The sequence below is a fragment of the Streptomyces sp. NPDC088732 genome (assembly GCF_044751205.1).
Lineage (GTDB): Bacteria > Actinomycetota > Actinomycetes > Streptomycetales > Streptomycetaceae > Actinacidiphila.
Genome location: NZ_JBIVLI010000001.1, coordinates 1 through 57671, shown reverse-complemented (window position 1 = coordinate 57671; position 57671 = coordinate 1). Strand labels below are relative to the sequence as shown.

43 protein-coding genes (1 of these 43 running past the window's edge) are annotated in these 57671 nt (G+C 74.0%); 24 read left to right on the top strand and 19 right to left on the bottom strand.

Translation table 11 applies throughout. The features are described 5' to 3' along the window. On the bottom strand, positions 1 to 355 hold the 5' portion of the coding sequence (locus ACIP9H_RS00215) for a class I SAM-dependent methyltransferase (protein WP_401585460.1). 287 nt of this gene lie to the left of the window's left edge; only the first 355 of its 642 coding nucleotides appear in the window; it begins with the start codon at positions 353 to 355; its stop codon lies off the left edge, out of view. Then, complete coding sequence (wecB, locus tag ACIP9H_RS00210) at positions 348 to 1433, bottom strand: non-hydrolyzing UDP-N-acetylglucosamine 2-epimerase (protein ID WP_401585462.1); 1086 nt, start codon at positions 1431 to 1433, stop codon at positions 348 to 350. Before wecB ends, ACIP9H_RS00215 begins: the two co-directional genes overlap by 8 nt. A 293-nt stretch (positions 1434 to 1726) precedes the next feature. On the opposite strand from wecB, the gene ACIP9H_RS00205 reads away from it, so the two are divergent. Genes ACIP9H_RS00205 through ACIP9H_RS00195 form a run of 3 tightly spaced genes read left to right on the top strand, consistent with a single transcriptional unit; the run spans position 1727 to position 5360 of the window. Continuing rightward, entirely contained in the window at positions 1727 to 2929 is a 1203-nt protein-coding gene (locus tag ACIP9H_RS00205) for a glycosyltransferase (RefSeq protein WP_401585465.1), read from the top strand. 20 nt (positions 2930 to 2949) lie between these two features. Next, positions 2950 to 4206 (top strand): nucleotide sugar dehydrogenase, encoded by a 1257-nt coding sequence (locus ACIP9H_RS00200; protein WP_401585468.1) that lies wholly within the window; start codon positions 2950 to 2952, stop codon positions 4204 to 4206. Then, positions 4206 to 5360, top strand: a complete 1155-nt coding sequence (locus tag ACIP9H_RS00195) for a glycosyltransferase (RefSeq protein ID WP_401585471.1) — start codon at positions 4206 to 4208, stop codon at positions 5358 to 5360. Before ACIP9H_RS00200 ends, ACIP9H_RS00195 begins: the two co-directional genes overlap by 1 nt. Here the strand turns inward: ACIP9H_RS00195 and ACIP9H_RS00190 are convergent. The 6 genes from ACIP9H_RS00190 to ACIP9H_RS00165 form a co-directional block, all read right to left on the bottom strand. Further along, positions 5347 to 6768 carry a hydrolase gene (locus ACIP9H_RS00190; protein WP_401585474.1) on the bottom strand — a complete coding sequence of 474 codons (1422 nt, stop codon included), beginning with the start codon at positions 6766 to 6768 and terminating at the stop codon, positions 5347 to 5349. The genes ACIP9H_RS00195 and ACIP9H_RS00190 overlap by 14 nt on opposite strands. A gap of 175 nt (positions 6769 to 6943) precedes the next feature. Next, entirely contained in the window at positions 6944 to 7966 is a 1023-nt protein-coding gene (locus ACIP9H_RS00185; protein ID WP_401585646.1) for a saccharopine dehydrogenase family protein, read from the bottom strand. A gap of 430 nt (positions 7967 to 8396) precedes the next feature. Further along, complete coding sequence (locus ACIP9H_RS00180; RefSeq protein ID WP_360899476.1) at positions 8397 to 8858, bottom strand: hypothetical protein; 462 nt, start codon at positions 8856 to 8858, stop codon at positions 8397 to 8399. Between the two features lie 225 nt (positions 8859 to 9083). After that, positions 9084 to 10163: a maleylacetate reductase gene (locus ACIP9H_RS00175; RefSeq protein ID WP_401956443.1), complete on the bottom strand. Its 1080-nt coding sequence runs from the start codon at positions 10161 to 10163 to the stop codon at positions 9084 to 9086. Next, entirely contained in the window at positions 10160 to 11035 is an 876-nt protein-coding gene (locus tag ACIP9H_RS00170; RefSeq protein ID WP_401585479.1) for an intradiol ring-cleavage dioxygenase, read from the bottom strand. The genes ACIP9H_RS00175 and ACIP9H_RS00170 overlap by 4 nt, the downstream gene beginning before the upstream one ends. A gap of 12 nt (positions 11036 to 11047) precedes the next feature. After that, positions 11048 to 12805, bottom strand: a complete 1758-nt coding sequence (locus ACIP9H_RS00165) for an FAD-dependent oxidoreductase (RefSeq protein ID WP_401956441.1) — start codon at positions 12803 to 12805, stop codon at positions 11048 to 11050. A gap of 70 nt (positions 12806 to 12875) precedes the next feature. Between ACIP9H_RS00165 and ACIP9H_RS00160 the strand changes: the two genes are divergently transcribed. The 3 genes from ACIP9H_RS00160 to aroQ are packed head-to-tail and all read left to right on the top strand — an operon-like array spanning position 12876 to position 15328. After that, positions 12876 to 14024 (top strand): helix-turn-helix domain-containing protein, encoded by a 1149-nt coding sequence (locus tag ACIP9H_RS00160; RefSeq protein WP_401585485.1) that lies wholly within the window; start codon positions 12876 to 12878, stop codon positions 14022 to 14024. A gap of 58 nt (positions 14025 to 14082) precedes the next feature. Continuing rightward, positions 14083 to 14844, top strand: a complete 762-nt coding sequence (locus ACIP9H_RS00155; protein ID WP_401585487.1) for a pirin family protein — start codon at positions 14083 to 14085, stop codon at positions 14842 to 14844. 22 nt (positions 14845 to 14866) lie between these two features. Beyond that, positions 14867 to 15328 carry a type II 3-dehydroquinate dehydratase gene (gene aroQ / locus ACIP9H_RS00150; RefSeq protein ID WP_401585489.1) on the top strand — a complete coding sequence of 154 codons (462 nt, stop codon included), beginning with the start codon at positions 14867 to 14869 and terminating at the stop codon, positions 15326 to 15328. Positions 15329 to 15339: 11 nt separating this feature from the next. Here aroQ and grpE read toward each other — a convergent pair whose 3' ends face one another. Both grpE and dnaK read right to left on the bottom strand, forming a co-directional pair. Further along, positions 15340 to 16038, bottom strand: a complete 699-nt coding sequence (gene grpE, locus ACIP9H_RS00145; protein WP_401585492.1) for a nucleotide exchange factor GrpE — start codon at positions 16036 to 16038, stop codon at positions 15340 to 15342. Then, complete coding sequence (gene dnaK, locus ACIP9H_RS00140; protein WP_401585494.1) at positions 16035 to 17915, bottom strand: molecular chaperone DnaK; 1881 nt, start codon at positions 17913 to 17915, stop codon at positions 16035 to 16037. Before dnaK ends, grpE begins: the two co-directional genes overlap by 4 nt. Positions 17916 to 18049: 134 nt before the next feature. Here dnaK and ACIP9H_RS00135 point away from each other — a divergent pair, with 134 nt between their 5' ends. After that, a complete protein-coding gene (locus ACIP9H_RS00135; RefSeq protein ID WP_401585497.1) occupies positions 18050 to 18895 on the top strand; it encodes an NUDIX domain-containing protein in 846 nt (281 codons plus the stop codon). A 55-nt stretch (positions 18896 to 18950) separates the two neighbouring features. Beyond that, complete coding sequence (locus tag ACIP9H_RS00130) at positions 18951 to 19475, top strand: O-acetyl-ADP-ribose deacetylase (RefSeq protein ID WP_401585500.1); 525 nt, start codon at positions 18951 to 18953, stop codon at positions 19473 to 19475. A 525-nt stretch (positions 19476 to 20000) separates the two neighbouring features. On the opposite strand, the gene ACIP9H_RS00125 is transcribed toward ACIP9H_RS00130, so the two are convergent. Genes ACIP9H_RS00125 through ACIP9H_RS00115 form a run of 3 tightly spaced genes read right to left on the bottom strand, consistent with a single transcriptional unit; the run spans position 20001 to position 23706 of the window. Beyond that, a complete protein-coding gene (locus ACIP9H_RS00125; RefSeq protein WP_401585503.1) occupies positions 20001 to 21533 on the bottom strand; it encodes an ATP-dependent DNA ligase in 1533 nt (510 codons plus the stop codon). Positions 21534 to 21591: 58 nt separating this feature from the next. Beyond that, on the bottom strand, positions 21592 to 22728 hold the full coding sequence (locus ACIP9H_RS00120) for a site-2 protease family protein (protein ID WP_401585506.1): 1137 nt from the start codon (positions 22726 to 22728) through the stop codon (positions 21592 to 21594). A 33-nt stretch (positions 22729 to 22761) separates the two neighbouring features. Beyond that, positions 22762 to 23706: an AraC family transcriptional regulator gene (locus ACIP9H_RS00115; protein ID WP_401585508.1), complete on the bottom strand. Its 945-nt coding sequence runs from the start codon at positions 23704 to 23706 to the stop codon at positions 22762 to 22764. A gap of 82 nt (positions 23707 to 23788) precedes the next feature. Between ACIP9H_RS00115 and ACIP9H_RS00110 the strand changes: the two genes are divergently transcribed. Further along, on the top strand, positions 23789 to 24634 hold the full coding sequence (locus ACIP9H_RS00110) for an NmrA family transcriptional regulator (protein ID WP_401585510.1): 846 nt from the start codon (positions 23789 to 23791) through the stop codon (positions 24632 to 24634). Between the two features lie 389 nt (positions 24635 to 25023). Next, on the top strand, positions 25024 to 25674 hold the full coding sequence (locus ACIP9H_RS00105) for a DUF4360 domain-containing protein (protein ID WP_401585512.1): 651 nt from the start codon (positions 25024 to 25026) through the stop codon (positions 25672 to 25674). Positions 25675 to 25732: 58 nt separating this feature from the next. On the opposite strand, the gene ACIP9H_RS00100 is transcribed toward ACIP9H_RS00105, so the two are convergent. Then, a complete protein-coding gene (locus ACIP9H_RS00100; protein ID WP_401585514.1) occupies positions 25733 to 26716 on the bottom strand; it encodes a tetratricopeptide repeat protein in 984 nt (327 codons plus the stop codon). A gap of 99 nt (positions 26717 to 26815) precedes the next feature. On the opposite strand from ACIP9H_RS00100, the gene ACIP9H_RS00095 reads away from it, so the two are divergent. Next, a complete protein-coding gene (locus ACIP9H_RS00095; RefSeq protein ID WP_401585517.1) occupies positions 26816 to 27217 on the top strand; it encodes a hypothetical protein in 402 nt (133 codons plus the stop codon). 10 nt (positions 27218 to 27227) lie between these two features. Here the strand turns inward: ACIP9H_RS00095 and ACIP9H_RS00090 are convergent, their stop codons facing one another. Further along, positions 27228 to 28082 carry an alpha/beta fold hydrolase gene (locus ACIP9H_RS00090; RefSeq protein ID WP_401585520.1) on the bottom strand — a complete coding sequence of 285 codons (855 nt, stop codon included), beginning with the start codon at positions 28080 to 28082 and terminating at the stop codon, positions 27228 to 27230. A gap of 99 nt (positions 28083 to 28181) precedes the next feature. On the opposite strand from ACIP9H_RS00090, the gene ACIP9H_RS00085 reads away from it, so the two are divergent. From ACIP9H_RS00085 to ACIP9H_RS00070, 4 genes are all read left to right on the top strand, one after another. Further along, positions 28182 to 28808, top strand: coding sequence for a GNAT family N-acetyltransferase (locus tag ACIP9H_RS00085; RefSeq protein WP_401956433.1), 627 nt, complete (start codon positions 28182 to 28184; stop codon positions 28806 to 28808). A 94-nt stretch (positions 28809 to 28902) separates the two neighbouring features. Then, complete coding sequence (locus tag ACIP9H_RS00080) at positions 28903 to 30759, top strand: DUF2264 domain-containing protein (protein WP_401956430.1); 1857 nt, start codon at positions 28903 to 28905, stop codon at positions 30757 to 30759. Between the two features lie 7 nt (positions 30760 to 30766). Next, a complete protein-coding gene (locus tag ACIP9H_RS00075) occupies positions 30767 to 31198 on the top strand; it encodes a PPOX class F420-dependent oxidoreductase (RefSeq protein WP_401956427.1) in 432 nt (143 codons plus the stop codon). Between the two features lie 156 nt (positions 31199 to 31354). Next, complete coding sequence (locus ACIP9H_RS00070; RefSeq protein WP_401585532.1) at positions 31355 to 32521, top strand: MBL fold metallo-hydrolase; 1167 nt, start codon at positions 31355 to 31357, stop codon at positions 32519 to 32521. 75 nt (positions 32522 to 32596) lie between these two features. On the opposite strand, the gene merB is transcribed toward ACIP9H_RS00070, so the two are convergent. From merB to ACIP9H_RS00055, 3 genes are all read right to left on the bottom strand, one after another. Continuing rightward, positions 32597 to 33298 (bottom strand): organomercurial lyase, encoded by a 702-nt coding sequence (gene merB, locus ACIP9H_RS00065; protein WP_401956424.1) that lies wholly within the window; start codon positions 33296 to 33298, stop codon positions 32597 to 32599. A 97-nt stretch (positions 33299 to 33395) separates the two neighbouring features. After that, positions 33396 to 36359: a glycoside hydrolase family 2 TIM barrel-domain containing protein gene (locus ACIP9H_RS00060; RefSeq protein WP_401956422.1), complete on the bottom strand. Its 2964-nt coding sequence runs from the start codon at positions 36357 to 36359 to the stop codon at positions 33396 to 33398. A 430-nt stretch (positions 36360 to 36789) separates the two neighbouring features. Next, positions 36790 to 37329 (bottom strand): AAA family ATPase, encoded by a 540-nt coding sequence (locus ACIP9H_RS00055; protein ID WP_401956420.1) that lies wholly within the window; start codon positions 37327 to 37329, stop codon positions 36790 to 36792. A gap of 137 nt (positions 37330 to 37466) precedes the next feature. Here ACIP9H_RS00055 and ACIP9H_RS00050 point away from each other — a divergent pair, with 137 nt between their 5' ends. Both ACIP9H_RS00050 and ACIP9H_RS00045 read left to right on the top strand, forming a co-directional pair. Next, the gene (locus tag ACIP9H_RS00050) at positions 37467 to 38066 is read left to right on the top strand and encodes a TetR/AcrR family transcriptional regulator (protein WP_401956418.1); all 600 of its coding nucleotides are present in this window, start codon (positions 37467 to 37469) and stop codon (positions 38064 to 38066) included. A 1-nt stretch (position 38067) separates the two neighbouring features. Next, the gene (locus ACIP9H_RS00045; protein ID WP_401956415.1) at positions 38068 to 39165 is read left to right on the top strand and encodes a glycosyltransferase; all 1098 of its coding nucleotides are present in this window, start codon (positions 38068 to 38070) and stop codon (positions 39163 to 39165) included. A gap of 82 nt (positions 39166 to 39247) precedes the next feature. Here ACIP9H_RS00045 and ACIP9H_RS00040 read toward each other — a convergent pair whose 3' ends face one another. Then, positions 39248 to 39970 carry a transporter substrate-binding domain-containing protein gene (locus ACIP9H_RS00040; RefSeq protein WP_401585548.1) on the bottom strand — a complete coding sequence of 241 codons (723 nt, stop codon included), beginning with the start codon at positions 39968 to 39970 and terminating at the stop codon, positions 39248 to 39250. Between the two features lie 191 nt (positions 39971 to 40161). On the opposite strand from ACIP9H_RS00040, the gene ACIP9H_RS00035 reads away from it, so the two are divergent. The 7 genes from ACIP9H_RS00035 to ACIP9H_RS00005 all read left to right on the top strand — a co-directional run bounded on the left by ACIP9H_RS00035 (position 40162) and on the right by ACIP9H_RS00005 (position 57551). After that, positions 40162 to 41016 (top strand): DUF4132 domain-containing protein, encoded by an 855-nt coding sequence (locus ACIP9H_RS00035; RefSeq protein WP_401956412.1) that lies wholly within the window; start codon positions 40162 to 40164, stop codon positions 41014 to 41016. Further along, positions 41013 to 45998, top strand: a complete 4986-nt coding sequence (locus ACIP9H_RS00030; protein ID WP_401956409.1) for a hypothetical protein — start codon at positions 41013 to 41015, stop codon at positions 45996 to 45998. Before ACIP9H_RS00035 ends, ACIP9H_RS00030 begins: the two co-directional genes overlap by 4 nt. Continuing rightward, positions 45995 to 47182, top strand: a complete 1188-nt coding sequence (locus tag ACIP9H_RS00025) for an AAA family ATPase (RefSeq protein WP_401956406.1) — start codon at positions 45995 to 45997, stop codon at positions 47180 to 47182. The genes ACIP9H_RS00030 and ACIP9H_RS00025 overlap by 4 nt, the downstream gene beginning before the upstream one ends. Before the next feature lie 5 nt (positions 47183 to 47187). Then, positions 47188 to 50733 carry a DUF5682 family protein gene (locus ACIP9H_RS00020; RefSeq protein WP_401585563.1) on the top strand — a complete coding sequence of 1182 codons (3546 nt, stop codon included), beginning with the start codon at positions 47188 to 47190 and terminating at the stop codon, positions 50731 to 50733. Next, complete coding sequence (locus ACIP9H_RS00015; RefSeq protein ID WP_401585566.1) at positions 50730 to 52499, top strand: hypothetical protein; 1770 nt, start codon at positions 50730 to 50732, stop codon at positions 52497 to 52499. Before ACIP9H_RS00020 ends, ACIP9H_RS00015 begins: the two co-directional genes overlap by 4 nt. Before the next feature lie 25 nt (positions 52500 to 52524). Continuing rightward, a complete protein-coding gene (locus ACIP9H_RS00010) occupies positions 52525 to 53883 on the top strand; it encodes a hypothetical protein (RefSeq protein ID WP_401585568.1) in 1359 nt (452 codons plus the stop codon). 239 nt (positions 53884 to 54122) lie between these two features. Next, complete coding sequence (locus ACIP9H_RS00005; RefSeq protein ID WP_401585571.1) at positions 54123 to 57551, top strand: GH92 family glycosyl hydrolase; 3429 nt, start codon at positions 54123 to 54125, stop codon at positions 57549 to 57551. Positions 57552 to 57671: the final 120 nt, after the last annotated feature.

Sequence of the window (57671 nt, the reverse complement as noted above, 5' to 3'; positions counted from 1 at the left end):
GCCACGGGCTGCGCCACGCGTCGAGCTGCGAGACCGCGTAGCGCGGGCCGCCGCCGAGTGCGCGGGCCTGCTCGACGGCCTCGGGGCTGGCGTCGAAGGCGTCGACGCGGTGGCCGCAGCGGCTCAGGGCGCGGGCGAACCACCCCTTGCCGCAGCCGGCGTCGAGCACGAACAAGGGGTCGGTGCCGTTGCCGGCGTCGCCGGTGTGGCGCAGCAGCTCGGCCAGGCGGACGGCGTAGAAGACCTCGTTGCCCGCGCGTTCCAGGCCGATGTGCCCGCTGGAGGCCAACTCGTCGTGGCGCCGGTGGCGGTTCTCCCAGTAGTCCCGGGTCTTCTGCCCCGACGGATCAGACATGGTGCTCCAGCCATTCGGTCATGATCCTGGCGATGCGCTCGCCCGAGCGGCCGTCCCACAGGGGCGGCCCCTCCGGGGCGGCCAGCCCGCCGTTCAGCACCTTGAGCAGCGCGGGCACCAGGCTGTCGGGGTCCACCAGCCGGTTGGTGCCGTGGGTGACGGTCACCGGGCGCTCGGTGTTGGGGCGCAGCGTCAGGCACGGCACGCCGAGTACGGTCGTCTCCTCCTGCACGCCGCCGGAGTCGGTGATGACGGCGGTGGCGCCGCGCAGCAGGCCCATGAAGTCGAGGTATCCGAGCGGTTCGACGATCCGCACGCCCGGCGCCCCGGCCAGGCCCGCCGCCTCCAGGGCGGCGCGTCCGCGCGGGTGCAGCGGGATCACCAGCTCCAGCTGCTCGGCGGCGCCGCGCAGTGCCTGCACGGCGGCGGCCGCCGCGGCCGGGTCGTCGACGTTGGCCGGACGGTGCAGGGTCACCACGCCGTAGCGTTCGGACAGTCCGTGCGCGGCGCGGGCCGCCTCGGGGTCGAAGCGCGGCAGGTGGGACATGAGGGTGTCGATCATGGGGTTGCCCACGAAGTGCACCCGTGCCGGGTCCACACCCTCGTTGGCGAGATGGCCGACGCCCTCGGGGCTGGTGACGAAGAGCAGGTCGGACAGCTGGTCGGTCACCCGCCGGTTGACCTCCTCCGGCATGGTCATGTCGAAGCTGCGGAGCCCCGACTCGACGTGGGCGACCGGCAGTCCCAGCTTCGACGCGACGAGCGCCGCCGCGAGCGTGGAGTTCACGTCACCGTAGACGGTGACGAGTGCGGGGGAGCGGGCGGACAGCTCGTCCTCCAGCGCGACCAGCAGCGCGGCGGTCTGCCGCGCGTGGCTGCCGGAGCCGACGCCGAGGTCCACATCCGGCTCGGGCAGGCCGAGTTCCCGGAAGAAGATGTCCGACATGCGCTCGTCGTAGTGCTGCCCCGTGTGCACGACGGACTGCGGCTGACCCGCTGCCCGCAACGCGGCGACCACGGGGGCGGCCTTGACGAAGTTCGGCCTGGCGCCGACTACATGGACTACCGAGCCGAGCACGGTGACTCCTGTTGGGTGGAGGTGCGTAGGGTGGACTTGTGCGACGTCGTACTGTGCGTGCCTTGATTCTTGCCGCTTCCGTAGCGGCCCGTCATCTTCGTAGCGATCCGGTGCGGGCTGCCGGCCTCGCCCTGCGCCTTGCGCCGGGCCCGGTCCGCCGTCCCGCCGGCTGGGCCCTGTCCCGGCTCCCGGCTCGTGATCCGCACCGGGTCCGTGGTGCAGGGGGTGATGCCTACGGACCGACCGCGGTGCTCGCGCCGCGCGGTACTCCGGGGACCCCGGTACCGGGGCGTGTGCTGCACCTGGTCACCAACTCGCTGCCGTACCGGAACGCCGGGTACACCGTACGCACCCACGCGATCGCGCGCGCCCAGCGACAGGCCGGGCTCGACCCGCAGGTGGTCACCCGGCTGGGCTTCCCGGTGGCGCAGGGTGTGTGGGACGGCCGGCCCACGCAGGTGGTGGACGGGGTGCCCTACCACCGGCTGCTGCCCGCGACCATGCCGGCGGCACCCGGTGCCGTTCTGGCCCGCAACGCGGAACTGGCCGCCCGTCTGGTCGAACAGCTGCGCCCGTCGGTGCTCCACGCGGCCACCGACCACCCGAACGGCCGAGTGGCGCTGGCGTTGCGCGAGTCGTTCGGACTCCCCGTCGTGTACGAGGTGCGCGGCTTCCTGGAGGAGACCTGGCTGACCCAGGGGCCCGGCCGTAGCCCGGACTCCGCGTCCTTCCGCGAGCGGCGGGCGCTGGAGACGCACTGCATGCGCGAGGCCGACATGGTGTTCACCCTCGGTGAGGCCATGAAGGAGGAGATCGTCTCGCGCGGAGTTCCCGAGGAGCGGATTCTCGTTGTGCCGAACGCCGTGGACGACGTCTTTCTGGAACCGCTTCCGGACGCGGGTCCGCTGCGTGCCCGGCTGGGTATCGCCCCGGACGAATTCGTCGTCGGCACGGTCTCCACGCTCACCCCGCACGAGGGCATCGGCACCCTGCTGGCAGCGGGCGCCGAACTGCGGCGCCGGGGCGTGCCCCTGCGCCTGCTCATCGTCGGTGACGGACCGTTGCGCCCGGCGCTCGAGCGGCAGGCGGCCGAGTTGGGCCTCGGCGACAGCGCGATTTTCACCGGCCGCGTACCTTACTCGGAGGTGCGGTCGTATCACGCGGTATTGGACGTTTTCGCTGTTCCGCGGACGCCCGATCGGGTATGTCAATTGGTGACCCCACTGAAACCGGTCGAGGCGATGGCGAGTGGTCTTCCTGTTGCTGCAAGTGATCTCAAGGCCATGGGCGAACTCGTCGAAGACGAAGTGAACGGAAAACTAATTTCATCAGACGATCCTTACGCGTGGGCAGAAACGCTCGAAGTATTGCTCTATAGTGCGAAACTACGACGGATCATGGGTGAGGCTGCCCGCACCCGAGTGGCTAGTGATCGTACCTGGGCACATATCGCCGGGCGGACGCGCGACGCCTACCGGAGGCTGGGCGCCTCATAGCGCTCGGGATGGTGCGGCAAATGACGGTGGACCTCGCAGTTGTAGGCCTCGGATACGTGGGACTTCCTCTCGCCCGCGAAGCCACGGCAGTGGGACTCAGTGTGGTGGGGCACGACCTCGACGCCAGAGTGGTGGACGGGCTCAACGCCGGCCGTTCCCACGTGGACGATGTCTCCGACCTCGATCTGGAGCGGATGCTGGCGGCGGGTTTCACCGCCAGCACCGCGCCGGACAGCCTCTCGGAGGCCCAGACGGTCATCATCTGCGTCCCGACCCCGCTGTCCGCCGACGGCGGGCCCGACCTCACCGCCGTCACCGGCGCCGGTGAGGCCATCGCGGCCCGCCTGCGGCCCGGGATGCTGGTCGTCCTGGAGTCGACGACCTACCCGGGCACCACGGACGAGGTCCTGCGGCCCATCCTGGAACGCTCGGGACTTCGCGCGGGAGTGGACTTCGCGCTCGCCTTCTCACCCGAGCGCATCGACCCGGGCAACAAGAAGTACGGCCTGCGCGAGACCCCCAAGATCGTGGGCGGGCACACCCCGGAGTGCGCGGAGCGCGCCGTCGCCTTCTACAGCAAGCTGGTCGACACCGTCGTCCAGGCCAAGGGCACCCGCGAGGCCGAGATGGCCAAGCTGCTGGAGAACACCTACCGGCACGTCAACATCGCGCTGGTCAACGAGCTGGCGGTGCTCTGCCGCGAACTCGACGTCGACATCTGGAACGCCATCGACTGCGCGGCGACCAAGCCGTTCGGCTTCCAGGCCTTCCGGCCCGGCGCCGGCGTCGGCGGCCACTGCATCCCCATCGACCCGAACTACCTTTCCTACAAGGTCCGCACCCTCGGCTACGAGTTCCGCTTCGTCGAGCTCGCCAGGGAGATCAACCACCGCATGCCCGAGTACGTGGTGCGCCGTTCGCAGGACCTTCTCAACGAGGCGGGCAAGCCCGTGAACGGCTCACGGGTGCTGCTGCTCGGCGTCACCTACAAGCCCGACATCGCCGACCAGCGGGAGACCCCGGCGATCCCCATCGCCCGGCTGCTGCGCAAGCTCGGCGCCCATGTGAGCTATGACGACCCGTACGTGGACAGCTGGACCGTCGACGGCAAGCCGGTGGCACCGGCCGGGGACCTGCCCTCCGCCCTGGCTGAGCACGACCTGACCATCCTTCTCCAGGACCACAGCGCGTACGACCTGCAGGACATCGCCGATCGGGCGCGCCTGCTGTTCGACACGCGCGGACGCGTGAACCGGCCCGACGTCGAGGTGCTGTGATGCACGTTCTTGTGGTGACCATCGTGCACCACCCCGAGGACGCCCGGATAATGCACAGGCAGATCGCGGCGCTCCTCGACCGCGGGCACACCGTCACGTACGCCGCGCCCTTCAGCGCGCGGGGCGTGACGCCACGGCCCGACGTGGAAGCGGTCGATCTGCCGCGCGCCATGGGGCGCGACCGGCGCGCCGCGGTGCGGGCCGCGCGCCGGATGCTCGACGCGCGCGGACCCGCGGCGGACGTCGTCCTGCTGCACGACCCGGAGCTGCTGCTCGCCCTGCCCGGTGCGCTGCGGCACTGGCGGCGCATCGGCGCCCGGCGGCCCGCCGTGGTCTGGGACGTGCACGAGGACACGGCGGCGGCGATCGCGATGAAGGGCTGGGTGCCGAAGCTGCTGCGCCCGCCGGTGCGGCTCGCGGTGCGCGCCGCGGAGCGGATCGCCGAACGGCATCTGCACCTGCTGCTCGCCGAGGACGCCTACCAGGAGAGGTTCCGGCGCATCCACCCCGTCGTGCCCAACCTGGTGACGGTGCCGCCGGGCAACCCGGTGCCCCCGGGCGACGACCGGGTGGTCTACCTCGGGCAGCTGTCCCGTGCCCGGGGCACCGAGGAACTCATCGCCATGGCACGGCTGCTGGCCCCTGAGGTCAAGGTCGAGGTGATCGGCGCCGCCGACGGCGACGTTCGGGCTTTACTGTCCGCCGCCGACCGCGACGGCGTGCTGCGCTGGCACGGTTTCCTGCCCAACGACGAGGCGCTCGGCCGGCTGCGCGGAGCGCTCGCCGGGATGTCCCTGCTGCGTGACGAGGCCAATTACCGCCATTCCCGGCCGACCAAGGTCGTGGAGTACATGGCGTACGGCATCCCCGTCGTCAGCACCCCCAACCCGCTCGCTGCCGATCTGGTCAAGGAGCACGACTGCGGGATCCTCGTGCCCTACGAGGACCCCGCCGCGGCGGCGGAGGCCGTGCGGCGGCTGCGCACCGACGCGGAGCTGCGCGGCCTGATGGGCGCGCGGGGGCACGCGGCGGCGCTGTCGGTTCTCAACTGGCCCGACCGGGCTGGGGAGTTCGTCGCAGGTCTGGAGGACTGGGCGGCAGCGGCCGCTGCCGCCGCCGCCCAGCCGGGTGCCGCGGCGATCACCTCACGGTGAGCGCGGTGTCGTCGATGACGAAGGACGTCGGGATCTGCGAGCCCTCGGTGCCGGTGAACCTGAGCGTCACCGTCTGGCCCGCGAAGCCGGCGAGGCTGAAGCTCTTGAGCGCCCAGCCGGAGCCGGCGTCCAGGTTGGACCAGGTGCCCAGGGTGGTGGAGCCGGCGGCCGCGGTCAGCTTGTCGTAGGCCGTGGTCGTGGTGGTCTCGTCGGTGTCCACGTGCAGGTAGAAGCTGAACGTGGCCGAGGTGCAGGCCGCGGGGATCGTCACCGTCTGGGCGAGGGTGTCGGTGTGCGCGGAACCGTAGCCGTCGAGCCACGCCTTGTAGGAGCCGGTGCGGGCCGCCTGGTCCGCCGAGTTGGTGATGACACCGCTGGAGGCCGTCCAGGCGGTGCTGCCCGACTCGAAGCCCGGGTTGCCGAGCAGTTGGGCGGCGGTGCAGGTGCCGCCGCCCCCGCCCCCGCTGCCGGTCGCGCCCGAGAGCCACTCGGTGGCGTTCAGGGCGAGCGCGGCGTTGGTGGCGCCGGAGTCGTTCCAGCCGTCGTAGAGGGTGTTTCCGGAGGCGCCGGTGCCGTCGTCGATGGGCGAGCTGTCGCCCCAGAAGGCGACCCGGCCGCTGCCGAAGGTGCTGGTGGCGAAGAAGGCGCCGGTGTTGCCGGAGTAGCCGGTGCGGTAGAGCAGGCCCTTGACGGAGGAGTTGTCGGCGGGCTTCAGGGTGGCGGTGGTGCCGCTGGCGATCAGGCTCTTGGTGACGGTGCCGAAGGAACCGTGCAGCACGGCGTTGGTGCTGTCGCTGACGGCCTTCGGGTAGTCCGAGCCGATGCTGAGCGTGTCGACGGAGAAGCCGAACGGGTCGGTGCTGTCGACGGAGTTGTTGCCCATCAGGTCGTTGATGACCTCGACCGCGTCCTCGCCGTCGTTGTTGCGGTCGGCGCCGGTGTGGTCGGAGATGAGGAAGAGCCCGCCGCCGGCCTGCACGAACTTCATCACGGCGGTCTTCTCGGCGGCGGTGAGCAGCACGTTCGGCTCGGGCAGCACGAAGGTGTCGAAGTTCTTCAGGTCCGTGGCGCTGGACGTGCCGTAGGTGATGGTGCCGCCCGACGGCAGGGTCTTCAGGGAGTAGGCGCCGGTCCGCTGCAGGGCCACGCCCCAGGAGGACAGGGCGCCGGTCCAGTCGGTTTCCGCCGAGGGGGTGGCGTCCTGGCCGAGCGGGTCGGGCTGGCTGGTGCTGATGACCCAGTCGGCGTTGCCGGCCGTCTCGGCGTGGGCGTTGTCGAACAGGACGCGGTGCGGGGTGGCCGCGTGGACGGCGGTGGGGGCGGCCGCCTGCAGGGCGGTGGCCGTGAGCAGCGCGCCGAGGACCGCGGCGGACGCGGTGAGCCGGCGGGTGGGGGCAGATCGGGGCATCCTGCAGAACCTCCTGTGTGGGGGTGTTCAGAGAGGCGGTGCGGACTGATTCTGCGCGCGTAGATCAAGGGGGGACGTGCGTCGCACATGACGAACTATTGAACGGTACATGGCAAGTTCGCCGCCGGGGTGGCGGACGGCAGGACGTTCGCCCGGCGGCGGAACCGGCTGTCGTTCAACCGATGTGCGGCCCGTTGCGCCGCACACCGTCCAGTTCCAGGACGAAATCGGCGCCCAGGGCGGAGGAGGGGGTGTGCGTGCCGCGCGGCAGATCCGGCAGCCGCGGCACGATCCGCAGCACCGAATCCACCGTCAGGGCATAACCGTTGGGCGTGGACAGCGCCGCCTGGGCCTCGCCGCCGCGCGGATCGCGGGCGCGCGCCCACACCTGAGAGCGGGTACGGGCCAGCGCCCGTTCGCCCGGGCCGCGCACGAAGCGGTCGATCCCGGCGCGGGCAGCACGCCGCACCGGCCCGACCGCCAGCAGCCGGTCCACCAGCGGAGCGGCCGGCAGCCACGTGTAGGTCGAGATGTTCGGGATGCCCGTCGAGTGGTACGCCGTGCTCACATCGCCCCACGCGACACTCGCCACCGGACGGTCGCCGGTGCGGAAGGAGGCCGTGACGCGGTGCCGGCCCAGCGGTACGTCGCGGATCACGCCGTCGATCCTGGCCCGGCCGCCCGCCCCGTTGTCCAGCGCCTCCAGTGCGGAGCGGGCGGTGCCGGGACTGGCCCCACCCCCGGCGAGGAACGCCAGGTCCAGGTGGGTCGCACCGGGCAGCGCGGCCGCCACGGTCGCCGCCAGGCAGTCGGTCGGCACGACGTCGAAGCCCGCGCCGGGCAGCAGCGTCACCCCGGCCGCGCGGGCGCGGTCGCCGAGCGCGTGCAGCCGCTCCAGCACGTCGATCTCGCCGGTGATGTCGAGATAGTGCGTCCCGGTGACCAGGCACGCCTCCACCATCGGCAGCGCCGTCGCCGAGAAGGGGCCGGCGCAGTGTGCGACCGATGCCATCCCGGTCAGGGCCTCGCGGAGACCGGCGGCGTCACCGAGGCCCACCACCCGGTACGGCAGCCCGAGTTCCGACGCCAGGGGCTCCAGCGCGGTGGCGCTGCGTCCGGCCAGCACCGGGCGTTCCCCCCGGGCCACGGCTTCCCGCGCGATCAGGCGTCCGGTGTACCCGGTGGCTCCGTACAGCATCCACGTCACGCGAGCGGCTCCCCTCGAATCGGTGGTCCGGAGCCGATGTTACCCGCCGGTCACCACGGGGCGCAGCGAGTGGCGCGGTGCCGGGGGAGGCGACGGAAGGGCGATCATCCGACCAGCCGCTGAAACGACAATGACACGCCCTCGAACGAGGGGGGCGTGCTCACCCGATCCAGTGGCGCGGCGGGGCTGGGACGTACCACCGGCGTATGCGCTGCGTTGCATGGGGACATGGAGAGCACATCCATCGCTGCCCGCGGGTGCCTGATCGCCGGCCACGCCGACCATCACCTCACCTACGCCGAACTCACCGGCGCGTACTGGCTGGACCCGCCGATCTACTCCGAACTCGTCGCCGACTGGCGGGGCGCGGGGCGGACGGTCCCGCGCCGCACGGGCGCGGACGAGCCGGAGCCGGACCCGCTCAGCGGTGACAGTCGGCCGCGACCGCGGCCTGGAACAGAGCCAGTTCCACCACGGTAGGGGTGTGCAGCGTCCCGTTGCCGTCCGGTGGCACGAGCCACCGCAGCGCCCCCGCCCCCGCCGCCCGGTACGGCGGCGGGACCGCGATCCACGCGCCCGCGCCGGCGTACCGGATGCCCGAGCCCACCCATCTGCTCACCGGATCCGGGGGCAGGAAGAAGCCCACCCGATGGGACGCCGCGTCCGCGAGCGTCGGGCCCGGCTCCGCCCCCGGCATGCGCAAGAGGGCGTCGAGGGCGAGCAGTCCGAGATCCTCGGGGACGCTCAGCACGTCCCAGAACCGTCCCGCGGGCAGCAGTGCGGTGCCGCTCTCCCCGTGCTCCCACTCGCGTTTGCACGCCCGCGGATCCGCCGCGGCGGCCGCCAGCCATTCCGTTGCCTGCTTCGGTGCCGTATTCCTCATGGGCCTTACCATGGTAGATATTTCTACCTGGCGGAAGGGGTGGCGGGGCATGGCGTTTGAGGGTCGAAAACACTTGTTTTCCGAATGCGCGTACGCCCCTGTGAGCTGCGGCGCATGGAGTGACGGCCCTTCCCAAGGGTGATTTCTCGCCAGCAATTCCGAATGGCCCCGACAGGCCCCGGCGGCTTTTGTTTCCGGATTCGCGGAGGGCCGCCGGGGCCGGGGTCAGAGGGCGGCGGGCGGGGCTCCCTCGAAGGCGGCGGTGAGGACCGCGCGGACGTCGTCCGCGAGGGCGGGGCGGGGGGTGGCGTACGGAGCGGCGGTGGCGATCTCCGCGGCGCGGTTGATGTCCGCCCGGCCGAGGCCGAGTTCGGCCAGGGAGCGGGGGGCGCCGAGCCGGCCGCCGAGGGAGTGCAGGGCGGCGGCCGGGTCGTCGGTGGCCATGGCGCGACCGAGCGCCGCCGAAGCCGCGGGCGCGGCGGGGGCGTTGAAGGCCAGCACGTACGGCAGCAGCACGGTGTGGGTCTCCGAGTGCGGGAGGCCGAAGGTGCCGCCGAGCACGTGGGCCAGCTTGTGATGCAGGCCCATGGTCGTCGCGCCGAGGCACGCGCCGCACAGCCACGCCCCGTACAGGGCGTCGCCGCGGGCCCCGGGACCGGCCGGGTCGGCGACGACACGGGGGAGCGCGCCGGCCAGGGCCCGCACCCCCTCCTCGGCCATCAGCGAGACGATGGGCGTGGAATCGGGCGCGTACAGTGCCTCGACGGCGTGGGCCATCGCGTTGACGCCGCTGGTGACGGAGAGCGCGGGCGGCATCGACACCGTCAGTTCCGGGTCGTAGACGACGCTGCGCGGCAGGACGCGGGGGTCGCGACCGGTGCGCTTGACGGCGTCCTCGGTCAGTCCCCACACCGACGTCATCTCCGAGCCGGAGTACGTCGTCGGCACGGCGATCAGCGGCAGTCCCGTACGCAGCGCGACCGCCTTGCCGAGGCCGACCGCCGAGCCGCCGCCGACCGCGACCAGGCCGTCCGCGTCCACGTCCCGGGCGGCCTCGACGGCCTCGTCGGCCGCCTTCACCGGGACGTGCATCACCGCGCCCGGGTGGACACCCGCGCAGGCCGCGCCGAGCGAGTCGGCGACGGCCCGCGCGGTGTCCAGGCCGTGCCGCCCGGACACCACCAGCACACGGGTCAGCCCGAGCCGGTCCGCCTCGCCGGCGACGGCGGTGGTGGCGGACCCGGCGCGGAAGACGACCCGCATCGGCAGGGACTCGTGGACGAAGTCCAGGCCGTCGGCGCTCATGACGGCCGCAGCACGATGTCGAAGCCGGCCAGCCGGAACGGGGCCTTCACCCCGTACTCCGCCGCGAGCGCGGCGTCGTCGACCTCGGTGAACGTCTGCACCAGGCTCTTCTTCACCGCGAACACCGCGTCCGAGTCCAGGTACGCGCTGTCCTCGACGAAGATGTGCGTGGTCACCGGCTGGAAGCCGGTGTGCGCCGCGATGAAGTGGATGTGCGCCGGCCGGTACGGATGGCGCTCGGTGGCGCCGAGCAGTTCGCCGACCGGGCCGTCCGTCGGGATCGGGTAGTGCGCCGGGACGACCGTGCTGAAGCGGAAGCGCCCCTCCTCGTCGGTGGTGAACAGCCCGCGCCCGTTGCCTTGCGGCTGCGCCCCCGGCTGCTGCACGTCGTAGAAGCCGTTGCCGTCGGCCTGCCACACGTCCACCATCGCGCCCGCCAGCGGGGTGCCGTCCACCGACAGCACCCGCCCGGTCACCACGCACGGCTGCCCGGTGCCCATCATGTCGATCGAGTCGCCGAAGCCGCGCTCGGGCGAGTCGACCATGTGGAACGGGCCGAGCACGGTGGAGTCGGTGACCGGCTCACCGGCCGTGCCCGCGGCCTTGCGCTGGTTGATCGTCTCGACCAGCATCGACACGCCGAGGACGTCGGAGAGCAGGATGAACTCCTGCCGTGTGTCGTCGCACTTCTGCCCGGTGCGGGTCAGGAAGTCGACTCCCCACTCCCACTCCTCCATCGTGGGCTCGACCTCGCGGATGAAGTCGTGCAGATGGCGTGTCAGGCTGCCCAGGATCTCGCGCAGCCGCGGATCGGGCGTGCCGGCGAAGCTCTCCACGACCGCCGGGGTCGCGCTCTCTTCGGTGAAGTCCATCGTGGCTCCTTGTCAGTCCCGTCCCAGGATGCGCCGCAGCGCCCCGCCGAGCACGGACCGTGCCTCGGCCTCGTCGCCCGCCCCGCCCGTCTGCCGGAAGGCGACGTACAGGTCCGGGCGGACCAGCAGCACGCCGGTGTCGCCGGTCTCGCGCAGCCGCGCCCAGTCGCCGTAGGGGTCCTCGTAGTCCTGCCCGGGGCCGATCACGGCGGTTCCGATGTCCAGCCCCAGCTCGGCGCCGACGGCGCGGGCGGCCGCCACCCAGGTTTCGCCGCCGATGCCCGTGAGCAGCGTGAAGCGTCCGCGGCCGCCCAGGTCCAGGGTGGACAGGGCGCGGGTGCCCGCGGTCAGCCAGGCGTGCGGCAGCTTGGCGCCGGGGCGGCTGCTGGGCTGGTGGTGGAGTTCGGGGTCCCGGTCGAAACCGGGGTCCGCGGTGCCGTCGGGGACGACCGCCGCCGAGGAGTAGCGCTGGTTGAGCTCGACGCCGTGGGCGTTGAACTCGTAGCGCTTGAAGTCGATCGCCTCGCGCAGCCGCTGCCGGCGCTTCTCGCCGGCGGGCGAGGCCTCCTTGCGCGCCTCCATGTTGGCGACGAGCTGCTCCGGGCTCTGCGGGGCGAGCAGGTCCAGCGCCTCGAAGACCGGGGCGGTCTCGCCGATGGACTTGTTGGCGCGGGTGACGATCTGCTTGCCGACGGGGGCGCGTTCGGCGGTGTAGCTGTCGAGCAGCGACGGCGCCGCGGTGCCGTCGAGCACCAGCTTCAGCTTCCACGCCAGGTTGTAGGAGTCCTGGACGGAGGTGTTGGATCCCAGTCCGTTGGACGGCGGGTGCCGGTGCGTGGCGTCGCCCGCGCAGAAGACCCGGCCGCTGGAGTACGTCGTGGCGTACATCTCGTTGACCGTCCAGGACGAGGTGGAGCGGATCGTCACCGGCAGGTCGTCGTCGCCGATCAGCCGGCGGACCACCGACAGGGCGTACTCCTCGGTGAGGTCCGGCGGGGCGGCCTCGACGTCGTAGCCCCACACGATCAGCCACTCGTTCCACGGCTTGACGTTGCGCACCAGGCCCGCGCCGATGCCGCCGACCGTCGCCCCGGGGGTCAGGACCCAGTAGAGGGTGCCCGGCCGGTGGGCGGTCCAGCGGGACAGGTCGGCGTCGAAGAGGATGTTGATGCTCCCCGCCACCCCCATCCTGCCGTCCATCGGCAGGCCCGCGTCCTCGGCGACCTGGCTGCGGCCGCCGTCGGCGCCGATGAGGTACTTGGCGCGGATGGTGTACTCGTCGCCGCGCAGGGTGTCCTGCACGGTCACGGTCACGCCGTCCGCGTCCTGCACGAAGGACTTGTAGACGGTGCCGTAGCGCAGCTTGGTCCCGCGGGCGACGGCGGCGTCGACGAGCACCGGCTCCATGAGATGCTGCGGCATGTCGCACATGCGGGTCGGGCTGGCGAGTTCGTGCGCGGCCTGGACCAGCGGGTCGTTGCCCCAGGAGCGCAGGCGGCCCAGCTCCTCGCCCGCGATGCTGGTGCAGAAGACCGTGTTGTCCATCAGCGGCTGGGGTGTCGCCTTGGCGATCACCTCCTGCTCGACGCCCAGGTCGCGCAGGACCTCCATGGTGCGCTGATTGGTGATGTGCGCCCGGGGGGTCGCCGACAGGCGGTCGTACCGGGTCACGACGACGTTGGGGACTCCGTACGTGCTGAGGGCGAGCGCGGCGGTCGCCCCGGCGGGCCCGCTCCCCACGATCAGCACATCGGTTTCGATGCTCTCCATCAAAGCGGCTCCCTGACGGATAATTGAAATGGCAACGAAACGAATGGTGATCCCGCGGGAGGTTTTCGGCGTGTCTCAATCCGATACACCGCACGAGGCACTGCTGCTCGGTGCCTACCTGCGCGAGCGGCCGGAGGCGCGTGCGGTCGTCGCCGCCGACGGCAGGTCGCGGCTCGTGAGTGCCGAGGCCGCCAGAAGGCTCTCCGAAGAAGCCCTGGACCTGCTGGAACGGCGGGCCGGGGGCATGGTGAGGGACGGCCGCGCGGAGGGCTGCGAGCTGCCTCTGCCGGGCGGCGGCTGGTCCGCCCGGCTGCGCGCCGTGCAGGACGCCGGCGAGGTCATCGGCGCCGTGGCGGTCCTCACGCCCACCGGCGACGCGGGCACCCCGCCGCCCGTCGTGCCGGACCCGCGGCTGCCGGGGCTCGTCGGCGCCTCGGGGTCCTGGCGCTCCGCGGCGGCCCGTGCCGTGCAGCTCGGGCACTCACCCGGCACGCTGCTGATCGCGGGTGAGCCCGGCACCGGCAAGACCGGCGTGGCCCGCGCCGTGCGCCCGGACGCCGTCGAGCTCGACGCGGCCCAGGCCACCGCGGGGGCCGCGCACGAGTGGGTGGAGCGGCTGGCCGCCATGGACGCCCCGGTGCCGGTGCTCGTCCGGCACCTGGAGGCGCTGGACGCGGGCGCCGCCGCACTGCTGGTGGCACTGCTGGACCGCTTCCCCCGGATGCCGCTGACCGCCACCTCCACGCCGGGGGACCCGGTGGGCGGCGCGTGCGTGGACCGGCTCCTGGGACGGCTGGCGGCCCGCTCCGTGACACTGCCGCCGCTGCGTGAGCGCCCCGAGGACCTGCCGGGCCTGCTGGCCGCGCTGAGCCCGCGCCCCGCGCCCGGTTATCCGCCGCTGACCTGGACGGTGGAGGCCAGGCGGGTCCTGGAGCGGCACAGCTGGCCGGGGAACGTGGCGGAGCTGCGGCTGGTCGTGCGCGAGCTGGCCGACCGGCGCCGGCTGACGGCGCCGGTCCGCCCCGACGAACTGCCGGACGCCGTGCGCGGCGCGGCCGGCGGGCGCCGGCTGGGCAGTCTGGAGCGGGCCGAGCGCGACGCGATCCTGGACGCGCTGCGCACCCACGGCGGCAACAAGGCGCGCGCCGCGCAGGCGCTCGGTATCGCCCGTGCGACGGTCTACCGCAAACTGCGGAGCTACGGCATCCAGGGAATATAGTTTAGAATTCAACATGTTAGCCCGGCTGTACGCACGCCCCCCGCAGGAGGAGACCCCCATGACCACCCAGCTGGATGTCCGCCGCGCAGGACAGCGGTTCCACACCCGTGCGGGCTGGCTCGACTCGCACCACTGCTTCTCCTTCAGCCACCACTACGACCCGAAGAACACCCACTTCGGCCTGCTGCTGGTCTCCAACGACGACGTCGTCGCGCCCGGCACCGGCTTCGACACCCACCCGCACCGCGACATGGAGATCGTCACCTGGGTGCTCGACGGCGGCCTCGTCCACCAGGACTCCGAGGGCCACAACGGCGTGATCTACCCGGGCCTCGCCCAGCGCATGAGCGCCGGCACCGGCATCCTGCACAGCGAGAAGAACGACTCCTGGAAGATCACCGGCGGCGCCGAGCACAAGGACCCCGTCCACTTCGTGCAGATGTGGGTCTTCCCCGACGAACAGGGCATCAAGCCCGGCTACGAGCAGCTGGACATCAACGACGAACTCGCCCGCGGCGGCTGGGTCACCGTCGCCTCCGGCATGGACCGCGACCGCGACCAGCGCGCCATCTCCATCGCGCAGAAGCACGCCGCCCTGCGGGCCTCCCGCATGACCGCGGACCAGAGCCTCGCGCTGCCGACCGCGCCCTTCGTCCACGTGTACGTCGCCAAGGGCGAGGTCGCGCTGGAAGGCGCCGGCCTGCTGTCGAAGGGCGACGCCGTACGCGTCACCGGGTCCGAGGGCCAGCGGCTGACCGCCGGCGCCGAGGGCGCGGAAGTCCTGGTGTGGGAAATGGACGCCGCCGTCACCTTCGGGTGACGACGTGGTAGACCTGAGGGCCATGACCCGCACTCTCGCCCACGCGCCGATCATGGTCCTCAACGGTCCCAACCTCAACCTGCTCGGGCAACGGCAGCCGGAGATCTACGGCCCCGAGACGCTCGCCGACGTCGAGGCCCTCTGCGCGACGACGGCCGCGCGCCACGGCGGCTCCGTCGACTGCCGCCAGAGCAACCACGAGGGGCAGCTCGTGGACTGGATCCACGAGGCGCGCGAAGGGCACTGCGGGATCGTCATCAACGGGGCCGCCTATACGCACACCTCGATCGCGCTGCTCGACGCGCTGAACGTCTGCGAAGGACTGCCGGTGGTGGAGGTGCACATCTCCAACATCCACCGGCGCGAGTCCTTCCGGCACCACAGCTACCTCTCGCAGCGCGCCGACGGTGTCATCGTCGGCTGCGGCATCCAGGGCTACGCCTTCGCCGTGGAACGCGTGGTGTCGCTGCTCGCGGCGGCCTGAGCCCCCGGCGGTCAGGCCTCGCCCGGCCGCCAGTCCGGCCACTCGCCCGGGTGGTCGGCCCAGTGCACCTGCTGGGGATCGGACACATCGATGTCCGGGAACGCGTCGCGCACCCGCAGCTCGAACTCCTCGCGCTCCAGCTGCTGCCAGCCACGGCCGCGGAGGTGCACCCGCCGGTAGCGGTGGTCCTCCGCGAGCGGGGCGACGTCCACCTTGTGGGTTGTCTCCATGCCTCCAGGGTGCACCTGAGCGCGCCGGGCCGCAGGTCTGGCCACCACCACCTCGGCCGGGCGCAGCAGATGCCCGCCGACCCGGTAACCCGGGCGCACGACCTCCGCGCACACCGGGCCCTCCCCCTCCGCCCCGCCCGCGGTGCCCACCGCCTCGTGCCGCACCGGGTCGAAGGGGTCGCCCGGCGTGCCGAAGGACCGCAGGCCCAGCTCGCCGAGCCGGGTCTCCAGCACCTCCACGACCGCACCGAACCCCTGCGTCACCTCGCCCAGCTCCCTGGCCCGGTCCACCGCGTCCAGGACCGGCAGCAGGCCGCGCAGCACATTGGCGACGGCGATCTCGCGCACCGCCAGGCGGTCCCGGTGCACGCGCTTGCGGTAGTTGTCGTACTCCGCCTTCAGCCGCTTGAGGTCCGCCGTGCGCTCGGCCAGGCGCGCACGCAGCTCACCCGTCCCCTCCGGCGGGGCGGCGCCGTTCATCCCGTGCCCCCCTCCCGCTTGTCGTCGTCGACGATCTCGGCGTCCACCACGTCGCCGTCGCCGTCGTCGCCCGCGGCGGACGGCGGGGGTTCGGCCCCCTGGCCGGCGCCCGCGGACTCGGCCTGGGCCCGGGCGTACATCGCCGTGCCGATCTTCTGCGCCGTCGCGCTCAGCCGCTCGGTCGAGGTGCGGATGGCCGCCGTGTCGTCGCCCTCGGCCGCGAGCTTCTCCTTCAGGTCCGCGACCGCCGCCTCCGTCTCGGACCGCAGATCGGCCGGGACCTTGTCGGGGTTGTCGCGCAGCAGCTTCTCGGTCGAGTAGACCAGGCCCTCCGCGGTGTTGCGGGTCTCGGCGGCCTCGCGGCGCCTGTGGTCCTCCTCGGCGTACTGCTCGGCCTCGCGCATCATGCGGTCGATGTCGGTCTTCGGCAGCCCGGAGCCGCCCGTGACCGTCATCTTCTGCGTGGTGCCGGTCCCCAGGTCCTTCGCCGCCACGTGCATGATGCCGTTCGCGTCGATGTCGAAGGAGACCTCGACCTGCGGCACCCCGCGCGGCGCGGGGGGCAGCCCGGTCAGCTCGAACACGCCCAGCTTCTTGTTGTACGCCGCGATCTCGCGCTCGCCCTGGAACACCTGGATCTGCACCGACGGCTGGTTGTCCTCGGCCGTGGTGAAGATCTCCGAGCGCTTGGTCGGGATGGTCGTGTTGCGCTCGATCAGCTTGGTCATAATGCCGCCCTTGGTCTCGATGCCCAGGGACAGCGGGGTGACGTCGAGCAGCAGCACGTCCTTGACCTCGCCCTTGAGGACACCGGCCTGGAGACTCGCGCCGATGGCCACGACCTCGTCCGGGTTCACGCCCTTGTGCGGGTCCTTGCCCGTCAGCGACTTGACCAGGTCCGTCACCGCCGGCATCCGGGTGGAACCGCCGACGAGGATCACGTGGTCCACGTCGGAGACGTCGATCCGGGCGTCCTGCACCGCCTGGTGGAAGGGCGACTTGCAGCGCTCCAGCAGATCCGCGGTCAGCTGCTGGAACTGGGCGCGGGTCAGCTTCTCGTCCAGGTGCAGCGGACCCTCGGCGGACGCCGTGATGTAGGGCAGGTTGACGGTCGTCTCGGTCGACGACGACAGCTCGATCTTCGCTCGCTCTGCGGCCTCGCGCAGGCGCTGCAACGCCATTTTGTCCTGGGACAGGTCCAGCCCGTAGCCGCTCTTGAAGCGCTCGACGAGATGGTCCACGATGCGCTGGTCCCAGTCGTCGCCGCCCAGCTGTGTGTCGCCGTTGGTGGCCTTGACCTCCACCACGCCCTCGCCGATGTCGAGCAGGGACACGTCGAAGGTGCCGCCGCCCAGGTCGAAGACGAGGATCGTCTGGTCGTTCTCCTTGTCCAGGCCGTAGGCCAGCGCCGCGGCGGTGGGCTCGTTGATGATGCGCAGGACCTTGAGCCCGGCGATCTCGCCGGCCTCCTTGGTCGCGGTGCGCTGCACGTCGTCGAAGTACGCCGGGACGGTGATCACCGCGTCCGTCACGTCCTCGCCGAGGTACGACTCCGCGTCCCGCTTCAGCTTCTGCAGCACCCGCGCCGAGATCTCCTGGGCGGTGAAGCGCTTGCCGTCGATCTCGCCGGAGTCCGGGAACCGCCAGTCGGGGTCACCCATGTGCCGCTTGGCCGAGCGCGCCGTGCGCTCCACATTGGTCACGGCCTGGCGCTTGGCGATCTCGCCGACGAGGACCTCGCCGCCCTTGCCGAAGGCCACCACGGAAGGCGTGGTCCGCGCTCCCTCGGTGTTGGTGATGACGGTGGGCTCACCGCCCTCCAGCGCGCAGACCACCGAATTGGTGGTGCCGAGGTCAATACCGACCGGACGTGTCATGTCAGTCGCCTCCTCCCCTCCAGGGTGCGACGACGCGGGGCCGATCACCAGACGGCGGGGCCGGGCGGAGGAGGCCGCCCCCTTCCGGAATATTCGCGCTGTCGGTGACGGCGGGCGCTGCTAGCGTCGGCCAGATGTCCTCACTGAGTGCAGGAGTGATCCTCTTCCACGACCAACACCTCGCCGTGCACGACGACTTGACCCTGCCCCTGGCACCCGTCCCGCCGCGCGGCAACCCCGCGGCGGCAGCCCGGGAGGCGGCCCGCAGCGCCCTCGGCGTGGACGCCCGCATCGACGCCTCACCCTGCCTGGAGGTGCGCGCGACCGCGGGCACCGAGCTGTACTTCCGCGCCGCGGCACCGCCCCTGCCCGCCCCCGCCCCGCCCCGGCTGCTCACCCGGCAGGAGGCACTGCACCTGCCGCTCGCGCCGTGGACCGCGTGGGAGGCCATCCTGCGCTCCTGGGACGGGCCGCCCTGGTGGCGGGGCCGGCTCGTCCTGGAGGAGCCCGTCGGCCGGCCGCCCAAGCGGACCCGCGCCGGGGCAGTGATCATCCGCGACGGGCACATGCTGCTGATCCGTTACCGGCACCGCCGCGGCGACTACTACGAGATACCCGGCGGCGGCGTCGAGCCCGGGGAGACCCCGCAGGCCGCGGTCGTGCGCGAGCTCGCCGAGGAGACCGGGCTCACCGGCACCGTCGGCCGCGAGATCGCCCGTGTCGACCGGGTCCACCGCGGCTCGCACCCGGGCCACTACTTCCTCGTCGAGGTCGCCGGCACCATCGGCCCGCGGTCCTCCCTCGACCTGGAGAAGGGCGCCGCCCCGGTCTGGGTCCCCGTCGCGGACCTGCGGCACCTGCCCCTGTGGCCCAAACGGCTCGGCTGGCGCATCGCCCACTGGCACGACGCGGGCTGGCCGCAGCAACCCGCCGAGTTCTGCGACTCGCTGCTCGACCTCGAGGTGCCCTGCGACTGGTGATCGCCCGGCGGAAAACGCGGGGCGCGGGGCCGCGCGCGGTGGCAGGATCACCGGCATGACACACATCGTCCTGGTCCAGGGGGACATCACCGAACAGGCTGTGGACGCCGTCGTCAATGCCGCCAACTCCTCGCTCCTGGGCGGTGGCGGCGTCGACGGCGCGATCCACCGCCGCGGCGGTCCGCAGATCCTGGAGGAGTGCCGCGCACTGCGCGCCTCCCACTACGGTCGCGGACTGCCGACCGGGCAGGCCGTCGCCACCACCGCGGGGCGGCTGCCCGCCCGCTGGGTCATCCACACCGTCGGCCCGGTGTGGTCGGCCACGGAGGACCGCTCGGCGCAGCTGGCCTCGTGCTACCGGGAGTCGCTGCGCGTGGCGGACGAGCTGGGCGCCCGTACGGTGGCGTTCCCGGCGGTCTCCACGGGGGTGTACGGCTGGCCGCTGGAGGGTGGGGCGCGGATTGCGCTGGAGACTGTGCGGGGGGTGCGGGGGGCGCGGGGCGCCCTGGAGGAGGTGCGGTTCGTGCTCTTCGACGAGCGTGCCTACGCGGTCTTCGAGGCCGTCCTCTCGGCAGGCTGATCCTGCCAGGTTTTTCCCCCGCCCTCCCGCCCGTGTGCCCTGTGAAGTCTGGGCGCCCCGACGCGCGTTGTTGGGGGGCCGGGTTCGGGGCCTCCGGGGCTGCCATTCTGGACAGCACATTTAGGTGCCTCAGGCACTCGGATTGATCGCTCCGGGTTGTGCACCCAAATATGCTCCACAGTCCAGAACGCCACCCCTACGACCCCGCCCCCTCCGTAGTTGCATGCGCCTGATCCCCGGTGGGTGGGCGAGGAGGCGGTCCGGGGTCGCTGCAAGTGCTCATTTGAACCCCCACCGGCCGAAAGTCGCCCCAACGACCCCGGGAGGGGGTGCGCCGGGGTCCGCCCGCAGGGGACGAGCGGAGACCGCGGTGCGCAACACGTTGGCGTAGACCGCGAGCCCCGAGGACGGACTCCGGAGCGGCGCCGACCTCCACAACGCACGCAGCGCAGGGCCCGCACTTACCGCGCCGGGCACACGGGCGGGAGGGCGGGGAAAAACCCAGGCAGCCAGCGCAGCGCGGCGTTACCGGAGGGCCAGGACGGAGTCCACCGTGTCCGCCTCCGCGGCGGACTTGTCCTCGCGATACCGCAGCACACGGGCGAACCGGAGCGTGACCCCCGCGGGATAGCGGGAGGACCGCTGCAGCCCGTCGAAGGCGATCTCGACGACGAGCTCGGGGCGGACGCGGACGATCCAGCCGTCGTCGCTGACGGCGAGCTCCTGCAGGCGTTCGGTCTGCCACGCGAGCATCGCGTCCGTGAGGCCCTTGAAGGTCTTGCCGAGCATCGCGAACGTGCCGTTGGGGCGCCGGGCGCCGAGGTGGAGGTTGGAGAGCTTGCCGGTGCGGCGGCCGTGGCCCCATTCGGCGGCGAGGACCACCAGGTCCAGGGTGTGCACAGGTTTCACCTTGAGCCACGCGGCGCCGCGCCGCCCCGCGCTGTAGGGGGCGTCGAGGGCTTTGACGACGACGCCTTCGTGGCCGCGTTCCAGGACCTGCGTGGCGAACTCCCGTGCCGCCTCGCGGGTGGCGGGGTCGGCCGGGTCGGCCGCGACCAGGCGCCGGACGCGGCGGGGGCCGGGGGCGATGCGGGCCAGTTCGGCGTGGCGTTCCGCGGTGGTCAGGTCCAGCAGGTCGCGGCCGTCGACGGACAGGAGGTCGAAGAAGACGGGTGCCACCGGCAGGGCGGCCCGGGCGGTGGCGACGTCGAGGCGTGAGCCGACGCGGGAGGAGGTCTCCTGGAAGGGGCGCGGGCGGCCGTCGTCGCCGAAGGAGATGACCTCGCCGTCGAGGACGGCCTCGTCCACCGCCAATTCCAGGGCGGCGGTGACGACTTCGGGCAGCCGGTCGGTGATCTCGTCCAGGGTGCGGGTGTAGACGCGGACGCCGGGGCCGGTGCGGTGCACCTGGACGCGGATCCCGTCGAGTTTCTCCTCCAGCGCGCAGGGGCCGAGGCGGTCCAGGGCCTCGTCCACGTCCTTGGCGGTCTGGGCGAGCATCGGCTGCACCGGGCGCCCGACCTCCAGACGGAACGCGGCCAGGGCGTCCGGCCCGTCCGCCAGGACCGAGCGCGCGACCGCGCCCAGCGAGCCGCCGAGCATGACCGCCCGCCGTACGTCCTCCGCGGGTGCTCCGGCGGCGGCCGCGAGCCCTTCGACGGCCAGGGCGTCGAGTGCCCCCTGCCGCAGTTCCCCGCCGATCAGCCCGAGCAGGAACGCCTGCTCCTCGCGCGTGGCCGCGCCCATCAGCTCCGCCACGAGGCGTTTGCGCTCCGCGGTGGCGCCCTTGCCGGTCACCGCGGCGATCCGGTCCAGGGTGCCGTGCACCTCGGCGACGGTCAGACGGGGCTCGGCGGCCGGCTCGTGGCGTTCGCGCAGGGTGCTCCAGCCGACGCCCGTGCGGCGCTGCGGAAGCCGCCCCGCGATGTACGTGATGACCACGGGCGCCTCGTCGGGGTCGGCGGCCGTCAGCAGGCGGGCGAGCGCCGCGACCTTCTCCGACCGGGCGGACGTGGCCGCGATCTCCTGGGACGTACGCGCGATCTCCGCGAGCAGCATGGCTCCATGGTCGCCCAGAGGCGGCCCCGGCGCAGCGGTCCCCGCGGTTCCCGCGCGGTCACGCGGCCCGGCTGCCGTCCGCCATCTGCCGGCGCTGCACCAGCCGTGAGATGTCGCCGCCGGTGACGATGCCGACCGGGCGGCCGCCGTCCACGACCACCACGCGCACGCCCGCGGCGCCGGACCGCAGGTGCTCCAGGGCGTCGCTGACGAGCTCGTCCGGGGAGCCGGTGGTGACCTGGGACAGCGGGACGGCGACGTCGCGGACCCGCACCTCGGCGCGGCGCTCGGCCGGCACGGAGGTCAGGCGCCGCACCGAGACCAGCCCGGACAGCCGGCCGTCGAAGTCGAGCAGCGGCAGCACCGAGTGCCGGGAGCGCAGGGCGACCTCGTCGATGAAGCGGTCCACGGCCAGCCAGTCGGAGCCGGTGGCCACCGGGGAGGACATCGCGTCCCCGAGGCGTACGCCGCGCAGGGCGGAGCCGATGACGGCGCGCTGCCGTTCGGCGCCCGCGGTGAGGGCCATGAACAGCCCGACGAGCGCCAGCCACAGGCCGCCGGGGACGCCGCGGGCGAACGCCAGCCAGCCGCCGAGGACCAGCAGCACCCCGACGACCTGCCCGCCGCGGCCCGCGGCGCGGTCGGCGCGGTCGCGGTCCCCGGTCCGCCACCACAGCAGTGCCTGGAACACCCGTCCGCCGTCCAGCGGCGCCGCGGGCAGCAGGTTGAAGACGCCGAGGAGCAGGTTGGCCCAGCCCAGCCAGACCAGCAGCGCCCCGGGGACGGAGCGGTGGGTCGCCTCCGCCACGCCGATGCCCGCGCCGAGCGCGACGCCTCCGATGACGAGACTGGCCAGCGGCCCGCTGACCGCGACCAGGAAGGCCGTGCCCGCCGAGGTGGGCCGGTCCATGCGCGTCATGCCGCCCATCGCCCACAAGGTGACGTCCTGCACGGAGATGTGCTTGCGCAGGGCCGTCCTCGCGTGCGCGATCTCGTGCACGAGCAGGCTCGCCATCAGCAGGACCGCGCCCACGGCGGCCGCCAGGGTGTAGACGCCGGCGGACAGCCCGGGGATCCACGCGGGCAGGGTGTCACGGCCGAGCCCGTACGCGAGCAGCACGACGAGTACGGGGACGCTCCAGTGCATCCGCAGCGGTACCCCGTAGACCTGTCCCATCCGGATCGAGCCGTTCATGACACATGACCCCTTCGGGAGCCCCTTCCAGTGTCACTCCGTACGGGCCGCGGTGGCGCGGTGTTCCTGGGGGCTGATCCCGCGCACCCGCTTGAAGGCGGCGCTCAGCGCGAAGGGGCTGCCGTAGCCGACCCGGCGGGCGACCGCGCCGAGGGTGGCGTCCGGTTCGCGCAGCAGGTCCGCGGCGAGCGTGAGACGCCAGCCGGTCAGATAGGCCATCGGGGGTTCGCCGACGAGTTCGCCGAAGCGGCGGGCGAGTGCCGCCCGGGAGACACCGGCCTCGGCGGCCAGCCCGGCCACCGTCCAGGGGTGCGCGGGGTTGTTCTGGAGCAGGCGCAGCGCCCGGCCCACCACGGGGTCGGCGAAGGCCCGGTACCAGGCGGGGGCCGACGGCCCGCGCCGGGCGAACCAGGTGCGCAGCACCGAGATCAGCAGGAGGTCCAGCAGCCGGTCCAGGACCGCCTCCTGCCCCGGTTCGTCCTTGACGATCTCCTCGGACAGCAGCGCGGGCAGCGGGCTCTCCCAGTCGCCGGCGGGGAGCACGAGCAGCGGGGGCAGGGCGTCGAGCAGGCGGCGGCCGACCTCGCCGCGCAGCTGGTACGTGCCGACAAGCATGACGTCCGCACCGTCGGCCTGGTTGCCCCAGGTCCGTACGCCCAGCGCCATGGTGTCGGCCAGGTCGTGCCCGTCCGCGGTGCGGCACACCTCGCCGGGCAGGATCCACGCCAGCGGTGCGGTCGTGGGCCGGTCGGCGACGGTGTACGGGGCCGGGCCGCGCGCGACGGCGACGTCACCGGGGCCGAGCCGTACCGCTTCGCCCTGCTCGGGCACGATCCACGCCCCGCCCCGTGCGACCGTCATGACGCACAGCGGGGTGCGGTCCTCGATCCGTACCGACCACGGCGGTTCCATGACCATGCGCAGCAGGAACGCGCCCCGCGCGCGGGGTCCGTCCAGCAGACCCGTCAGTGCGTCCATACGGGTCAGCGTAGACGCTCGCGCATGGAGAGGAGCGGATCGGCCATGGTGCGTCTCACTGGGCGGCCGCTTCACTGAGGGCATGACGCAGAATTCCGTATCGGACCTCGCACCCACCGCCCTCGTCCTCGGCGGCGCTGGCAAGACCGGCCGCCACGTCGCCCGGGCGCTGACCGCCCGCGGCCTCGCGGTGCGCACCGCCTCCCGCTCCGGCGAACCGCCCTTCGACTGGGCGGACCGCGCCGGCTGGGAGGCCGTGCTCGACGGCGCGAGCCTCGCCTACCTCGCCTACCACCCCGACATCGGCGACCCGGGAGCCGCCGCCGCGCTCGGCGACTTCGCCGCGCTCGCCGCCGCGAGCGGAGTGCGCCGCCTCGTCCTCCTGTCCGCCCGCGGCGAGGACCTCGCCCGGCCGGCCGAGGACGCCGTGCGCGGCGGCGGCGTCGACTGCACGGTGATCCGGGCCAGTTGGTTCTCCCAGAACTTCACCGAGGGCCTGTTCCTCGACGGTGTCCGCGACGGCGAGATCGTCTTCCCGGCCGGCGCGGTCGGCGAACCCTTCGTCGACGCACGGGACATCGCCGACGTCGCGGTGGCCGCGCTCACCGGCGACGGGCACACCGGCCGCACCTACGAGGTGACCGGCCCGCGCCTGCTCACCTTCGCCGAAGCCGCGGCGGAGATCGCTGCCGCCACCGGCCGCGCCGTCCGCTACACCGCCGTCGCGCCCCGCGCGTACGGTCCGCGACTCGCCGCCCTCGGGCTGCCGGACGAGACGGTCGGCTTCCTCACCCAGCTCTTCGGCGAACTGCTCGACGGGCGCAACGCCCACCTCACCGACGACGTCGCGCGGGTCCTCGGCCGCGCCCCGCGCGACTTCCGGGACTTTGCCCGCGAGGCCGCCGCCGCGGGGGTGTGGGACCGCTGACGTCACGGTGTCGTCCGCCGGTCAGGGCCGCACCGCCGTACCTGGCGGGAAGCGCGCGGCCCGCCGGCCGGCGGGGGAGCGGCCCGGAGCCGGCCGGTGCGGGCGAGTGGTACCGCTTGCTGTGCGGCGGACCTGGTGCGGTCGTGACGCGGGGGAACGGTGGGGCGGCCGTGAACCCGCCCTGAGCCGGGGCGAGTTCCGGCCGCCGGGGCCCGGCCGGATGCGGACGTGTTCCTTCCGGCCAGAGGCACGGGGGCTCGGCCATTCCTGTGGGAATTCCATGGGGATTCTGTACGCGTCCTGTGACGCATGGTGTCGTGTACGCGACACCGGACGGGGAGCAGGACCCGGTGTCGGCCATCCTTCGACGACCGGAAGGAAACCCCTCAATGACGTTACGTGCGATCACCCTCAGCGGTGTCGCCGCCGCATCGCTTCTCAGCCCCCTGGCCTGGGAGCCGAACGGTGCGACACCGCCCCCGCCCGACCGCATCGTCATCGACGTCGCCACCGTGAACGGCTCGGGATGCCCCGCGGGCACGGCCGCCGTGGCCGTCTCGCCGGACAACGAGGCGTTCACCGTCACGTACAGCCAGTACGTGGCCCAGGTGGGCGTCGGCTCCAAGCCGACCGACTTCCGCAAGAACTGCCAGCTCAACCTGAACGTGCACGTGCCGCAGGGCTTCACCTACGCGATCGCCGCGGCCGACTACCGGGGCTTCGCACACCTGGAACGGGGCGCCTCCGGCGTGGAGAAGGCCAGTTACTACTTCCAGGGCTCGCCCGACACCAGCGCCATCAGCCACACCTTCCGCGGCTCCCTGGACGACAACTGGCAGGCCACCGACAGCGTCGACGTCGCGGCCCTGGTCTGGGCGCCCTGCGGCGAACTCCGCAACTTCAACATCAACACCGAACTGCGGGTCGCCGCCGGCACGTCCGACCCCTCCCGCACCACGAGCTTCATGACGATGGACTCGACGGACGGCAGCATCAGGACCACCTACCACCTCGCGTGGAAGGTGTGCCCCGCAAGCTGACGGACCGGGCCCCGGCGCACTCCCGGCCGGGGCCCGACCCGGCTGCCCGGCAGCCGGGTCAGCTCCCGCGGACGCGGCGGGCCTCGGCCACGAGCGGCGGGGGCAACTCCGGCCCCGCGCACGCGTAGTCGATCAGCAGGTTCCGGTAGGCGGTGTTCACGAGCTCCGGCGCCAGGGCGATCAGGGCCCTCAGGTCGTCGGACGAGCCGGACAGACGCGTGCGGTAGGCGGCGCCGGCCGCACGCAGGGAGATTTCGTGGGGCTCGTGTTCCAGGCCCCGTTCGACGAGGGCCGCGGCCGCGGCGAAGTCGCCCTGCTCGGCGCGTACGTCCGCCAGGTCGAGGTGGAGCGACCAGTTGGCGGGCTCCAGGGCCAAGGCGCTCTCGAAGGCGGCCGCGGCCCGGTCCAGGTCGCCCATCGCGCGCCAGGTGGCCGCCCGGGCGACCTCGGTCCACATGACCCGCTCGACGGCATCGGCGCGGTCGCACAGGGCGAAGGCCAGGTCGTGGCGGCCGCAGGCCCGGGGCAGCCGGGCCATGGCCGCCAGCGACTCCGGGACGGGATGCCGTTCGGACACCACGTCGAGGGCGTGGAACCAGGGCGCGAACCGTTCCCGCATCGCGTCGGTGTCCAGGTCGGGGCCGTGGTCCAGGCTTCGCAGGCACGCCTCGGCCAGCGCCTCGGCGCTCACCGCGCCGAGGAAACGCGCGTCGCCGAACCAGGGCGCGGCACCCCACGCCACGTCGGGCCGCACACCTGTGACCGAGCCGAGGGCCATCGCGGCGTCGTCCATCTCCCCGTCGAGGAAGAAGAAGTACGCCCGCGCCGGCACGGAGCGCAGGGAACCGTCCCCTTCGAGGCGCTCCTTCAGCTCCGGGCGCCGGTCCCGCCACAACTCCGCGAGGGCCGCATAGGGCTCCGGCGCCGCCGGTGCGGAGGCCATGGCCCCCACCAGTAGCGCCACGGCGGCGACCGGGTCTCCGCCGCAGTGCGCCATCACTCCGGCGAGACCGACTCCCGCCGCCACTGACCGATTCGACATCGCCCGAGAATATCCATGGCCAAAGGCTCCGCGACCCGGGTGGGTTCCTTCCCGGCGCACTCGCGCGGGTGCGGGCTGCCACAATCCGGAGGCGCAGGAATGAACGTGGTGTGGGCGGCAACGGCGTGGGAATCACGGCGGTTCGACGCGGCGGAGAGGAACTCGCATGCGACCGAGCTGGAGGACCGGTTCGACGCGCTGCGTTCCCGAGGCGAGGGGTACCTCGAAGTCCGTCGTCCGGGCAGCGGATTTCCCTTGCTGGCCCTGGGCTTTCGGGGTGAGCACGCGGTCGTCCATCTGTTCCGTGACGCCGAGGAGACGTTCCTGCTCGCCGGGGACGGCACGGTGGGGGGCGATGCCGTGGTGGAGGTCCCCGTCATGGACGACCTGGCCGCCTTCGGCGGCGACTTCGTCCTCGCCGTCGATCGCGCGTGGGCCGTCGTGCGTGACTTCGTGCGGACCGGGGCGGTGGGGGATCCGGGCGAGTGGTGCGAGCTGTGAGGAGTTCCTTTCAGGCGGCCGTGATCGCGCCCGCCACCAGGGCCGGTTCGTCGATCTGGACGTAGTGGCCGGCCCGCAGGAGGAGCCGCAGTTCGCTGTGCGGGAAGAGGACGGCGAACTGGCGGGCCACGCGGGCGTTCAGCCAGCGGTCCCGGGCGCCGAAGACGACGCGGACGCGCGGCTGGAAGTCCTGGAGTTCCGGGATGCGCCGGCGGCGGCTCAGCATCGCCCGCGGCAGTTCGGCGTTCAGGCGCCAGAAGGCCGGTCGGGCGGCCGGGAACTCCTCGTACAGGAGCGCCACGCTGGCCTCGCGCACCACGGGGTCGCGGATGAACGAGCCGACCTGCCAGGCGAACAGGCGCCGGTCCAGGTCGGGGCGGCGCCGGGCGACGGCGCGGGCCCCGGCGCGCAGCAGCGGCGTCGAGTAGAGCGCGATCGCCGGCGGCCGCCGTAGGGAGGGCGTCCAGTGGTAGTAGGTGTTGAGCAGGACGAGCCGGGCGACGCGGCCGGGGTGGGCGAGTGCCCAGTCGATCGCGGGCGGGCCCGAGGCGTCGTGCGCCACGAGGATCAGCCGGCGGTCGCGGAGCCCGGTGGCCGGGGAGTCCGCGACGGCGGCGAGGTCGGCCTCCTGCTCGGCGACGCAGTAGGGGTGGCCGGGCGGCTTGTCGGAGCGTCCCCAGCCGAGGAAGTCGAAGCGGACGACGGGCGCGTGGTCCCTGAGGTGCGGCATGAGACGGTCGTAGAGACGGCAGCTGTCGGGGAAGCCGTGCATCAGGACGACGGGAGTGCCCGTGCCGCGGGAGACCTCGGCGTAGAGCAGGTGGGGGCCGCGGGAGACGGCGGGTGTCTCGGTGCCAGGGGCCATGGCGATCTCCCCTCGGCCGCGTCGGTGGGCCCTTTGTTCAGCTTAGCGCTCCGCGCCCAGGGGGTTGTGGGAGCGCTCCCAAAGGGCCATGATGCCCGCATGACCTCACCGGTGGCCATTCGCCCCTACCGCCCGGAGGACCGGGACGACCTCTACGACATCTGCGTGCGCACCGGCCATGAGGGCGGCGACGCCCGCGCCCTGTACGCGGACCAGGACCTGCTGCCCGACATCTTCGCCGGCCCGTACGCGCACCTGGAGCCGGACCTCGCCTTCGTCGTGGACGACGGGACGCGCGTGGTCGGCTACATCGTCGGCGCCGCCGACACCGTGGCCTTCGTACGGCGCTTCCGCGACGCCTGGCTGCCGGTCGTCTCCGACCGCCACCCGCGGCCGAAGGGCGTGCCGGTGACCGCGGACGAGGAGATGGCCCGGCTGCTGCACTGGCCCGAGCGGATGGTCGTGCCCGAACTCTCCGAGTACCCGGCGCATCTGCACATCGACCTGCTGCCGGAGTACCAGCGGGCGGGCTTCGGCAGGAAGCTGATGGCGCGTCTGCTCGCCGCGCTCGCGGCGCGTGGCGCGGATGCCGTGCACCTGGGCATGGTCACGGCGAACACCCCGGCGCGCGCCTTCTACGACCGCCTCGGATTCCACGAGATCCCCGTCGTCGACCCCGGTCCGCTGACCTACCTGGGGCGGAGGACGGACGACCCGGTGCGCTGAGGTGAGGGGGCGTTCCGCACGCGGTCTAGAAAGCGCTTGCACCTGCGGGTAGGGTCCACGACGGCCCACCAGCGGCCGGAGAGGAGCCACCCCCGTGACGCGTTCCGCGCCCCCGCACCCCTTCGCCCTGCCGCCCGAGGACCGGGACCTGAGCCCGCACACCGGATGGACCCGGGCCCACTGGGAGGCCGTCGCCGACGGGCTGCTCGTGGCCGTCGCCCCGCACGCCACCCCGGGCCGCGCGCTGTACCACCTGCCCGGCGGCCGCCCCAGCAGCTCCGGCGTGCGCTCGGACGGACTGGAGGGCTACGCCCGGACCTTCCTGCTCGCCGCGATCCGCGTCGCGGGAGCCGGCGGCGCCGACCCCGACGGGCTCCTGGACCGCTACGCCGACGGCCTGGCCGCGGGCACCGCCCGCCCCGGCGGCGACGGACCCGAGGACTGGCCGGTCGTCACCGACCGCAGCCAGCCCCTGGTCGAGGCCGCGTCGATCGCCCTCGCCCTGCGCCTGACCCGCGCCCAACTGTGGGACCGCCTCGACGACGCGGTGCGCGAGCGCGCCACCGCGTGGCTGTCCCGCGCGGTCACCGCCGAACCCTGGGCCTGCAACTGGGAGCTGTTCCCCGTCACCGTCGCCGGATTCCTCGGCGACAAGGACGCCGTCACCCGGGGCCTGGACGGCATCGAGCGCTGGTACGTCGGCGACGGCTGGTACACCGACGGCGACCGCCGCGCTTTTGACTACTACAACGGCTGGGCCCTGCACCTGTACCCCGTGCTGGAGGCCTGGCTCTCCGGCGACGCCGACCGCCTCGACCGCTACGGCGAGCGGCTGCGCGTCCACCTCGCCGACTACGCCCGGCTCTTCGGCGCCGACGGCTCGCCCGTGCACCAGGGCCGCTCCCTCACCTACCGCATGGCCACCGCCTGCCCCCTGTGGCTCGGCGCCCTCACCGGCCACACCCCGCTCGCCCCGGGGACCACGCGGCGGCTGGCGTCCGGCGCCCTGCGCCACTTCCTCGACCGCGGCGCGGCGGGACCCGGCGGGCTGCTGTCGCTGGGCTGGCACGGACCGTACGCGCCCGTGCTCCAGGGCTACTCCGGCCCGGCGTCCCCGTACTGGGCGAGCAAGGGCTTCCTCGGGCTGCTGCTCCCCGCGGACCACGAGGTGTGGACGGCCGGCGAGGAGCCCGCGCCCGCCGAGCGCTCCGACGCCCTGACCGCGCTGCCCGCGCCCAACTGGCTGCTGCAGTCCACCGTCGCGGACGGTGTCGTGCGCCTGCACAACCACGGCAGCGAGGACGTCCGCTGGGACCCGCACTACACCCGCCTCGCGTACTCCAGCGCGACGGCCCCGGTGTCCGCCGCGGACCCGCCCGACAACCACTTCGGCCTCGTCCGCCCCGACGGGTCGGTCACCGCGCGGACCGGGATCGTCCCGCTCGGCGCGGGCCGGGGCTGGGCCGCCTCGCGCTCCGTCGCCGGTGAGGAGGGCGACGTGCACGGGCGTGTCGTCGCCGTCGTCCTGGCGCGCGGCGCCGCCGAGGTCCGCGTCCACCTGGTCACCGGTGCCGGTCCGGGCACGGCCGTACGGCAGACCGGCTGGGCGGCGGGAGAGGGGCTGCGCTCGGAGCTGCTGCCGCTGCACGGGCTCGCCGACGCCCCCGCGCTGCCGCCCGCCGCCACCGCGTGCACCCCGCACGCCGTCGTCCCGGCCGCCGCCGGGGTCACCACCGGGGACGGACGGTCGCGCGGCGACCTCTTCGTGTGCGCCGCGCGGCTGACCGGCGCGCCGGAGCCGGAACCGCTCTCCGCGCTGGTCCGGACCGAGGTGCGCGCCGGCTCCGCGGGGCACGAGGTGGCCGTCGTCTGGGCGGACGGGGCGACGCACCGCGCGCGCCTCACCCCGGACGGCGCGATCGTGGAATCCTCGCTCCCGGACGGTCGTTGAGGCGGGCATGAGCGATACGGAACTGCTGCGACTGCTCGCCGAGACCAACGGGGGCGTCCTGGTGACGATCAAGCGGGACGGCCGTCCCCAGCTGTCCAACGTCAACCACCACTACGACCCGGCGACCCGCGTGCTGCGGGTCTCCCTCACCGACGACCGCGCCAAGACCCGCAACCTGCGGCGCGACGCCCGGGCGAGCTACCACGTGACCACCCCCGACCGCTGGGCGTGGACCGTCGCCGAGGGCACGGCCGAACTCACCCCCGTCGCCGCGGACCGGAATGACGCGACCGTCGAGGAACTCATCGACCTCTTCCGGGCCGTGCAGGGCGAGCACCCCGACTGGGACGACTACCGCCGCGCCATGGTCGAGGACAAACGCCTGGTCCTGAAGCTGCATGTGGAGCGCGCCTACGGCCAGCCCCGCGCCGCGGGATAGCCACACCGGGTCCGCGCCCCGTGACAGGACGTGTACGCAACGGAGAACGGGGCGCGGAACTGGAATGACCGATGTAGGAGTTGTCGCTGTACATACTGGTGCTGCCGGGACCCACGGTCACGGCGCGACCGTGACCGCCGACTACAGGGAGGTGCCGTGACCGGCTCCAGTCCGAAGCGTTCTCCGCTCGCCCGTCTCATCCCCGCTTTCGGAGACAATCCCTACGGGGAAAGGATGGAGCGCATCCAGCGGTCGCCCCACTTCGCCGACGGCGTCTTCACGAACCCGGTGAGCGCCAGGACGGCGCCCTCGGGTTCCATGCTGCGTTTCGCCCGTTCGTACTTCCGCAAGGAGGACCGGGTGCGCCGCGCCCCGGCCGGCGACATCCCGCTGTACGGGTCCACCCTGGCGGACCTGGCGGCACCGCCCGCGTCCGGCCTGCGGCTCACCTGGATGGGCCACTCCACGGTCTGGACCGAGATCGACGGGCACCGCGTCCTTTTCGACCCTGTCTGGGGTGAGCGCTGCTCCCCCTTCTCCTTCATCGGGCCGAAGCGGCTGCACCGGCCCCCGGTCGCGCTGCGGGAACTGGGCGAGGCCGACGCCATCGTGATCTCGCACGACCACTACGACCACCTCGACATGCCCACGATCAAAGCACTGGCCGGTACGGGCACGCGCTTCGTGGTCCCGCTCGGCGTCGGGGCGCACCTGGAGCGCTGGGGCGTCCCCGCGGACCGGATGACGGAGCTGGACTGGCACGAGTCCACGCAGGTCGGCGGCCTCACCCTGACCGCGACGCCCGCCCGGCACTTCTGCGGCCGGGCCATCCGCAACACCCAGCACACCCTGTGGGCCTCCTGGGTCGTGGCCGGACCCGAGCACCGGGTCTACCACAGCGGCGACACCGGCTACTTCCCCGGATTCGCCGAGATCGGCGCCTCCTACGGCCCCTTCGACGCCACGATGGTCCAGATCGGCGCGTACAGCGAGTTCTGGCCCGACATCCACATGACGCCGGAGGAGGGGATCCGCGCCCACGGCGACCTGCGCGGCGAGCTCATGCTGCCGATCCACTGGGGCACCTTCAACCTGGCGCCGCACCCGTGGGAGGCACCCGCGGAGGGCACGGTCGCCGCCGCTCGCGCCGCCGGCGCGCGCGTCGCGGTGCCCCGCCCCGGCGAGCCCTTCGAGCCCGCCGCCGGACTGCCCCTCGACCCCTGGTGGCGGGCGGTCGCCACGGGCGGCGCGGGCCGCGCCTGGCCCGCGCTCGCCGAGGGGCCCGGTACGGCGGCCCCGCACGCGGACACCGCCACGGCGTAGCCGGCCCGGCGCCCCGACCGCCGGCCGGGGCCGTGGTGACCGCCCCGGCCGCGGCGGTCCCGGGGCCGGGGCGGGTCAGTCGTCGAGGCCCCAGAACGGCCCGCGCATACCCACGTCCGCGAAGTAGGAAGCGGCCGAGGCGGGGTCGCGCCGGACGTACCCCGGCTCCATGCGGCCCGCGTACCAGCCGCGGGCGAGCCGCCACAGGGTGGGCAGGTCCATGAGGTAACCGGGTGTCAGCCCGGTGTCCTCCAGCCAGTCGTGGACACATGCGGCGGAGCAGAAGAGGCGCTGGTGGGCGCAGGCGTGCACCACGTCGTCCCAGATGTGCCGCACCGGCGTGAGGAAGTGGGCCACCTGGTCGCCCGGGGGCGGGGCCTGCCGCCCGACCACCCAGGCGTGCGGAGTGCCGCACGCCGGGCAGCGGGTGGCGACCAGGACGTCCGGCTCGTCGGTGAGCAGGTGCGGGACGGCGAAGGAGTCCCAGGCGCAGCCGCCCCACCACAGCGTGCCGCGGCCCATGACCGAGAAGCCGAGCGGTACGGACGCGAAGGGGTGTGCCATGACGATGCGTTCGGGCTCCCGCGGGTCGAGGACCAGGTCGCGGTGGTCGTGCAGGGCGTCCAGCGCGCTTCGTACGCCGGAGGAGGGCAGGCCGGTCCGGGCCGCGAGGTCCGCGACGGTGGGGGCGCCGCCCGTGGCGGCGAAATGGGCGTAGACCGCCGTGCGGACGCTCTCGGTCCGCGCCACTTGTGATGCGGTGGCGGGTGCGTTCATCGCTGCTCCTGACGTCGACGGGGCCGGCCCGTCCAGCCTGCACCCGCGGGGACGCCGCCGGACGGCCGTTCGGTTGTCCGGCGGCGCCCCGCAGCCGTCAGTGGCCGCCGGTGAGAGAGGAGAAGGTGAACGAGAACGACGCGGGGGCGGCGTCCAGGCGGTACTGCGGGAGCACGCCGGGACCGCAGGACTGGCTGCCGATGCCCTGCTGGCCGTGGTCGAGGTTGACCCACAAGGTGTCGCCCGGCACGAGTGCGGTCGTGTGCGCGGCGGCGTCCAGCTGCTCGGTCGTCCAGTGCCGGGCCGTGAACCAGAAGGGCGGCGCGCCCTCGACGGCCAGCCCCGTGCCGTCCTCGCGGCGCAGCCGCAGCCACCGCACGTCGGCGCGGGCGCCGTTCTCCTGCGGGCGGACGTAGGGCGTCTGCAGTGCGTCGACCGACGCGGTGTGGCGGCCGATGCGGGACGCGGCGCGCGTGTCGGGGTAGGCCTCGCCGGGGCCGCCGCCGTACCACTCGGCCGACGTCAGCGTGGAGCAGAGGCCGAGGCGCACGCCGAGCCGGGGCAGCGGCAGCGGCCACACGCCCTCGGGGGTGACGTCGACCTCCAGGCGCAGCCGGTCGCCGTCGGCGGTCCAGCGGTAGACGGTGCGCAGCCCGAACGCCTTGGCGGCCGGGGCGACCCGGGTCCGCACGGTCAGTCCGCCGTCCTCCACGGCGACCTCGTCGACGCGGTGCCGCATGCGGTGCAGTCCGGCCTCGCGCCACAACTGCCCGTAGCGCTCGTCGGGCTGCCAGGGGGCGCCCTCGTCGTTGTCGGTCGGGGCCCGCCACACGTCGAGCCGGGGACCGGAGACCGCGTAGCCGTCGATCAGCCGCAGCTCCCCGCCCGCCGCGTCGAAGGTGCCGGGACCGAGCAGTACGACGCCTCCCTCCGCGGCCCGCGGTGTGTGCCGCGCGGAGGGCCGCGCGGCGGCGGGCGCGGTGGACGGGACGAGCGCGGGCCACTGCCCCCAGGCCACCTCGTGCCCGGCCGGCGCCCACGGCGTGTCCCGGTCCAGGACCGCCCGCACCTGCCAGAACGCCTCCCCGGCCAGATCGGACGCGGCCGGCTCGGGCAGCTTCAGCTCGGTCGACTCGCCGGGCGCCAGGGGCGGCACGGTCAGGCAGTCCTGCGCGGCGGTGACCCCGTCGACCTCGTACGTCCAGGTGAAGCGGAGATGCGAAAGGTCCGCGACGTCATGGGTGTTGGTGACGCGCACGGTGCCCGCGGCGGCGTCGCCCTCGATGCGGACCGGTTCGATCACCTTCTTGTACTCGACGAGGCCGGGGGAGGGCGTGCGGTCGGGGAAGAGCAGCCCGTCGCACACGAAGTTGCCGTCGTGCAGCTCCTCGCCGAAGTCGCCCCCGTACGCGTACCACCGGCGGCCGTCGGCGGTGCGGCGGGCGATGCCGTGGTCGATCCACTCCCACACGAAGCCGCCCTGGAGGCGCTCATGGCTCTCGAACAGCCGCTGGTACTCGGCGAGTCCGCCCGGCCCGTTGCCCATCGCGTGCGCGTACTCGCACAGGACGAAGGGCATCGCGCGGCGCCTGGCGTCCAGGTCCGTGTCGCCCCACGGGAGTTCCTCGCGCCGGCCGATCAACTCGACCTCGGCGTGGTCGGCGTACATCCGCGAGTACAGGTCGGTGTCGGCGCAGGACAGGTCGCCCTCGTAGTGGATCGGCCGGTCCGGGTCGCGCTCGCGGATCCGGCGGGCCATGGCGGACAGGCCCCGGCCGGTGCCGCACTCGTTGCCGAGCGACCAGATCACCACGGAGGGGTGGTTCTTGTCGCGCTCGACCATGCGGTCGGCGCGGTCCAGCAGCGCCGGCGTCCAGCGTTCGTCGTCCACGGGGTTGCCGGCCCAGCCGACCTCGCCGAATCCGTGGGTCTCCAGGTCGCACTCGTCGACGACCCACAGGCCCAGCTCGTCGCACATCTCCAGGAAGGCGGGGTGCGGCGGATAGTGGCTGGTGCGGACGGCGTTGATGTTGTGACGCTTCATCAGGAGCACGTCCTCGCGCATGGTCGCGAGGTCCAGGGCCCGCCCCTGCGAGGGATGGAACTCGTGCCGGTTGACGCCCCGGAAGAGGACGCGCCTGCCGTTGACCGTGAGCACGCCGTCCTCGACGGCGACGGTGCGGAAGCCGATCCGGAACGGCACGCGTTCGCCCTCGCCGGCCAGTTCGGCCGCGTACAGGCGCGGGACCTCCGCGCTCCACGGCTCCACGGGCAGCGTGACGGACTCGCCGGCGGCGATGTCGACGCCGAGTTCGGGCACGGTGACCCGGCACGCGGACGGGGCGTCGACCCGCAGCGTCCCCGCACCGCGGGTGTGGTCGTACGCGGCGTGCGCGAAGAAGTCGGGCACGCAGCCCTCCGGCCGGTGCAGCAGCGTGACATCACGGAACACGCCCGGCAGCCACCACATGTCCTGGTCCTCCAGGTAACTGCCGGAGGACCACTGGTGGACGCGGACGGCCAGCACATTGCCGACCGGGCGCAGCAGATGCCCCACCGCGTACTCGGCGGGCAGCCGGCTGCCCTTGAAGACGCCCAGTTCCTCGCCGTTGAGCCAGATCCGCGCGCAGGACTCGATGCCCTCGAAGCGCAGCACGCACGCGCCGTCCGCGGGCCAGGTGTCCGGCAGCGCGAAGGCGAGGCGGTGGTCGCCGGTCGGGTTCTCGGTGGGGACGCGCGGCGGGTCGACGGGGAAGGGGTAGCGCGCGTTGGTGTACCAGGGCGCGCCGTGGCCGTGCAGCGGCCAGTGCGAGGGCACCGGCAGCGCGTCCCAGCGCGAGGCGTCGAAGTCCTGGCGGGTGAAGGCGGTGTCCTCCGCCTCCGCGGCGGGGGAGAGCCGGAAGCGCCATCTGCCGTTCAGGCTCAGCCGGGCGGCGTCGGAGGCGGGCGTCCAGGCGCGCGGCGGCAGGGCGCCGCGGCCGGGGGAGAAGTCCTCGTAGTACGGGAGTTCCTGCGCCCCGGACGTCCGGGCGGACGCCTGCCGGGGCTGGGGCATGCTCATACGGCTCCTCGGTCGGCCCGGCGCGCCGGCCGGCGCACCGGACTCGTGGACGGTGAGGGTGCGGGCCACCCGCTGACGAAGGTGATCATGGGGAGGGGTGCGGCGCCAGGAGGCGCCCCGGTGTGCCGGGAGGGACGACGCCGGACGCCGTACGCTCGCGGCGCGTGCCGGGGCAGGCCGGAGCGGGCGGGGCGGGTCGGGAATTCGGCCGGGACGGCACCGGCGGACCCCGAAAACGATGGTGTGCGACTGCGGGCGGTGGCGGTCCGCCGTGCGGACGCCCCGGGAGATGCCCTTCAACGCGGCCCCCGGAGCCCCCTCGCGGACCGGCCTTCGCACGGGAAGGCTACGGTGGCGCGCCGCCCTCGCGCAGCCCCTTGCGTCAACCGGGCGGGAACGCGCGGGGCGCGCGGGCGCGTGCCCGCGGTCCTCACGCGCCGGTGATCGCGCGGGCCAGCGCCGGCACGTCCACCGGGCGCGTGGTGTCCACCCGGTGCACCCTGCCGAGGGCCAGCGGCCGCGCGTCCTCCGCCCACGACCGCCAGTCCTCCTCGGAGAAACCCGCCCCGTCGATGTGCACCGGGTGCCGCAGCGACGCCCGTTCACGGAACCTGCGCCGCGCGGTCTCCTCGGGCACCGCGCACCACACTTCGTGCACCTCGCCGATCCCGGCACGGGCGAGGCCCGCGGCCACCAACGGCCGGGTGCGCGCCGGCCACGGGCTCTCCAGGACCGCCCCCGCCGGTGATTCCGCCAGCAGCGTCCACAACGTCTCGGCCGCCGCGGCCCCGAGCGACCGGCTCCACTCGCGTGCCGCCCAGTCCGCCGGGCGCAGGGCCCCGAGGTGGTCGGCCAGGGTCTCCTTGACGGAGTCCTTGCTCAGCAGGGGGAGGTGCAGTTCGCGGGCGAGTGCTCGCGCGAGTGTCGTCTTCCCGGCGCCGGGCAGACCGTTGACCAACACGGCTGGCATGCCGCGACCTTAGCCGTGTGCCGCGGCCGGGGCCGTGCGACAGGCGGTGCGCCCCCCGGACTTCGGCCGGAAGCCGCCCGCAATTTGGTGTCACGTCGATTGACATGAAATTGCTCCGGTGGTCCACTGGAAGCCGGATGGACAACAAACGGACCTATGAGATGAAGGCCCGGGCCGAGAGCACGGCGCAGACGCGCCGCCGGATCATGCGGTCGGCCTTCGAGCTGGCGAACGAGACCAAGTCGCTCGAGATCGTCGTCGCCGACGTCGCGGCCCGCGCCGGCGTCAGCGTGCGCACCGTGCTGCGGCACTTCGGCAGCCGGGACGGGCTGTTCGAAGCCGTCACGGCGTATGTCAAGGACGAGGTCCGCGAGGAGCGGGCGGCGCCCGTGGGGGACGTCGCGACCGCGGTCGAGGTCCTCTTCGACCACTACGAGCTGCGCGGGGAGATGGTGCTGCGGCTGCTCGGCGAGGAGGCGGCGGACCCACGGGTCCGGTCGGTGACCGACCAGGGCCGCCTGCTCCACCGGGCCTGGGTGGAGCAGGTCTTCGCCCCCCAGCTCGCCCGCCGCGGCGACGCGGACCGTGAACTGGTGACGGACCTGCTGGCCGTCGCCACCGATGTCTACACATGGAAGCTGCTCTGCCGCGACCGGGGACTGGACCGGCAACAGGCGCAGCAGCGGGTCAGGTTCATGATCGACGCGGTCCTGGGGACCGTGGGGGAGGAGCGTTGAGATGGCCCGCATCCTGTTCGTCACCTGGGAGGGCGGGGGCAATGTCCCGCCGGCCCTCGGCATCGCCGCCGAGCTCACCCGGCGCGGCGACACCGTCCGCTTCCTGGGCCACCCGCAGCAGCGGGAGCAGATCGAGGCGGCGGGGTTCCGCTTCGAGGCCTTCACCACGGCCCGGCCCTGGTCGGCCACGGCGCGCACCGGCCCCGTGGGGTACCTGGCCATGTTCACCGACGCCGGACCCGGCCGGGACCTGACCGCGTCCGTGGCCCGCGAGCCGGTCGACCTGGCGGTGATCGACTGCCTGAGCCTCGCCCCGTTGCGGGCCGCCCGGGAGGCCGGTCTCCGCCATGTGGTGCTGGCGCACACCTTCTACGCGTACCTGGTCAGATGCTGGAGTCGCGGACCGCTCGCCCTGGCCGCCGCGTTCAGGGGGTACCGCCCGGTGCGCCTGTGGGAGTCCGCGGAGGAGGTCCTCGTGACCACCCTGCCCGAACTCGACCCGGCCCGGCAGCGCCCGCTGCCGCCGAACGTCCACTGGACCGGGCCGGTCCTCCCCACCGGGGCGCGGCCCGCCGCGACCGAGGAGCCGCGGATCCTGGTGAGTCTGAGCACCATCCACTACCCGCCGCAGGCCCGCGCCCTCCAGGCGATCCTGGACGCCGTCGCCGACCTGCCCGTCCACGCCGTGGTGGCCACCGGTCACGCCGTCGACCCGGCGACGCTGCGCGCGCCGGGCAACGCCGAACTCCACCGGTTCCTCCCGCACGCCGAGGTGATGCCCGGGGTCTCGCTCGTGGTCGGCCACGGCGGGCACGGCACCACCCTGCAGGCGCTCGCGCACGACCTGCCGCTGGTGGTCATGCCGATGCACCCCATGCTCGACCAGCCGGTGATCGGGAAGGTGGTCGAGGAGCACGGCGCCGCCCGTGTCGTCCGGGCGAACGCCTCCCCCGGGACGATCCGCTCCGCCGTCACGGATCTGCTCACCTCCGCGTCGCACCGGGAGGCCGCCGCGAAACTCGGCGACCGCATCCGGTCCGGCAACGGCGCCGAGGCCGCCGCCGACCGGATCGTGGCGCTCGCCGCGACGCCGGTCTGACGACCCCTCCGCCCGGCCGCCGCGTCGCAGGCGGCCGGGCGGCCGGGCGGTCGGTCGGCGGCCGGTTGTCAGCAGTCGGTTGTCAGGCCGGCGGTGCCACCAGCGTCTCCGACTGCCCTGCGGCACGCAGTGCTTCGGCGACAAAGCCGCCGGCCTTCAGCTCCTCCACCACCTCGCGCAGGAACCTGACCGTCTCCGGCCGCCGGGTTCTGGTCGTGCCCACCGCCTGGCGGATCTCCATGAAGCGCTCGTCGACCAGCCGTATGCCGGGACGGTCCGCGACGAACGCGGTCATCGGCTGCCGGATGCCCGCCGCGACCTCCAACTGCTGGGCCACGAACACCTCCACCCCCTCGTCCCCGGGGACCACGGTCGCGTGGCGCAGGGTGCGGGAGAGGAAGAGGTCGTACGCGGAGCCGCGCTTGACGCCGACGCGCACACCCGGGCGGTCCACGTCGGCGGGTGCGGCGATCGCGGAGTCCCGAGGGACCGCGTAGACGCCCTCGATCACCATGTAGGGCGCGGTGAACGCCACGTCGGCCTCGCGCGCCGGCTCGACGGCCAGGAAGCACAGGTCGGCCCGGCCGGTCGCCATCGCCTCGTACGACTTGCGCGCCGCGTCGAAGCACAGGAGCTCCACCGGCACGCCCAGCCGCGCCGCGACCTCCCGCGCGATGTCCACCGTCACGCCGCCCGGCTCGCGCCCGGTGCCGTGCGCCAGCACAGGGTTGCCCAGGTTGATCGAGGCCCGCAGGACTCCGCCGGGGGCCAGGTCCTCGATGACGGAGGCTGTCGCGATGGTCATGTGACGGAGTCTAGGCGCGCCCACCGACAGCGCGCCGGGCAACCGGGTGCGTGGCGCACGTACTTCGGCCAGCCTGTCGGCAGCCGGCCGCGCGGGACCGTTTCCCGCTGTCCACAGGGTTGCGAGGGCGTTGTCAGTGGCCCCGCCTACAGTTCCGGTCACTTGATCAACCCGGTGCAGGGAGGCACACGATGGGGTGGGTGACGGCGGGCGACTACGAGGTCTCCCTCGACGACGGAAAGGTCGTGTGCCGCAACGCGGCGGGCCGCCGGCTGAAGTCCGTGCCGGGCAAACTGGCCGACGACCCGGTGGTGGTGGGGCTGCGTCAGCTCACCGAGTGGCTGGAGCGGCACGAACGGCAGTGCCTGGCCGACGTGGAGCGGTGGATGGTGCGCTCGCTGCCCGTGCCGATCGCGGTCGTCGCGGCCGTGTGGCCGGACCCGGCGTGGCAGGCGGCCCTGCGGGACGTCGTCGTGACCGGCGCCGACGGGGAGGTCGCCGGCTTCCTGCGGGACGCCGGGCAGGAGCGCGGGCTCGGCCTGGTCGACCTGGACGGGGACACGGTGCGTATCGCCCCCGAGCTCGTCCGCATCCCGCACCCCGTCCTGCTGGACGACCTGGAGGACCTGCGCGAGTTCGCGGTCGAACTGGGCGTGGAGCAGCGGGCGCAGCAGCTCTTCCGCGAGGTCTGGCACCGCCCCGCGGACCTGGACCACGAAGGCACCGCCGTCCAGGACTACGCGGGCGGCACGTTCAAGGAGCTGCGCTTCCTGCACGGCCGTGCCACCTCGCTCGGCTACCGCGTACGCGGAGGGCACGCGGTCTGCCCCGTCCTCGAGGACGGCCGGTCCGTCGAGGCCCGGATCTGGATCGGCGACTACGACGGCTGGAGCGAGACCGAGACCGGCCCCCTGTCCTGGACCGACGGTGCGGGACGCGCCCTGAGGCTCGGTCAGGTCGGCCCCGTCGCCTGGTCGGAAGGCATGCGCATGGCGGCCGCGTTGTATGCGGGCCGCGACATCGAGGACGAGGAGCAGGCGGCATGACCACCGACGACCGGAACACCGCCACCGCCCTGCTGGACGCCGGCGCGATCCTGCCCCTCGGCACCACCGCGGGCGAGGACGCCGACACCCTCACCGTGCGCGGCTACACGCACCCCGTGCTCGAAGGACGCGTCGTCGTCCGCCTCGTCCCGGGCACCCTCGGCGAGGCGGAGGACCTGGCGCTGGACTTCCTCGGCCTGACCCGCGAACCGGAGACGCCGGAGGTCGGCCAGGTGCGCCGCGAGACGCTCGGCTTCCCCGCCTGGGCCCTGGTCAACGACCCGGCCAACGGCCACCACGCGCTGGCCCTGGTCAAGGACATCGAAAGGCTCGCCGGGACGGCCAAGTCCCGTGCCGGCGCCGCCAAGGACGGCTTCGAGGCCCTGGCCGAACGCCTCGGCCGCGCCGTGCCGCACTTCCTGCCCACCTTCTACGAGCAGGCCGCGCGGGTCTTCCTCCAGCACGAGAACACCACGTATGCCGCCGCCTTCTTCGGCAAGGCCCGTGCGGCCGAGCGCGTCCACGGCCTCGCCGTCGACGAGGACCGCCAGCGCTCCGTGTTCCTGGAGTTCGCCTTCGCTGGCGCCCTCACCGTCAAGGCGCTCAAGGAGCACGTCAAGGACCTCGCCCGGCGCCTCGACCCGTCCGAGGCCTGGCGGCAGTTCCGCCAGCTCACCGTGGAGCGCTGCGCGGCCGGGATGCCGCCGTACGCCTCGCTGCCGCAGGACGCCCGCGGACTGCTCAAGGCCGCCGGGCTCAACCGGGTCACCGAGGAGTGCGCCCTCGTCGCCGACCTGCTGGCCTCGCCCGCCGTCGTCCGCGCGCCCGGCTCCTTCTGGACCGCCTACCGGCCCACCCTCGTCGTGCTCGCCGAACGGCAGCCGTCCGTACGGGCACGGCTGCTGGAGATCATGCCGACCGGACTCGGCCGCGGCCCCGAGCACGACGAGTTCTGGCTCGCGCTGCTCGCCGAGACCGGCGCCGACACCCTGCTGACCGGGGAGGCGGGTGACGCCGCCGCGGACGTCGACGCGGCGGACTGGCTGACCCGCTGGGCCACGCACCGCAAGCACGGCTCGCCCAGCTCCGAACGCTCCGCGTCCACCCTCGCCCTCGTCGCCCGCATGGCACCCAGGCTGCGCGCCGACGCACGTCCCGTCGACCTCTTCGCGGCCCGCTGGCGCGCCGGCGCCGAACTCGACCTGCTGGACCTGTGCGCGGCGGAGGGCGTCCCGCTGACCGTCCCCGACAACCCGGCCGAGGTCCACCTGCCGCTCGGCCCGTGGCTGCTCGACCGCGGAACCGGACGCCGCGACCTCGTGGCCACCGGCGCCGACACGCGCCTGCGGCTCCTGCTGCACCACGGGATCGGCCAACTCGGCGACAACCGCACGCAGACAGCGGTGCTGGAGGCCCTGGCCGCGCACCCCGTGCTCAGCACCGTCCTGCACGACTGGCTGGACGAGGCGGCGGAACAGTTCACCCGCGCCCGCGGCCTGCCCGCCTCCCGGACGGCCCTCACCCGCATGCGGCCCTTCCGGTCCGTCGCCGAGCGCGTCCACCCCGGTGCCGTCGCCCGGGTCGCCGGTCACGACATCGCGCCGCTGCTCGGTCGCACCCTGCGCGAGGGCGTCCTCGACGAACTGGGCTGGCCGGCCCTGGAGGAGGCCATGGCACTCCTCGACGCCGCCGCCGGCAAGTCCCCCGGGGAGCACTCCCTCTCGATCACCGAGGCCTGGCCCGCCCTCGTGCTCGCCCGCAAGCACAAGGTCGTGGTGGTCGGACCCGAGAAGATCCTCCTCGAACACGACCTGAGGATCCCGATCCGGCTCGACCGCTGGCAGAAGCCGTCCTTCCGCTACACCGACGGCGAACTCCTCGTCATCTGGCGGGAGGGCGACCAGCAGCGCGGCTACTGGTCCGCCCGGCCGGCCGACGTCCTCACCCTCGGCGGGGACACCGTTCCGACGTGGTGGGACACGAGCGTCGGCGCACCCTCGATCCCCCTCCCCGGCGGCGGCCGCGCCACCGGCGGCCGGACCCTGCACGCCGGTGACACGGTGGTGCCGCCCGGCCGGCCCGTCCTCGGCGACGGCACCTCCTTCTGGCGCCAGGGCAAGCAGGGCCGCGAGCAGGTCTGGGTGGAGTACGACCCGGCCACCGGCACCCACGGCCGTGCCTCGCTGCCCGCCTTCCTCCGCTCCGGCATCCGCGAGGACTCCCGGCTGCGGCAGGAGGACTGCGAGGTGCTGCCGCTGCAACCCGGCCTGGAGGACACGCCGTTCGGCACCGACGGAACTGTCCTCGGCCGATGGGTCCGGGTCGAGGGCACCGGTCCGGAGGCACGCTGCACCGCCGGCACGCCCGACGGACGCACCGTCGGTTTCCCCGTGCGGAAGAGGAACAGCTGGTCCCGGACGATCCCGCTCGGCGCGTTGCGGCTTCCCGGCGGAGCCGAGCCGATCGTGGCGCTCACCCACCAGACGGTGTCGCTCCACGCGGCCGGCGACACGACCGGCACGGACGAACTCGCCGACCTCTCGGTCTGCGGCAGTGGTGCCGAGTTCGCCGCCGGCACGCGCCTTGTTCCGCCGCTCCCCTTCTGGCACGCCCTGCGCCCGCGCGACGAGAAGGGCTCGCACGCGCTGCGCGCCTTCACCGACGCGCAGGCCGCCGAGGTGCTGACGGCCACCGCGAGCGCGCTGGCCGAACGGCGCGCGGAGGCGGCCCGCACCAAGGAGTACACCGGCCCCTCCGCGACCGCCGTGGCACGCGCCGCCGTGGCACAGGCCCTTCCGGCCCTCGCCGACGGCCCGCTCCTCACCGGCGTGACCGCGCTCGTGCAGAACGTCGTGCGCCACCTGGAGGGGGTGGTCGGCTTCGTCACCCCGCAGGAGCAGCCGACGCCGCGGTCCCGCAACCGCACGGAGGGCATGTTCGCCGACCACAGCCCCGAGCACGGCGACGACCAGACCCTGCGCGGCGCCCTGGCGGGCATCGCCGACCAGGCCTACTCGTGGTGGTCCGGCGACGTGCAGTGGAGCACGCTCCGGCAGATCCGCTCCGTCAACCACGTCCTGTCAGGCAAGCCGGCCGAGGGCAAACCGCTGCCCGGCCGGGACAGGATCGGCACGCCCGGCGGCGGCTGGGCCAGCGACGAGTACATCGTCCCCGCCATGGGCCTGGCGTGGCCGGCCGTCCTCGGCGGGCTGCGCCCGCTGGCCCTCCGCGCGGCGTCCCCCGCCGTCCCCGCGACGGAGCGCGAGGCGCTGTGCCTGCTGTTCGACGCGATCGGCGAGGGACTGCTGGCGGCGCCCGGCGGCGGGCTCCGCGAGGTCGTCCTCGGCGAGAAGCACGACAAGCAGCAGCGAGCGGGACAGGTCCTGCGCCGCGGCGACCGCACCGTGGTGATTCTGGCCTGCAAGAACGTCGACGGCCAGCGCAAGCACGTCCGTTGGGTCGCCCTGGACCACGACCCGTCCGGAGCGTTCGGCGCCGTCGCCCACTTCACCCTGGAGGAGGAGACCGGCCGAGCCCCGGACCTGCCCGCCGGGCGGCTGGACGAACTCACCCGGCTCCTGCGGGACAAGGGCGCGGCGCCCTGGCGCGAGGACGGGCCGGAGGCGCTCGTCGCGGCGACCGGCGGCGGCCTCGGCGCCGCGCAGGCGGCGGTGCTGCTCGCCGGACTGCCCAACGACCCGGACGGCGCGGCGCTCGCGGCCATCGGCCTGAAACCGCGTCAGAAGGACTTCGCCGAGGCGCTGCTGTCCTCCCTCGACCGGGACGACCGGGCGGCCCTGACCGGCGCCCTGCTGCCGGAGGACCCGGCCGCACTGTGGACCACCGGGCCCGACATCGCGGCGGCCGGCCGCGTCTGGGCGGAACGGCTCGGCGACGTCGTCCGCCTGCCGGAGGAGGTGGCCGGCGAACTCACCGGCGTTCCCGCCCCGGCGGCCGAGGCGGTCCTCAACCCCGCGCGGACCCCGTGGCTCAGCCGGACCACCGTGCAACGGCCCGGCAAGGACGGCGACCTCGTTCCCGAGGACCCCTCCGCGCTGCCCCGGCGGCACGACATCGCGCACTCCGTCGCCGCACTGGCGGGGCTCGCCTACGGCCTGCCGTACGGGCATCCGCTGCGCGCCGCCCTCCCCGGGGGCCTGGCCGCGCTGCGCCGCCGGCTCGCCGACCCCGGACTTCTCATCGACGCCGACATCGAGTGGACGGACAAGGGCGGCCCCACCGCCGTGCCGCTCCGCAAGGCGTACGGGCTGCCCGCCACCGGCGGTGCCGACGCCCACGGCCTGACCCGCGTCGGCGAGGCCCTGGTGCTGCGCCCCTGGTACGGCGACACCGAGACCGTGCTCCTCCGCCCGGCCGGGCTGACGGGCCCCGACGACTCCGTCTTCGGCCTCGTCGAGGGCCTCGTCGGACCGCGGCACGGCGGCCTGAGCGGCCTGCGTGCCGCGCTCGGGGACGGACTGGAGCGCGCGCTCGCCGCGGGCGCCGGCCCGGACGCCCCGGCCGGCCACGCCCAGGACCCCACCCTCACCGTGCCGGACCTCGTCGCCGAGGTCGCCGCCGCCCACGGCCTCGGTGAGGACGCCGCCGTGCTCTACCTGCAACTGCTCGCCCTGCCCGACCCCACGGACCGCAACTGCGCCCGCTGGACCGGCTGGAAGCCCGCCCGTACGAAGAAGGCCCGCACGGAACTCGCCGCGAGCGGCCTGGTCGTCGAGGCCCGCCGCCCGCGCGCCGGGCGCACCCTCTTCCTGCCGTGCGGCTGGCGCGACCTCAAGGCACCCGCCCTGCCGGTGGAGACCTGGAAGGAACGCCTCTACCCCGTCCGCGACCACGTCCGCACCGTGCCCCTGGTCCCGGTGCCCGAACTGTTCACCGCCGCCTGGGAGCGTGTCCGCGACGGCGACGCCCCCGCCTTCGAAGAACTCACCACCCGCGCCACCCGGAAGGGCCGCCGCCGATGACCACCACCGCACCCCTCGCCGCCGCCGCACCCGCAGCCGCCCGGCGGCAGATCACCCCGCCCGAGGACCGGTACGCCACCGAGCTGGCCTTCCTCGCCGCCCACGACACCGGACCCCGGCCGCCGGCCTGGCGGCTCACCCCGCGCGCCGTCGTCACCTTCGTCATGGGCAGCAACGGACAGCCGCTGAAGCTGCCGGAGGACACCGGCGCCCCCGAGGACGTCCCGCGCCGCCTCGTCGTCGAGGGGAAGTTCGTCGGCGACCGCGCCCTGGTCGAACGCTGCGTCGTGACACTCGCCGGGGAACGGGGCCTGCTGCTCGTCGGCGAGCCCGGCACCGCCAAGTCCATGCTCTCCGAGCTGCTGTCCGCCGCCGTCTGCGGCACCAGCGGGCTGGTCGTCCAGGGCACCGCGGGCACGACGGAGGACCAGCTCAAGTACGGCTGGAACTACGCCCTGCTGCTCGCCCAGGGACCCAGCCGGCAGGCGCTCGTGCCCTCGCCGGTCCTCACCGCCATGTCGCGCGGCGCCGTCGCCCGCGTCGAGGAGGTCACGCGCTGCCTGCCCGAGGTGCAGGACTCCCTGGTCTCCCTGCTGTCCGAGCGGCGCATCGCCATCCCCGAACTCGCCGGCGGCGAGGATGCCTTGGCGCACGCCGCACCCGGCTTCACCCTCATCGCCACCGCCAACCTCCGCGACAAGGGCGTCTCGGAGATGTCCGCCGCCCTCAAGCGCCGCTTCAACTTCGAGACCGTCGGCCCCATCGGCGACCTCGACGCCGAGACCGCGCTCGTGCGCAGCCAGTCCCGTGCCGCCGTGGAACGCGCGGGGGCGCCCTACCAGGTGGACGACGCCGTCCTGGAAGCCCTCGTCACCGCCTTCCGCGACCTGAGGGAAGGGCGTTCGGCGGAGGGCTGGGAGGTCGAGCGCCCCTCCACGGTCATGAGCACCGCCGAGGCCGTCTCGGTGGCGGGCGCGCTGGCCCTCGCGGCCGCGTACTTCCCCGGCGACCGCGACGTGCTCGGCCTGCTGCCCGGGCATCTGCTCGGCGTCGTGCGCAAGGACGACCCGGCCGACGCGGCACGGCTGCTCGGCTACTGGGACGGGCCGGTCCGGCGCCGTGCCGAGCAGGGCTCCCCGACCTGGCGCACCCTCTGGGAACTGCGCACCGTGCTGGAGGGCTGACGACCGTGTCCCGCACCCCCGACGCGGCTCTCGCGGCGTTCACGGACGCGGCGGCGCCGTACCTCATCGGCGTGCGCCACCACGCGCCGTCGCTCGCCGCCGCCCTGCCCGCCCTGCTGGACGCGGCCGAGCCGGACGTCGTGCTCGTCGAACTCCCCGGTGAGATGCAGGAATGGCTGCCGTGGCTCGCCCACGAGGAGACCCGGGCACCCGTCGCCCTTGCCGCCGCCCCCGGCGACGCGGCGGGCGGCGGCCCCGCCTTCTACCCGTTCGCCGACTTCTCGCCCGAACTGGCCGCCGTGCGCTGGGCGTCCCGGCACGGCGTCCCGGCCCTCGCCTGCGACCTGCCGCTCGCGGACCGCGCGTGGGCGGCGGGCCGGGGGGCACCGGGAGCGACGGCAGGGGAGCGGGGGCCGGGTCTCCACGCGGCCCTGCGCGACCGCGTCACCGGGCGCCCCGGGGACGACCTGTGGGACCGCCTCGTCGAGGCCACCGCCCCCGGGTCGCCGCCCGAGGCCCTGCGGCGGGCCGCGCTGCTGACGGGCTGGGCCCTGCGCGAGGACGCGGCCGCCTCCGGCGGCGTCCCCGCACTCGACTTGCGGCGCGAGGCGTGGATGCGGTCCCGGCTCGCCGAGGCCATGGCCGGCGGGGCCCGCGCGGCCGTGGTCGTCGGCGCCTTCCACGCCCCGGCGCTGCTGCCGGGGGCGGCACCCGAAGACGTGTCCGCGGCGGGCGAGGACACCGGGACCGCGGCGCGCGAGGACGCCCGCGCCTGGACGACCTCCCTCATCCCGTACACCTATGCGCTGCTGGACGAGCGGTCCGGCTACCCCGCGGGTATCCGCGACCCGGAGTGGCAGCACCTCGTCCTCGACGCGGCGGGCGACCCCGACGCCCTCGAGGCCGCGCTGATCCGCACCGCCGTACGGATCTGCGCCGAACTGCGCGCCCTGGGCCATCCGTCGGGCCCGGCCGACGCCCGGGAGATCGGCCGGCTCGCGGGCGACCTCGCCCGGCTGCGCGGACTGCCGGCCGCAGGGCGGGGAGAACTCGTCGAGGCCGTGCAGACCGTGCTCGCCCAGGGCGAGCCGTACGGGCGGGGCCGGGCGGTCGCGCGGGCCATGGAAAACGTCCTCGTTGGGACCCGGAGTGGGCGGCCCGCCCCCAGGGCCCCGCGCAGCGGCCTCGGCCCCGCGGTGGAGGCCGAGGCCGCCGCGCTCGGACTGCCCGGACCGGAGCCGGGAACGGCCGCGACCGACGCGCGGGACCTGCGGCTCGACCCGCTGCGCTCCGACCTCGACCGCCGCCGCGAACTGCTCCTGCGGCGCCTGGCGGTGTGCGGTGTGCCGTACGCCGAGCCGAAGGACGTCACCGGCGCCGGCGGGGCCGACGCCCTCACCACCCGCTGGGAGGTGCGCTGGACACCCGCGACCGCCGCGATGCTCACGGCCGCGGGCACCCGCGGGGTCACCGCCGCCCAGGCCGCCGAGGGCGTGCTCCGTGAACGCCGCAGGTCGGAGACGGACGACGGCGGTCCCACCGCGGCCCAGACGCTGCGCGGGCTCGCCGAGGCCGCCGAGTGCGGGCTGCCCGCGCTCACCGACGAACGCCTCGCCGAGGCGGCGGACGTGCTGCCCGGCAGCGGCTCCCTGCCCGAACTCCTCGGCGGCCTGGCGCTGCTGGACCGCGTACGGAGCGGGCACATCGCCGGCCTCGGCGCCGACGACGACCGCACGGCCCGCGCGGAGGCCGTCGCCGGCCTGCTGACGTCTGCCGCCGTGCGCCAGGTCGACGGGCTCACCGGCTCCGAGGAACCCGCCGACGCCCACGCGCTGCTCGAACTCGCCCACCGCGCCGACCGGTTCGGCGGCATCCGGCTCGCCGACGCCCTCACCCGCCTCGCGGCCGACGGCTCGCCGCTGATGCGCGGCGCCGCCGGTGCCGTCCGCGTCCTGCTGGGCCACGAGCCCGCGCAGGACCTCGGCGCCCGCGTCGCCTCCTGGGTCGACGCCGCGACCGACCCGCCCTCGCGCGCCGCCCTCGGCGCCCGCCTCACCGGCCTGCTCACCGCGGCCGGCCCGCTCCTCGAAGCCGCCGCCCCGGCGCTGGAACCCCTGCTCGACCGGGTCGCCGGCCTCTCCGACCGCGCCTTCCTCGACCGGCTCCCCGCGCTCCGCGGCGGCTTCGACACCCTGAGCCCCGCCGCGCGGGACCGGCTCCTCACAACGGTCGAGGAACGTCTCGACGTCAGCGGCATCGCCGACACCGCGGGAGCCGACCCCCTGGCCCTCGCGGCGTGGACCCGCGCCGACCTCACCGCCCGCACCGCACTCCACCGCCTCGGCCTGCTGCTCCCGGACCACACCCCGGCGCCGGAGGAGACGGACGACGCGGTACCGGGCGAACCCGCGTTCCCGCCCCGCGCGGCGGACGGCCCGCCCGGCCGCACCCTTGGCGCCGCGGACCGCTGGCGGCTCGTGCTCGGCCGCCGGACGGAGCAACTGCCGCGTCGTGCCTCGGCCTTGGCCGCCGCGCTCGACGAGCTGTACGGCCGCGGCCGCGGCGAGGGCAGCCGCGGCGACATGGCGGGCGGCAGCGGCGGGGGCCGCGAGGCGGCGTACCCCGGGGTGCGCGAGTGGTCGGAGGAACTGGCCGCGCTGTTCGGGCCCGGCATCCGCGAGGAAGTCCTCGCCGCGGCGGCCGCCTCGGGCCGCGACGACGCCCTCACGGAACTCGACCCGGACAGCGTCCGCCCCTCGGTGGACCTGCTGCGCACGGTGCTCGCGCACGCCGGAGGCCTGCCCGAGGCACGGCTGGCGGCCCTCCGGCCCCTGGTCCGCCGCCTCGTCGAGGCCCTGACGCGACAGCTCGCCACCCGCCTGCGCCCCGCGCTGCACGGCAGCGTCGTCCCGCGCCCCAGCCGGCGTCCCGGCGGCGGCCTCGACCTGCCGCGCACGCTGCGGGCGAACCTCGCCACCGCCCGCCGCACGCCCGACGGCACCGTCCAGGTCGTCCCCGAACGCCCGGTGTTCCGCACGCGGGCGCAACGCGCCGCCGACTGGCGGCTGATCCTCGTCACCGACGTGTCCGGCTCGATGGAGGCGTCCACGATCTGGGCGGCGCTGACGGCGTCCGTGCTGGCCGGGGTGCGGACCCTGTCGACGCACTTCCTGGCGTTCTCCACCGAGGTCATCGACCTCACCGACCACGTCACCGACCCGCTGTCGCTGCTCCTGGAGGTCAGCGTCGGCGGCGGCACCCACATCGCGGCCGGCCTGCGCCACGCGCGCGAGCTGGTGACCGTCCCGTCGCGCACGCTCGTCGTGGTCGTCAGCGACTTCGAGGAGGGCTACCCGGTGGGTGGGCTCCTCGCCGAGGTCCGCGCCCTCGTCGGCGCCGGGTGCCACGTCCTGGGCTGCGCCAGCCTCGACGACGCGGGACGCCCCCGCTACTCCACCGGCGTGGCCGGACAGCTCGTCGCCGCGGGCATGCCCGTGGCCGCCCTCAGCCCCCTCGAACTCGCCCGCTGGGTGGGGGAGAAGATCGCATGAACCCGAACCTGCCCCCGGTCGCGCCCGCCGTCACCGCCGAACTCGTCGCGGCCCTGTCGCCCCGGCTGCGCAAACGTCTCGACGCGGGCGCGGCCAAGCTGGCCGACCGCCCGGTCGTCCGCGACGGCGACGGCGACACACTGCGTATCGCGATCGACGACGACACCGACCTCGAACTGCACGCCCCCGGCGGCACGGTGACGAGCGCCGAGGCGATCCGCTGCGGATGCCTGCTCGCCCCGGACTGCGTCCACCGCGCCGCCGCGGCCTCGGCCGCGCCGGTCGCCGAACCCGGTGCCGGCGACACGCGGCCGGAAGGCGCCGCGGCGGCCGGGGACGCCGGGCCGCCGGAGGCACCGGACACCGCCACCCCGGAGCAGTGCGCCGCCGCCGTTGCTGTGCGCGGCGCGGCCGCCGCCGTCCTGGAGGCGGGCATCGACGGCGCCGGCGCCGTGCCCCAGGCGGAACTGCTGCGGGCGGCGCACACCGCCCGCATCGCCGGACTGCCCAGGATCGCCGCGGCCGCCGTCTCGGTCGTCACGAGGCTGCGCGCCGCCCGCTCCGGCGACCCGGCCCACCGCCTGGCCGAACTCGTCGAGGCGCTGCGCGAACTGCTCGGCCCGGCGCACCGCGTGCCGCACGCGACGGGCCCCGAACTGGCCGCCGTGCGCGGCACCGCACGCCAGCCCTACACCCCGGACGGCTCGCTGCGGCTCTACGGCCTGTTCTCCGAACCCGTGCTCACCGCGAGCGGTCACGCGGGCGCCGTCACATGGACCGCCGACGCGGAGGGCCGCCTGTACACCGTCTCCGACGTCCTCCCGGGCGGCCCCGGAAGGGCCACCGGCGCCGCCGACCGCAGCGTCCGCATCGGCGACACCGCGCTGACCCACCGCGAGCTGTCCCGCGCCGGACTCGCCGTCTCCGGTGCCACCGTCTCGCCCACCGGCCGGCTCGGCGCGGGCGCGGGTGTCCGGGCGGTACGGGCCTCCGGCGCGGCCTGGACCGCTGAGCCGTTGGCGCGCCTGTGGGCCGTGCCCCCGGCCGAGCAGGCCGCCCGCGCCCTGGCGACGGGCGACGGCCTGCTCTTCCTCGACGTCACCCTCACCGGCACCGTGCGCGAGACCGGCGGGGACTGCCTGCTCGCCGACTGCGCCGGCCTGACGCTCCGTCTGACCGCCGCCCACGACCACCCGGCCCTCCCGTACCGGGACAACCTGCGGCTCCTCGCGGACGCCCCCGGCCTGCGCCTGCGCGTCGTCGCCCGCCTCGACCCGGCGCCGCACGCCCGCGCCCGGCTCCTCGCCCTGAGCCACCCCTCGGACCCCGAGGCCCGGCTCGACGCCGGACTCGACCGCCTCCAACGGGCCGACCTCCCCCCGTTGTCCACCGCCCCGGCCCCGGTCTCCGCCGCGGCCCTCGACGACGCGCCCCTGCACCTGCTGCACCGCCGTGTCCACCAGGCCGTGTCCGGCGGCCGCCGCGTTCTCGCCCTCCCCTCCACGGTCCCCGCCGACGCCCACCGCCTGCGCCGTGCGGGCCTGGCCACCGGAGCAGACCTGCTCACCCGCCTCCACGCCCGCGCGGCCACCCGCGACCGCGACGCCTTCGGCCGCCTCCTCCCCACCGACCCCACCCACTTCGCCGACGCCTGGCTCGCCGCCGCCACCTACACAGCGGAAGTCGACTGCGCCCTGTGCGCCGCGGCGTGGGGTGCCGACGGCCCCGCAGCAACGTTTGCGCCAGAAGCGGACGTGGGCACGTAGGGGGCACGGGGGAGGGGGAACGCGCATGACGGCGGAATCCGAGGGTGGGACGACGGCCGGGGCGGTGACCACGACCGACGGGGGCACTCGTGCCCGGATACCCGAAACGGTGTCCCGGTGGGCGCGATGGGTGGTCACGACGTATGCCGTACTGCTGGGCGCGGTCGGCCTGCTGGATCTCTTCACGGCGAACGGCTTCGACGCGCGGACGACAGGAGGGGCGCTGGCCGTTGCCTGTCTGTCGGCCGCGGCTGCCATAGCCCATTGCTTTCGGCCGCATGGCGCCTTGCGCTGGGCGGCAGCCGTCGTCGCGGCGTGTGTTCTGCTCCTCGTGGACGGTTGGCTGCTGGCGTCGATCACGTCGGACCTGGTGGCTCAGTGGCACCTGGTGACGATGCTCGTGATCGTCATGGTCTCCTTCGCGGCGACGTGCGTTGTACTGGTCCATGACATGGACGTCGCCCGGACTCGCGCGCGTCGGATGTCGGTCCGCCTACGCAGGGCCGCGGGGCCCTCCAATGAGCACGGAGCCACGTTGGCGGCAGCGGTCATCGCGGCCCTCAGCGGACTTGTGGCCGCTGCCTTGTCCTTTCCGCAATTCTGGTACTCGGCGCGCTATGAGCCGTCGATGGAGCCCACCGTGGTGAGCGTCCACCAGTCGTTCGACCAGATACGACGCCGTGACGGGCGGCTGGAGATCACTGCCTCCGTGACGTTGGAGAACAAGGGAAAATCGAGCGCCGACGTCATCGCGTCCCTTTACGAGATCACGGGAGTGACGACGGAAAAGATCTCTGCCCCACCGCGCGGGCGCCTTGACGACGATGCCTGGCGTTCGACGGTCGTGGACGGCCCCGGCCCCGCGGCCAGATACAACTCCGTTGCTCCGCCATTGCCGCCGGAATTGATCCAGGCCGGGCCCCTCACTTGGGACAATGTTGTGCTCGAGCCCGGTGAATCGACACAGGCCACCCTGGTGGCGTTCGCGCCGGCCGACCGTTTCGACCTTCTCCGTATCACGACGGACTTCGCCGCGGCGCCGCTTGAGCGTGTGTCGACGGACGGGGGGCGCACAGAGGCCGTCCGACCCGGTTCGTGCGCGGGGGCGACCGGCCAGCGCACGACGTGGCCTCTTGAGCGGCAGAGCCTGATGGAACGTCTGACGACCAGTGACCAGGACCTGGTGGCGACGTGGATCACGCATCAGGAGCACGATGCCGCGGATGCCGGGCAGTGGTGGCCCGCATATCCCACGTTCAACGTGCAGATAACCCATCGGAATGCTCGGTGCGATCAGGTCATCGTGCCGCGCACGGACCTTGAGGATCGGGCCAAGCTGGCCAAGTTCGGCGCATTGACCGAGGCTGTGCCGCCTCGCGGGTAATGCCCGGGATAAGGCGTGGCTGATTTCGGCCGCGCGGTCCCGGAACTCCGTTTGGCGCGATCCGTTCGCCCGCACGTGTGGTTCACGTGAGCATCGCGGGCCCGGTGTTGACAGGTATTCAGGCGAGGCGTTTCACTCATGCCCGCTGGCAACGTTGTCAGGAGCCGGACAACGTGGTCGTGCGTAGTGCGACGCACGTTCAGTCATCCGTGAAGGCGATCCGGTTGTGGAGGCACGTGATGGCAAGACCCTGGCGCGACCTGTTGACTCGCAGCCCTCATCTTCCCCAGTTCCCTGAGCTTCTTCCTCTCCCGCGCGCACGGCGCCTGCGCGTCCCGCTGGCGGCGCTTGCCGTCCTGAGCCTCGCGGCCGGACCGCTGCAGGCGGCCGCGGCCGCGGCGCCCGCCGCCGACGTTCCCTGGGTCGACGACCCGGCCTCGTTGGTCAATCCGATCATCGGAACGTCGGGTGCCGTGGACACCTTCCCCGGCCCCGACGTGCCGTTCGGCATGCTCCAGTGGGGGCCCGACACCACGCCGAACCGCCCCTCCGGCGGCGGTTACGAGTACAACGACAAGAAGATCTCCGGCTACAGCCTCACGCACATCTCGGGCCCCGGCTGCCCCGCCGCCGGCGATGTGCCCGTGCTGCCCTTCGCCGGATCCCTCACCGGTGACCTGAGCGCCACCTCGACCGGCTTCAGCCACGCCAACGAGCAGTCGGAGGCGGGCTACTACCGGCTGACCGACGACGCAGGCATCACCACGGAGCTGACCAGCACCACCCGTGCCGGCCTCGCCACCTTCACCTTCCCGGGCAGCACGGACTCGCACCTGCTGCTCAAGCTCAGCGGCGGCGCCACGCAGATCGACAACACCCGCGCCCAGGTCGTCAACGACCACGAGGTGTCGGGCGCGGTGTCCAGCGGTCACTTCTGCGGCGCCGACAACACCTACACGCTGCACTTCCGTATGACCTTCGACCGCCCCTTCACCAGCAGCGGCACCTGGGTCGGCGGCACGGTCAACCCGCAGGCGAAGTCCCTGCGCCTCGGCGCCCCCGAGCAGTCGCTCGCGTCCCCGGCGACGCGCGGCCCGCAGAAGGAGCGGCACTTCACCGTGCCGGGCCGCCCCGGCCCTCGCGCCGGCCACGGCCCCGCCGCCTCGGCCGCGAAGGGCTCGGAGACCGCCGCCCCGAGTGCCGCCCCCGGCTCCGGCACCCGCGCGAAGCCGCCCGTCACCGGCGCCAACGGCATGTACCTGACCTTCGACACCACCACGCGGAAGGCCGTGACGGCCAAGGTCGCCATCTCGTACACCAGTGACGCCAACGCCGCCAAGAACCTGACCTCCGAGATCCCGGGCTGGAACTTCGCGAAGGTCCGGCAGGCCGGGCACGACGCGTGGAACAAGGTGCTGGGCCGCGTGAGGATCGGCGGCGGCAGCCACGACCAGCAGGTGCAGTTCTACACCGCGCTGTACCACTCGTTGCTGCACCCCAACGTCTTCTCGGACGTCAACGGCGAGTACGCCGGCATGGACGGCGAGATCCACACCGTGCGCAAGGGCCACGCCCAGTACGCCAACTACTCCGGCTGGGACACCTACCGCTCCCAGACGCAGCTGATGGCCGTGGTCGCGCCCGACGCCACCAGCGACGTCGTCACCTCCATGGTCAACGGCTTCGACCAGACCGGCCTGTTCCCCAAGTGGGCGCAGAACAACGGCGAGAGCTACGTCATGGTCGGCGACCCGGCCGCCGGGATCATCGCGGGCGCGTACGCCTTCGGGGCCCGCGACTTCGATGCCAAGGACGCGCTGGACGACCTCGTCCACCAGGCCACCACCCCCAACAACGACCGGCCGGGCCAGGCGGTCCGCGACGCCAAGGGCTATCTGCCGATCGACGGCGCGAACTGGGGCTGCTGCAACTTCTACGGCCCGGTGTCGACGCAGCTCGAGTACGACAGCGCCGACTACGCCATCGCCGCGCTCGCCAAGTCCCTCGGCAGGGACGGCGTCCACCGCACCTTCGCCACCCGCGCCCAGGACTGGCAGAACGTCTTCAACGTGCGCACCGGCTACGTCCAGGCCCGCAACGTCTCCGGCGCCTACGCCACCGGCTTCTCGCCGGGCACCTCCAACGGCTTCGTCGAGGGCACCTCGGCGCAGTACACCCCGATGATCCCGTTCAACCTCAAGGCGCTGATCGCCGCCCGCGGCGGCGCGGACGCCTACGACGCCTACCTCGACAGCCTCCTGTCGGACATCGCCCACCCCGGCGGCACCAACGCCGACCTCAGCAACGAGCCGAGCGTGGAGATCCCCTGGGAGTACTCCTACCTCGGCAAGCCCTGGAAGACGCAGGCCGCCGTCCGCGAGGCCCAGCAGAAGCTGTACTTCAACGCTCCCGTCGGGCAGTTCGGCAACGACGACCTGGGCGCCATGAGCTCCTGGTACGTCTGGTCCGAGCTGGGGATGTACCCGCAGACGCCGGGCACCGACACCCTGGTGCTGGGCAGCCCGGTCTTCCCCAAGGCCCAGATCCGCCTCGGCGGCGGCAGGACGGTGCGGATCAACGCGCCGCAGGCCGCCACGGACGCGCCGTACGTGCAGTCGCTGCGCGTCGACGGCAGCGCGCACGACGCCGCCTGGCTGCCCTTCTCCGACCTGAGCGACGGGGCGACCCTGGACTTCACCCTGGGCACCAGCCCCAACACCGCCTGGGCCTCGGCTCCCTCGGCGGCCCCGCCGTCCGACGCCACCGGCCAGCGCACCGTGCTCGCGGGCTCCGGCCCGTCCGGCGCGGGACTGGTGCTCGCCCCCGGCGGCAGCGGCAGCGGCACGCTCGACCTGGCCAACATCGGCGCCAAGGAGGAGGTCGTGCGCTGGACCGCCCAGGTCCCGTCCGGGGTCTCCATGGACACCACGTCCGGCTCGCTCACCCTGGGCGCGGGCGCGAAGGAGGCCCACCCGGTGACGGTGACCGGCGGCGGCGCGGAGGGCACGTACGACATCGTGTTCTCGCTGAGCACCGCGTCCGGCACCGACCTGGGCACCACCGTGCTGCACGTCGCCGTCGCGGAACCGGGCGCGCTGTGGCCGTACTACACCAACGAGGGCGTCCACCCCGACGGCAGCCAGTACAACGGCGGCTTCGACGGCGGCGGCTGGGCGTACTCGAAGGAGGCGCTGGCGGCGGCCGGGATCGAGGGCGGCAGCACGGTGACCGCCGACGGCATCACCTACACCTGGCCCAGCACCACCGCCGGGCAGCCCGACAACATCGAGGCCTCGGGGCAGACCGTCCCGCTGGCCGCGCCCGCGGGGACGGCGTCCGTCGGCCTCCTGGGTTCGGCGACCAACGCCTCGTCGGCCGGCGCGACCGGCACCTTCACCGTCACCTACGCCGACGGCAGCACGGCGCAGATCCGCTCCGGCTTCTCCGACTGGACGCTGGGCGGCGGCGGGGGCAAGCCCATCCCGGGCAACACCACGGCCGTCACGACGGCCTACCGCAACACCGGGAGCGGCAAGCAGGACAAGGTGGCCACCTATGTGTTCGCCGTGAAGCTGCCCGTGGACGCCGCCAAGCGCGTCGCGAGCATCACCCTGCCGGCGACCGCCGACGGCACGGCGCACGTGTTCGCCTTCGGGTACGGGAGCTGACACCGCGGCCGGGGGGGGGGGCCGCGGACCGCCCCGCCCCCCCCCCCCCGGCCCCCCCCCCGCCCGACCCCGCGAACCAGGCCCCCCCGCCCCCCGGGGCCCGGGCGGCCAAAGACCCCC

Excerpts from the sequence above, each read along its gene's own strand:
- ACIP9H_RS00075 (WP_401956427.1), top strand. The coding sequence starts at position 30,767 with ATGAGCGATACGGAACTGCTGCGACTGCTCGCCGAGACCAACGGGGGC.
- ACIP9H_RS00005 (WP_401585571.1), top strand. The coding sequence starts at position 54,123 with ATGGCAAGACCCTGGCGCGACCTGTTGACTCGCAGCCCTCATCTTCCC.
- ACIP9H_RS00085 (WP_401956433.1), top strand. The coding sequence starts at position 28,182 with ATGACCTCACCGGTGGCCATTCGCCCCTACCGCCCGGAGGACCGGGAC.
- ACIP9H_RS00055 (WP_401956420.1), bottom strand. The coding sequence starts at position 37,329 with ATGCCAGCCGTGTTGGTCAACGGTCTGCCCGGCGCCGGGAAGACGACA.
- ACIP9H_RS00190 (WP_401585474.1), bottom strand. The coding sequence starts at position 6,768 with ATGCCCCGATCTGCCCCCACCCGCCGGCTCACCGCGTCCGCCGCGGTC.
- ACIP9H_RS00135 (WP_401585497.1), top strand. The coding sequence starts at position 18,050 with ATGTCCTCACTGAGTGCAGGAGTGATCCTCTTCCACGACCAACACCTC.
- ACIP9H_RS00120 (WP_401585506.1), bottom strand. The coding sequence starts at position 22,728 with ATGAACGGCTCGATCCGGATGGGACAGGTCTACGGGGTACCGCTGCGG.
- ACIP9H_RS00105 (WP_401585512.1), top strand. The coding sequence starts at position 25,024 with ATGACGTTACGTGCGATCACCCTCAGCGGTGTCGCCGCCGCATCGCTT.
- ACIP9H_RS00010 (WP_401585568.1), top strand. The coding sequence starts at position 52,525 with ATGACGGCGGAATCCGAGGGTGGGACGACGGCCGGGGCGGTGACCACG.
- aroQ (WP_401585489.1), top strand. The coding sequence starts at position 14,867 with ATGACCCGCACTCTCGCCCACGCGCCGATCATGGTCCTCAACGGTCCC.
- dnaK (WP_401585494.1), bottom strand. The coding sequence starts at position 17,915 with ATGACACGTCCGGTCGGTATTGACCTCGGCACCACCAATTCGGTGGTC.
- ACIP9H_RS00045 (WP_401956415.1), top strand. The coding sequence starts at position 38,068 with ATGGCCCGCATCCTGTTCGTCACCTGGGAGGGCGGGGGCAATGTCCCG.
- ACIP9H_RS00165 (WP_401956441.1), bottom strand. The coding sequence starts at position 12,805 with ATGGAGAGCATCGAAACCGATGTGCTGATCGTGGGGAGCGGGCCCGCC.
- ACIP9H_RS00090 (WP_401585520.1), bottom strand. The coding sequence starts at position 28,082 with ATGGCCCCTGGCACCGAGACACCCGCCGTCTCCCGCGGCCCCCACCTG.
- ACIP9H_RS00130 (WP_401585500.1), top strand. The coding sequence starts at position 18,951 with ATGACACACATCGTCCTGGTCCAGGGGGACATCACCGAACAGGCTGTG.
- ACIP9H_RS00180 (WP_360899476.1), bottom strand. The coding sequence starts at position 8,858 with ATGAGGAATACGGCACCGAAGCAGGCAACGGAATGGCTGGCGGCCGCC.
- ACIP9H_RS00035 (WP_401956412.1), top strand. The coding sequence starts at position 40,162 with ATGGGGTGGGTGACGGCGGGCGACTACGAGGTCTCCCTCGACGACGGA.
- ACIP9H_RS00200 (WP_401585468.1), top strand. The coding sequence starts at position 2,950 with ATGACGGTGGACCTCGCAGTTGTAGGCCTCGGATACGTGGGACTTCCT.
- ACIP9H_RS00050 (WP_401956418.1), top strand. The coding sequence starts at position 37,467 with ATGGACAACAAACGGACCTATGAGATGAAGGCCCGGGCCGAGAGCACG.
- ACIP9H_RS00040 (WP_401585548.1), bottom strand. The coding sequence starts at position 39,970 with ATGACCATCGCGACAGCCTCCGTCATCGAGGACCTGGCCCCCGGCGGA.
- ACIP9H_RS00175 (WP_401956443.1), bottom strand. The coding sequence starts at position 10,163 with ATGAGCGCCGACGGCCTGGACTTCGTCCACGAGTCCCTGCCGATGCGG.
- ACIP9H_RS00125 (WP_401585503.1), bottom strand. The coding sequence starts at position 21,533 with ATGCTGCTCGCGGAGATCGCGCGTACGTCCCAGGAGATCGCGGCCACG.
- ACIP9H_RS00030 (WP_401956409.1), top strand. The coding sequence starts at position 41,013 with ATGACCACCGACGACCGGAACACCGCCACCGCCCTGCTGGACGCCGGC.
- ACIP9H_RS00100 (WP_401585514.1), bottom strand. The coding sequence starts at position 26,716 with ATGTCGAATCGGTCAGTGGCGGCGGGAGTCGGTCTCGCCGGAGTGATG.
- grpE (WP_401585492.1), bottom strand. The coding sequence starts at position 16,038 with ATGAACGGCGCCGCCCCGCCGGAGGGGACGGGTGAGCTGCGTGCGCGC.
- ACIP9H_RS00025 (WP_401956406.1), top strand. The coding sequence starts at position 45,995 with ATGACCACCACCGCACCCCTCGCCGCCGCCGCACCCGCAGCCGCCCGG.
- ACIP9H_RS00015 (WP_401585566.1), top strand. The coding sequence starts at position 50,730 with ATGAACCCGAACCTGCCCCCGGTCGCGCCCGCCGTCACCGCCGAACTC.
- merB (WP_401956424.1), bottom strand. The coding sequence starts at position 33,298 with ATGAACGCACCCGCCACCGCATCACAAGTGGCGCGGACCGAGAGCGTC.
- ACIP9H_RS00185 (WP_401585646.1), bottom strand. The coding sequence starts at position 7,966 with ATGCTGTACGGAGCCACCGGGTACACCGGACGCCTGATCGCGCGGGAA.
- ACIP9H_RS00195 (WP_401585471.1), top strand. The coding sequence starts at position 4,206 with ATGCACGTTCTTGTGGTGACCATCGTGCACCACCCCGAGGACGCCCGG.
- ACIP9H_RS00110 (WP_401585510.1), top strand. The coding sequence starts at position 23,789 with ATGACGCAGAATTCCGTATCGGACCTCGCACCCACCGCCCTCGTCCTC.
- ACIP9H_RS00060 (WP_401956422.1), bottom strand. The coding sequence starts at position 36,359 with ATGAGCATGCCCCAGCCCCGGCAGGCGTCCGCCCGGACGTCCGGGGCG.
- ACIP9H_RS00095 (WP_401585517.1), top strand. The coding sequence starts at position 26,816 with ATGAACGTGGTGTGGGCGGCAACGGCGTGGGAATCACGGCGGTTCGAC.
- ACIP9H_RS00170 (WP_401585479.1), bottom strand. The coding sequence starts at position 11,035 with ATGGACTTCACCGAAGAGAGCGCGACCCCGGCGGTCGTGGAGAGCTTC.
- ACIP9H_RS00155 (WP_401585487.1), top strand. The coding sequence starts at position 14,083 with ATGACCACCCAGCTGGATGTCCGCCGCGCAGGACAGCGGTTCCACACC.
- ACIP9H_RS00115 (WP_401585508.1), bottom strand. The coding sequence starts at position 23,706 with ATGGACGCACTGACGGGTCTGCTGGACGGACCCCGCGCGCGGGGCGCG.